We start from the raw sequence: 57,671 nt of genomic DNA, 5'->3' as shown, positions 1-57,671 counted from the left end.
TTGGGCGGCTGGGTCATCTTGCTTTCCAGGCGCGGGTCGTGGGGGCCGCTTTCGCCCTTCACGAAGTTGGGCAGGACGGTGGCCACGGCATCGTCGTCGTTGTCAGTTGTTAGTTGTCCGTTGTTAGGGGCAGCGGGCTTAGGGGCGGCCTGCTGGGTGGGGTCGCCGTACACCACGCGCCAGCCGGGGTTCAGGATTTGGCGGCCGCGCACGCGGAAGGGACGCTCAGCCGCTTCGGCCAGCACGGTGGTGTTGCTCACCTCGCAATCGGGGTAGAAGGCAGCGATGAAGCGGCGCGTGATGATGTCGTACACGCTGGTTTCCATGCCGCCGCCGGGGCCGGCCGCGCCGGTCGGGATGATGGCGTGGTGGTCGGTGACTTTGTTGTTGTTAAAGACCTTGGGCGTCTTCGGAATCTTAGCGGCCAGCAGCGGCTTGGTTAGCGCATCGTAGCCATTGATGCCGCGCAGGATGCCCGGGATTTTGGCGTACTGGTCGTCGGGCAGAAACGTGGTGTCGACGCGCGGGTAGCTCACGGCCTTTTTTTCGTACAAGACCTGCACGATTTTCAGCGTGTCCTCGGCCGAGAGGCCCAGCTGGTTGTTGCACTGCACCTGCAGCGAGGTCAAATCGAACAGGCGCGGCGGCGATTCGCGGCCTTTCTTAATCTCCACGTCGGTCACGCGCAGGGGCGCGGGCCGCACGGCTTCGAGGGCTTCCTTAGCTTCTTCCTCGGTCACGAAGTAACCCAGGGCGCGCAGGCGGCTCCTGGTGTCGGGCGCGGCGTCGGCGTCTTTGGCTTTGTCGGGCGCGGCCATGTGGCTGAACAGCGTGCCCCGGTATTCGGTCTTCAACACCCAGTACGGCTCGGGCCGGAAGTTCTGGATTTCGTGCCAGCGCTCCACCAGCAGGGCCAGTGTGGGCGTTTGCACCCGGCCGATGCTCAGGAGCTGCTTGTCCTGGTAGGTGGTGTACTTCAGGGTGAAGAGGCGCGTAGCATTCAGGCCCAGCAGCCAGTCGCCCACGGCGCGGCTCTTGCCGGCCTGGTAAAGGCTGTCGAATTCCTTGGCCTCGCGCAGGTTGGCGAAGCCTTGGCGGATGGCCTCTTCGGTCAGCGACGAAATCCAGAGGCGCTTAACCGGTTTGCGGCACTTGGCTTCCTGCAGCACCCAGCGCTGAATCACCTCTCCTTCCTGCCCGGCGTCGCCGCAGTTTATCACTTCCGTGGCCTCGTCCACCAGCTTTTTGATGGTGTGAAACTGCTTCACCACGCCCTCGTCGCGGCGCATGAGCTTGATGCCGAACTTGTCCGGAATCATGGGCAGGTTGTGCAGGCTCCAGCGCTTCCACTCGGGCTGGTAGTCGTCGGGCTCCTTGAGCTGGCAGAAATGGCCGAAAGTCCAGGTCACCTGGTAGCCGTTGCCTTCCATGTAGCCGTCCATGCGACGGGTGGCACCCAGCACGGTGGCAATTTCACGGGCCACGCTGGGCTTTTCGGCAATGCAAACTATCACGGAATTCTGGGCTGATTTTGGGGCTGCGCCGGTGGGTTTTCGGCGCAGGGAATCAACAAAGGTAACCGCGAAAAAGGTCGGTTCTAGCTAAACTGGCCGATGGCGCGGGCCTGTGGCCCGGGCCGGCTATTAGCGGGCCTCTGGTGCGTGGGTGCTCGTGCCGCCAGTGGGTCGTTCAACGCCATTAGCATATTGTTCAACGATTGCAGGCCTGGAGGCCTGCCAATAGTCGGCACGGGCCGCAGGCCCGCGCCATCAGGACCCGCGCCATCGGGACCCGCGCCATCGGGCGCTGCGACTTGCGGCGCGAAGCCGCGTATGTCTACCGTATTTTCCGCCTCCTTCCCATGATTTACCAAAAGCATTTCCACCTCCCGGCCATGCGCCGGGGCTTCCACCTCATCACCGACCTGGTGCTGCGCGAATTGCCCGAACTGCCCCAGGTGCGGGCCGGGCTGCTGCACGTGTTCATCCAGCACACTTCGGCCAGCCTGTGCCTCAATGAAAATGCCGACCCCACGGTGCGCCACGATTTCGAGCAGTTTTTCAATCGGGCCGCGCCCGAAAATGCCCCCTACTTCCGCCACAACTCCGAGGGCCCCGACGACATGCCCGCCCACCTGAAAGCCGCCCTGTTGGGCAGCAGCGTCAGCATTCCCGTCACCAATGGGCGGCTGGCCCTGGGCACCTGGCAGGGCATCTACCTAGGTGAGCACCGCGACCACGGCGGCCGGCGTACGCTGGTCATTACCCTGCTGGGCGAGTGAGTATTCGGGGGCCACTGGCTGGGCCAGCCAGGCCTTAGAAGCTGTTTGAGTTACTAAAAACGTCATGCTGAGCGCAGTCGAAGCATCTCTACCGCTTCGTTGAACCGTTCGAACGAAGCGGTAGAGATGCTTCGACTGCGCTCAGCATGACGTTTCAGAAGGATTTTCAGCTAACTCAAACAGCTTCTTAGCGCAGGGCGGCCTGCAGCTCGCGGTGCAGCGCCTGCGCCAGGTAGCTGGCTTCGTCGAGGCGGGAGGCGGTGTACCGGTCCTTATCGGCCGGGTCGGCGGCGGTGTCCCACTGCATCAGCTGGGCCAGAGTTTGGAGACGGGTGAGCGACTGCTGCACCAATTCTTCGAGACGGGCCTGGAGGACGGGCTCCTGCAGGACGGACGGGGCCGTGGCGGCTTGCAGCGCGAGCAGGTCCTGGGCCACGAAGGCTAGTTGGGTGAGTAGCTGGCTTTCGGCGGGGGTGAGGTGGCGGGGGCGCCGGTCGATGATGCAGAGGCTGCCCAGGGCCATGCCGTTGGGCGCGCGCAGGGCCTGGCCGGCGTAAAAGCCCAGGTTCATGTGCTGCGCCACGAACGGGTTGACGAGGGCACAAGGTTCGGCGGCAATGTCCTCGAACACGGTGAGGCCGTCGTTCAGAATGGCCACCGAGCACATGCTGTCTTCGCGGGCCACCACGTCGGCATCGAACAAGCCTTCGTTGCCGATGAATACCACGTCGCTTTCGCGCACCAACGACACCAGGGCAATGGGCACCTCCAGCAGCTTGGCCACCATGCTCACGAAGTTGTTGAAAACGCCCTGGCCGGGAGTGCCCAGCACTCGGTAGGGTTGCAGCGCCGCCAAGCGCTCGTGTTCGTAAGAAGGAATCAGCTCGGGGTACGAAGTAAGGCTCATGGAAGGGCGTGGGTGCAGGAGGCTAAAGCCGATGGAATCATCAAAAGTTTAACCAGCACTTTTTAAAGCTGCCCCGTACTGGCTGAACGGCGGATGAAATCCGGACCAATCTGCTAAAAACCCGGCCCAGCGCAGTCCAGGCGGCCAGGTTATAAGCCGCCCTGGTCCCAGGCGGCTATTTCGGCGGCCAGGTTGCGCCGGGCGGCGGCATCGAGTTCGGCGCGCATGGCCGGCGTCCGAAACAGGACCGGGGCGGCCAGCATCCGGGCCAGCACCTTGCGGCGGCCGGGCCGATAGAGTAGGTCGGGCACAAGGCGGTATTCCTGCCGAACGTGGCGGGCATAGGCCCAATAATCAGCCTCAGAGGCCCCAAGAATGCTCAAATCGGCATCCAGAAAAAGCAGCAGGTCGGCATCATCTGCCGGTTGGGGCTGGGTGTGGTCGGCGGTGCGCTCGATGAGGAAAGCCACGCGCTGCTGCCGGGCGGGCTCCAACGTGGAGTCTTTGAGAAACGCCAGGGCCTCGGCGGCGCTGCGGGCTTCGTTGTCATGCTTGAGGGCGTTGTACACGGCATCGTGAAACCAGACGGCCAGCTGCACCACGGTGGGGTCTTGCAGGTGGGCGGCCTCTACCCTATTCAGCAGGTTTTCGATGTGCTGCAGGGTGTGGTAGTGGCGCGTGGAGCTTTGGTAGGCAGCACTGAGGCGCTGGTATTCGGCCTCGCGCCGGGCGGCATCGGGCACGAGCGGGGTGGTGAGGCGGTGCCAGCGGGCGGGGAGGGTGTTCATAGCAACAAATAACGTAGAACGCGCCTTTTCGGCTGGCCCTGCTGGCGCGCGTCTGTGACATGGGCCAGCGAGGGAATTAAGCCACTCAGCATGCCAGGTGTAACGACTGATAAATAACACATAAGTCACTGAAATTAAATATATATCGACCAAAAGAGTTTATCTACAAAGTCTAATTGTCGGCAATTTTCGTTTGCGAAACGCTGCTATCGGCGGATACCTTTCGTTTCAGCAAGCACCTCTCAGCTTTTCCAGAAACGCATGGCAACTTTCCATTCCCTCAAGTATGTGTTCATTGGCTGTGTGCTGCTGGGCAGTTCGGCCTGCACGAAAGATGAACTGGAAGACAACGGCCTATCGAACGTAGACGGGGTACCGTACTATCATTTCACCGATAAGGACCGGCTGTGGCTGCAAGTGCACCAGGGCGATGAGTGGAGAATGGTGAACCAGCAGGGTTATCAGCGGGTATACCGGGCGGGGATTATCGAGGACATTAAGGGGGCCAGTCACTCGTATTCGGGCGGTATTCCGGGCTCTTCGAAGCTGCTCAATTACTACGACCAAGTGACCGTGCGGCTGAGCCGCACCGACAGCGCCAAAGGTGGAGCCGACTTGCGCTTCTACCGCGCCGCCGCGATGCTTACCAACCTGAGTTCCGGTGGTTATGCAACCAACGTCAGTCGGTTTTATGCCGAAGGCGAATGGTATGATTTTGCGGGCAATACCGACCTCATCAGCGACTACTACAGCTGCCGAGGCCTGAAATTCCCAAGCAACACCCAGTTGAACGGGCCGTTTCAGCAGCTTACCGTGCGAGGCCGGCAATATGGAGAAGTGGTAGCTTTCATAGCTTCAGACCGGGGGCCAACTTGCGCGCCGGTCTCGGCCTCGTTCATGCGGGAGCTTTACTATGACCGCCAGGCAGGACTGGTGCGCATGGTGAGCCTAGCTGGCGAAGTGTGGGAACGGATGCCGTAGCCCGGCCCGCGCCGGCATACCGGCCGGGGCCATCTCCCGGCGCTCCGGAACGACCATTTCCGTCCGGCAAAGCCTGTTCCGGAGCACCGGAACGCCCTTCGCGGCTTACCAAGCCAACTCCGGCGCTCCGGAACAGCTATTTCTGCACGGCGGAGCCCATTCCGGAGCTCCGGAACAACCAACTCCGCACGGAAATGAGCACTCCGGAGCTCCGGAGTGCTCATTTCTGCACCGAAAGGCCCGTTCCGGAGTTCCGGAACGGGCCTTTCGGTGCAGAATCAGCTGAATTTAGATTTCGGGGTTGGTGGGCGGGGGCAGTTTCACTTTTTTACCGCCGCCGGTATCGGCCTTGCTCAAATCAAAAAACGGGGCCACCTTCCCCGGCTTCTCGGCAAACTCTACCAGCAGGGTGCCGTAGGCCCGGAACAGGGCGGTGCAGGCGGCCTGGCGGCCGTCGTGCAGGTCGACGCGCTGGGTGCCGGCGGTTTTGGCCAGGCCATCGGCCCGTTGCAGGGCAGCGGTGAGGGCGGCCAGCACGGTGCGGCCTTCGGTGCGCACGGGCGAAGTGAAGACGGTGGGCCGGGCATCGAGGGCGTCGAGGAAGGCCGTGAAGGCATCTTCGACTTTGGCCTGGCTGCTTTTGGTGAGGCCCGAGCGGCCTTTGGGGAAGATGGCCAGCAGGTCGGGGCTGCCTTCGTCGTAGGTGGGGATGATGACCTTGCGCTCCGTCTTTTTCACGTAGGCCTTGAAGTCGGCCAGGGCCTGGGCCAGCGTGATGGTGCTGGCCTGGCCTTCGCCGGACAGCTGGCCGGCGTGGGTGGTGCGGTAGTCGGTGAGGGCCACTTCGAGGGGGTCGGCAAGGGCTTGATAACGGCTTTTGCCGTCTTTGAGGGCCTGCAGGGTGTAGGCGGCCATGTCGGCAAACTGGTCGCGGTTGAGGCGCAGGTTGGCGAAGAAATTCTCGAATCGGGCGGCGTATTTGGGCTGGGCCATGCGGTAGGTGTAGGGGTGGTGCGTGAAACGGGCCCGGCTCCCTGCCTAGCCCGGCCGGAAGGTAGCAGGAAGCGGTGGCTTTGCATGAGTTTGTTTGCACTGCTCCAGCGGGAGCGGGTGCTGAAGGCATTCCTCACCCCAGGGCAGCTGTGCTTGATTTCTCCACTCGGCCCAGGGGGTGCAGCGCGCCGGCCTCGGCAATGGCTTGGAGCCGGGGTCCGGCAATGGACTAGTAGACGCTGCCGCGATTTAGTCGACTTTTTGAGGTAACTGCTCGACTATGCATCGGCTGCCTTTGCACCGCACATCATCCCTGATTACATTCAATATAAACATCCGCTTTATTAAGAATAAAAGCAGTGCCTTTGGAAGTTGCCGAGGCCTTCCGGCAGGTGCCCGCCTGCTTCGAACGGCGGCGGCCTTTGCACTTCCATTTCATTGTTAGTAACCTGCTCCGGCCCATGAAAAAACTGTACTCACTGGCCCTGCTCCTGCTGTTGCTGCTGAGCCGCGCCGTCGCCAACCCCATCGACGAAGCTACCGCCCAGCGCGTCGGCCGGGCCTTTCTCACCACCCACACCGGGCACGGCCTGCCCGCCAGCGCGGCACTGGCGCTGGTTTACCGGGCCGAAATGGGCTCGATGGCCGCGCCCGGTGCCACCAAGCCGGCGCCGGCTTTCTACGTCTTCAGCACCGCCAGCCCCACGCCCGGCTTCGTGCTGGTGGCCGGCGATGACCAGGTGACGCCCGTGCTGGGCTACTCCGACCAGTCCGCTTTCGACCCCGCGCACCTGGCCCCGCAGGTGGCCAAGTGGCTCGAAGGCTACCGCGCCCAGGTGCGCCAGGTGGTGGAAACGCACACCGCCGCCACACCCGACATTCGGGGGGCCTGGCAGGAACTGTTGAGCGGCGCCACGGCCGCCGGCCGGCCCACCGGCACGGCCGCCGTGGCGCCGCTGGTGGCCACGCGCTGGAACCAGCAGCCTTATTACAACGACCTGTGCCCCTATGACAACGCCGGGGGCGGACGCTCCGTGACCGGTTGCGTGGCCACGGCCATGTGCCAGGTCATGAAATTCTGGAACTACCCCACCACCGGCGCGGGCTTCCACTCCTACAACACAACCAGCCTGGGCACGCTTTCGGCCAACTTCGGCACCACCACCTACCAGTGGACTTCGATGCCCAACTCTGTGACCTCGGCCAATACGGCCGTGGCCACCCTCATGTACCAGGTGGGCGTGAGCGTGAACATGGGCTACAGCGCCCATTCCAGCAACGCTTACGTGATTTCGGCCGCCAGCAACGGCCCCGACTGCGCCGAGTACGCCCTGAAAACCTACTTTGGCTACCGCACCACCATGCAGGGCCTGCAACGCGCCAACTACTCGGACACGCAATGGCTGAACATGATGAAGGCGGAGCTTGACGCCAGCCGGCCCATCGTGTACGCGGGCTTCGGCAGCGGCGGCGGCCACTGCTTCGTGGCCGATGGCTACGACAACAACAACTTTCTGCACTTCAACTGGGGCTGGGGCGGGGCCTATGACGGGTACTTTTCCATCAACGCCGTGAACCCGGCCGGACTGGGCACCGGCGGCGGCAGCGGCGGCTACAACAGCGGCCAGCAGGCCATCATCGGCATTCAGCCGCCGGCTGGCGGTGGGGGTGGCGGGGGCGGCGGTACGGCCGCGGCTGCCATGGGCCTGAACGCCGCCGTCACGCCCTCGGCCACCACCATCGGCTACGGCAATGCGTTTTCGGTGAGCACCAACCTGCTTAATACCAGCACGGCTGCGTTTGCGGGCGACTACTGCGCCGCCGTGTTCGACCTCAACAATGCGCTGGTGGACTACGTGGAAACCAAAACCGGTTTGACCCTGCCCGCTGGCTACACTTACACCAACAACCTCACGTTCAGCACCACGGGCTTGTTTAGCGTGCTGCCGGGCACCTACCGGGTGGGCGTGTTCTTTCGGCCTACCGGCGGCAACTGGATGCTGGTAGCCGACCGCAACGGCTTTACCAACCTGCCTCAAATCACGGTCATCAATAACAACACCATCCGGCTCAATTCGGCCATCACCACCACGCCCACCACCTTCACGCAGGGCCAGGCTGCTTCCGTCAACCTCAACATTCTGAACGCCAGCACCAGCACCTTCACCGGCCAGTACATGGTGGGGCTGTACAACCTGGATGGCACCTTCGTGCAAACCATCAATACTTACAACGAAACCACCGGCCTGCCGGCCAATTACACCTACCTCGCGCCCTACCTCACGCTGAGCACCACGGCCGTTACAGCCGCGCCGGGGACGTATCTGCTGGCGGTGCTGCACAAGCCCACCGGCTCCAGCACCTGGCAGCTCACGGGCACCGGCACCTTCCAAAACCCCACCCGCGTGACCGTGCAGGCCGCCGCCCTGGCCGCCGATTCTTACGAGCCGAACGATGCCGTGGCCTCGGCCCGGGCGCTGCCGGTCAGCTTCAGCGGCAACAGCGCCACCCGCAACACCGTGGGCTCGAACTGCCACCTCACCACCGACGTGGACTACTACCAGCTGAACCTGCCGGCCGGCAACAGCTACACCATCACGGCCCGCCTGCACGACTCCTACAACAGCGGCAACGGCCAGACCTACTCCCTCGACGCCCTCTTTTCCTACTCCACCGACGGCGGCAACACCTGGTCGACCACCTACGACGACGTGATGCCGAATAATATTTTCCTGGGCAATGGCGGCACGCTCTACATCAAAGTAGCGCCCTACTTCGCGGGCAATACCGGCACCTACCTGTTCGATATGGCCCTGAGCCGCGGGGCCGTGAGTGCCACCGCCCCCGCCACCCTGGCGGCCCAGGTGGGCATCTATCCGAACCCGGCGAAGGAAGTGGTAAACGTGGACCTGCACGCTCTGAGCACGCCCGTGGCCGCCGCGCGCCTGCTGAATATGACCGGGCAAGTAGTGTTCGAAACCACCCGTGTAAGTCCCGCCGCACCCTTGACCATTCCGGTGAGCAATCTGGCGGCCGGCCTGTATCTGGTGCAGCTCGATACCAAAGCCGGCCTCATCACCAAGAAAATTTCTGTGAACCCATGAGAGCAAGCACCTTGATTTTGCTGGCCGTAGCGGGCTGCACCGGCAGCCGGATGACGCACACGCCGGAGGCGGCCCGCACGGCAACAGCGCCGGCCGGCGGCACCGCGCCGGTAGCGGCCACAGCCCCCACCCTCCTCTACAAAACCAAAGCCGACTACCACGAGCTGGTGCCCGTGACGTTGAGCGACGACCGCCGCAGCATCGTGGCCTATCCGGCCCCGAGCGACGTGTCGGGGCACCTGCCGCAGCCCACGGCACTGGCCCAGGGCTACTGGCTCGACAACCGGGGTATTGGCCCCAACGTGGCCTTCCTCAAGCTCACCTACGCCGACTACGCGCAGCTGACCACCGCCCCGTCGCTGGCCGATATGGAAACCATGATTATCGACCGCGACCCGCTTACGGCCCTCTGCGACTGCGGCCCGCGCTCCACCTACCCCAACCCCGCCGCCGACCTGAATGCGCTGATTACCGCCGGCCGGTTACCCAGCCGCTGCAAGGTGCTGAAGTAGTTGTAAGCTAGTCGTTCTGGCGGGGCGCCTCACCCCCCGGCCCCCTCTCCGAAAAGGAGAGGGGGTGCCAGTCGTCCACTACATATACACGCAAAACCGGTGTCCCCTCTCCTTTTCGGAGCGGGGTTCAGGGGGTGATGCCCCCGCCAGAAAGACTCGCACACAACCAATCAATGTCACCGCCGTAGAGAATGGGTACCCTTCCCCGCGCACCATGGCCCAAACCGTCGTCGGATTATTCAGCAGCGCTTCGGAAGCGCAGTTTGCCATCGAACGCCTGCTCGCCGAAGGCTTCCAGCGCAGCAACCTCAACCTGGCGACCGAAGAAACCCTGCGGGCCCAACACCTGCCCACCACAGATAACACGGCTGCCGTTGAGCCCTTCGAAGAAGGCTTGGTCCGGTTCTTCACCGACTTATTTGCGGACAATGAAAATGCCGACGCCCAGGCCCACATCGCCGCCACTCGACCCGATAGCGCCGTCCTCACCGTAAATACCGCCACTGCCGAGGAAGCCGACCGCGCCCGCACCCTGCTGGATGCCAACGGCGCCATCGACGTGTATAAACAGGCTCCCAACCCAGCGCCGCAACGCCCCGGTCCCACCGTAGCCGACAAAATTGTGGACCTGGAAGGTAGCCTGTCCCGCGTGCGCGACGATGACGAGCTGGACGACAACGGCCTCACCACCCACTAGCACCGCAGCGCCAGCCGCACGCCGCCCATCAGCCAGCGGCCGGGCATTTGGGCACCCAGCAGGTCGGAGTACTGCTCATCGAACAGGTTCTGGGCCTGCCCGGTCAGCCACAGCCGCTGGGGCAGCAGCGCCACCTCCAGGCGGGCATTGAACACCACGTATTCGGTGGCCTGGGTGCGGGCAATGGCGGCCACGGCGCTGCCATCGCGCTGTTTCCAGAGGCCGCTCAGGCTGCCATTTACCCGGTTGGAGGTGAGGCTGACCGTGCCGGCCACTACGTGACGGGCAATGTTGGCGAGGTACTGCGAGGCAATATTTTCGGCATTCCGCACGTGCACATAGGTGTAGCCCACGCTGCCATCGAAGCGGGTTTTGGTAGTGAATTGGTGTGCGTACGTCAGCTCCGTTTCCAGGCCCTGGGTGGTTACTTCAAACAGGTTTTGGGCGAAGCGGTAGGTAGCGGCGGGATTGAGGTTGGCCAGGCCCGAGGCCTCAATAACCTGGGCGCCGGGCGTGGGTACGTAGTCAATCTGGTTGTTGCCCCGACGCAGAAAATACGTGGCCTTGGCCGTGAGGCCCGGCAGCGAGCGGTAGTCGGCCCCCACCTCGTAGTTCATCGTACGCTCGGCCTGAAGGCCTGCATTGCCCACGTTGGAATTGCTGGACACCGTACCGACGTGGCCGTTGTTATTGTACAGCTCCGTAAAATCCGGTGCCCGAATGGCCCGGCCAATGGCCCCGCGCACCGTCAGCACCTCGCCCAGCTGCTGGCTGGCGTTGAGTTGGGGCACCAGTTCGGTACCGTACGACTGGTCGTGGTCGAGGCGCAGGCCGCCGGTGAGGGCCAGGCCAGCCGAGGGCGTGAGGGCCACCACGCCAAAGGCCGCGTAGTGCCACTTGGCATGAATGCCCCGGTCGTTGCTCACCACGGCGCGGCGGTCGGCCTGGCCGCCCACGGTGGCCCGCACGCGCTCCGAAAACTGCTGCTGGTGGCTCAGCAGCACGTTGGTGTAGTGCGTGAGGTGGTCGCTGGGAATGAATTTTGGGTCGGGATTGAACACGTAATAATCGGTGCCCCGGCTGGCCGACACCTGCGCCTCGGTGCGGGCATGCTCGTTGGCCTGGTAGCGGACTTGCCCCTGGTACCAGTCGCGGTTGGTGGTTTCGCGGGCCTGGTCGAGCGGGCTGTTGGTGTAGAAATACTGGGCGTTGTAGTCGCGCCGGTCGAGGCTGGCGCGGGCGGCCACGCTCAGCCGGTCCGTCAGGTCGTAGGCCGCCGACAGGGAGTAGGTTTTCAGGTTGGCCTCGCTGCGTTGGGTGCTGGGGGTGGGGCGCGGCTGGCCGTCGGTGGTGTTCAGCAGCAGGCCGCCGCCCAGCCGCAGCCGGTTGGTGGCCAGAAAGCCGCCGGTGTTGGTGTGCCAGAGGTTGTACTCGCCGCGCATCGTGGTGCTGGTCAGCTCGGCCTCGGCGTGGCGCGTAGTGGCGGCGAAGGTTTTGGTGACGATGTTGATGACACCGCCCACGGCATCGGGGCCGTAGAGCGCGGCCCCCGCGCCCCGAATGATTTCAATCTGCTCAATCTCGGCCGGCGTGATGGGCAGGTAAGCCCCAAAATGCCCCGTCAGTGGGTCGTTGAGCCGCATGCCATCCAGCAGGAAAAGGACCTGCGTGAAGGTGCTGCCGCGCAGGCTCACGTCGGCCTGTGCCCCGAAGCTGCCGCGGCTTTGCACCTCCAGTGCCGGCAGGCAGCGCAGTAAATCATCGAGCGAATTGACCGGGTAGCGGGCTACGCTGGCCCCGGAAATAACCGTCACGGCCCGGCCGGTCTGGCTCAGGGGCTGGCTCAGGCGCGAGGCGTAAACGGTAACTTCGCGCAGGGTGCGGCTGCTGTCGGCGGGGCTCTGGGCGAGGACGTTAAAGGTGAAAAAAATGTAGAAAAGGGGCGTGGCGTAGCGCGTAAGTCGCATTCAGCAGGGGGTTGATGAGGCCACAAACTTACGTCGGGCAGTAGCGCGAACTTTGCAGTTCGCGTCCCCGCGCCGTTCCGACGATTGTCGTTCTGCCACACGAACTACAAAGTTCGCGCTACTTCACCTGCTACTTTCGTAGCTCCAGCGGCAACGTCGGCCCCGTCGCTGTGTCCTTCGCGCGAACTCCCAATTTTCACTCACCGCCGTTTTTTGATGAAGTATCTTTTTGCAACGGGCTTCCTGGGTCTGGTGGCCGCCACCCCGGCTTTCGCCCAGGCTCCCACCCCGCCGCCGGCCAAGCCGGAATCGCCCTACCGCGCCTCGGCCACCAAAATCAACGACCTTGTGCACACCAAGCTGGATGTACGGTTCGACTACGCCAAGCGCTACCTCTACGGCAAGGAATGGGTGACGCTGAAGCCCCACGCCTACCCCACCGACTCGCTGCGCCTCGACGCCAAAGGCATGGACATCAAAGCCGTGGCGCTGGTGAGCGGCGGCCAGCAAACCCCGCTGAAATACGACTACGCCGACGGCATGAACCTGCGCATCAACCTGGGCCGCAGTTTCAAGCCGGGCGAGGAATACACCATTTACCTGGATTACACCTCGAAACCCGACGAATTGAAAGTACAGGGCAGCGCCGCCATCACCGATGCCAAGGGTCTGTATTTCATCAACCCCGACTCGGCCACGGCCGGCAAGCCGGTACAAATCTGGACGCAGGGCGAGACGGAAGGCTCGTCGGCCTGGTTCCCGACCATCGACCGGCCCAACCAGAAAACCACCGAGGAAATCAGCATGACCGTGCCCAGCAAGTACGTTACGCTCAGCAACGGCCGCCTGGCGAGCAGCACGCCCGCCGGCCCCGGCCTGCGCACCGACGTGTGGAAAATGGACCTGCCCCACTCGCCCTACCTGTTTATGATGGCCGTGGGTGACTTCAAAATCTATAAGGACACCTGGCGCGGCAAGGAGGTCAATTATTACCTCGAACCCAAGTACGCGCCCTTCGCCAAGCAGATTTTTGGCAACACGCCCGACATGCTGGAGTTTTACTCCAACCGCCTCGGCGTGGAGTACCCGTGGAATAAATACGCCCAGATTGTGGCCCGCGACTACGTGAGCGGCGCCATGGAAAACACCACCGCCACCCTGCACGGCGAACAGGTGCAAATGACTGACCGCGAGCTACTCGACCGCGAATACTCCAGCGAATCGGTGATTGCGCACGAGCTATTTCACCAGTGGTTTGGCGACTACGTGACGGCCGAAAGCTGGTCCAACATCACCGTAAATGAAACCATGGCCGACTTTTCGGAAGGCCTCTACGCTGAGCACAAGTACGGCAAAGACGCCGCCGATGCCCACTACTACCGCTACCTGCGCCGCTACCTGATGAGCCCGCGCGACGCCACCAAAACCCTCGTCCGCTTCCACTACGACCAGCAGGAAGAGGTATTCGACCTGGTGAGCTACCAGAAGGGCGGCGCCATCATGGACATGCTGCGCACCTACCTGGGCGACGACGTTTTCTTCGCCGGCCTGCAAAAGTATTTGAAGGATAATGCCTTCGGCAACGGCGAGTCCCACCAGATGCGCCTGGCGTTTGAAGCCGTGTCGGGCCAGGACTTGAACTGGTTCTACAACCAGTGGTATTTCGCGCCGGGCCATCCCGTCGTGACGATTGACTACGCTTGGGATACCGCCCGCAAAACGCAGTCGGTGACCGTGAAGCAGACCCAGGCGGGCCAAACGTTTCAGCTGCCGTTCACCATCGATTACTACGTGGGCGGCAAGGTGCTGCACCAGGCCGTGACCATGACCGAAGCCACCCAAACCTTTTCGATGGCCCTGCCCGCCAGGCCCGAACTGGTGAATGTGGACGCCAACAAAAAAACGCTGTGGCTAAAAACCGACAATAAGCCCATTGCGGAATACGTGTACCAGTACAGCCACGCCCCGCTATTCGTGGACCGGCTGGAAGCAGTTGCCGCAGCGGCCAAGGAGCAAACCACCAACGCCGCCGCCCGCGGCGTGCTGCTAGCCGCGCTGAACGACAAATTTTACATGGTGCGCCAGGGCGCCCTCGAAGCCCTGAACCTGGAAGACAAAACCGTGGCCAAAGCCGCCGCGCCCGCGTTGCGCAAGCTGGCTGCCACCGAGAAGAATACCATCGTGATGGCGCAGCTGCTTAAAGCTCTCGGCGAAGCGAAGGATAAGAAAGACGAGAAGCTCTTTAGCCAGCAGCTGAATAGCCTGTCGTATGGCGTGCAGGGTGCTGCCCTGGGTGCGCTGGCCGCCGTGCAGCCCACCCAGGCGCTGGCCCGTGCCAAAGCCCTGGAAGGCGACAGCCATAGCGCCCTCACCCAGGCCGTGGTAGCTACCTATGCCCAGGCCGGAGGTGCCGCCGAATGGCCTTTCGTGCGCGACAAATTCGATGCGGCCCGCGTGCAGGGCAAGTTCAACCTGGCCGAGCCGTTGGCTAACATGATGGGCCGCCTCGATGACCCCGCCGCCTTTGCCGAAGGCGTAACCCGACTGCGCGACCTCGGCGTGAAATACAAAGGCTACGGGGCGGACCGTCTGGCCGTGCGCCTGCTCCAGGGCGCGGCCAAAGCCCAAACCGGGCGCGCCCACGCCACCGAAGACCAGGCGGCGGTGGACAAAGCCACGCAGGAATTGGCGGCAGCGAAGTAGTGACACTGCCTTTCTAAAAACGTCATGCAGAGCGCAACGAAGCATCTCGCGTGCTTCAGCTAATCAATGACAATGCAACGATTGAGTTACTACCCCACGCGAGATGCTTCGCTGCGCTCTGCATGACGGACTGGTGATAGTTGGTTCTAAACATACAAAAAGGGCCGGCCGCAATTGCGGCCGGCCCTTTTTGGTGGTGGTGAAACAGGGAAAACGAAAAAGCTATTTGGCTTTGGCTAAGACTTCTTTAGCAGGTTCTTCCTTAGCCGGGTCGTGCTTGGCCCCTTCGTAGGAACTGGCATCCTTGTCGGGGACTTTGGTCATGGCTTCGGTGGCGTAGATGTGCTCCATGTCAATCATCACGTCATCGCCGTCCACGTTCAGGTCTTTGAGCACGCCGTCGGCAATGTCGTAGACGAGGCCATGCAGGCGGGGCGGGTTGGCGGTGCGCATGGCGTTCTGGATGATGTTGGTCTTGGCCAGGTTGCGCACCTGCTCAATCACGTTTAGCTCCACCAGGCGGCGGGCCCGCTGGGCGTCGTCCTTGATGCGCAGGTATTCGGCTTCGTGCAGCCGAATGACGTCGCGGATGTTCACTAGCCAGTTGTCAATCAGGCCATACTGCTTGTTGGCTGCCGCCGCGGCCACGCCGCCGCAACCGTAGTGGCCCACCACCAGAATATCCTGCACGCCCAGCACTTCCACGGCGTATTGCAGCACGCTCAGCAGGTTCATATCGGCCGGCACCACCAGGTTGGCAATGTTGCGGTGCACGAACATCTCGCCCGGTCCCGTGCCCGTGATGCCGGAAGCCGGCACCCGCGAATCGGAACAGCCGATGAACAGGTACTTGGGCTTCTGGCCATTGGCCAGGTTCTTAAAGAAGTTGGGGTCCTTCTCGTTGCGGTCCGAAACCCATTTTTTATTGTTTTCGAGGATTTTGCTGATACCAGCCATAGCGTGAAAAAGGGTAAAATGGTAGCCATTCCAGCTGCCCGAAGCAACCAGCTGGCTATACGTGCCGAAGCCAAAATCGGCTGTCGGTCATGCATGGTGCGGCGCCTAAGGTAGCGCCTAAATTGGAGTTCAAAAGTATCGTTTGCCCAACGGGTACGGCTGCCAAAACAGTCACCCGCTAGTGCGTGCCCAACGCTACCCGCCGGATGCCGCGCAGCTCCAGCTCGATGCCCCGCGCCGGAGCCGCTTGCCGGAAGGCCTCAATGGCTTCGAGCACGTCGTGGTCGATGACATCGGAGCGGGTGCCGTCGAGGATGACGTGGCTGTTGGTGGGCAGCTGCTCCAGTGTGGTCACGATGCTGGCTTTGTTGAGGAAGGAAACGTGCTCGGGCAGGCGCAAGTGCAAGGGTGCCTCCGTAGCTTCGGCCAGGTCTTCGGAGTCGTCGCGGCGCAGGTAGGAGCCCGCTTTGGCATTATCGCGCAGAATGAAGAAGAAGCCCAGCACCAGCCCAATGCTCACGCCCTTCAGCAAATCCGTAAAGAGCACGGCCACGATGGTGATGATGAAGGGAATAAATTGCTCACGGCCCAGCCGCCACTGCTTGCGGTAGAGCGCCGGCGTGGTCAGCTTGTAGCCCACCAGCAGCAGCACCGCCGCCAGCGCCGACAGCGGAATCATGTTGAGCACCGCGCCCAGAAACAGCAGGCTTGTGAGCAGCAGCAGGCCGTGGATGAAAGCCGACAGCTTGCTCTGCGCGCCGGCCGCAATATTGGCCGAAGAACGCACGATAACGGCCGTGAGTGGCAGGCCCCCGAGCAGGCCGCTTACCAGGTTGCCCGCGCCTTGCGCCAGCAACTCGCGGTTGGTGGGCGTGTGGCGCTTCTGCGGGTCGAGGTTATCAACCGCTTCCACGCTCAGCAGCGTTTCGAGCGAGGCCACAATGGCAATGGTGAAGGCCACCGTATAGGTCGTGGGGTTGCGCAGGGCGTTGAAATCGGGGAAGGTCATTTCGCTGGCCAGTTGGCTGAGCGAGGAAAGCACCGGCAATTTCACGAGGTGTTCGGGGCGCACCTGTATATCAGGGGCCACGGTTTTCAGCAGCTGGTTGATGCCCACGGCGGCCAACACGGCCACCAGCGCGCCCGGCACCAGCCGCGACCAGGACTGCCGCCGCACCGGCGCCGTGTTCCAGAGCAACAGAATGACCAGCGACACCACGCCCACCAGCACCGAGCCGGGGCTCAGCCCCTTCATAGCCGCCCCAATGGCCGAAAATGTGTTCAGACCATTGAATTGCAGGAAATTCATGTCCTCAAAATAGTCGGCATCGGCCCCAAAAAAGTGCGGCAGCTGCTTCAAAATCAAGATAATGCCAATAGCCGCCAACATGCCGCGAATAACGGCCGCCGGGAAATACAGCGCGATAATGCCCGCCCGCGCCAGCCCCAGCCCAATCTGAATAACGCCGGCCACGGCCGTAGCCGCCAGCACCGCCGGCCACGAACCCAGCGTCGAAATAGCCGACAGCACCACCACCGTGAGGCCCGCCGCCGGGCCGCTCACGCTCACCGCCGAGCCACTGAGCAAGCTCACCAGCACGCCACCCACGATGCCCGCAATAACGCCCGCCAGCAGCGGCGCGCCCGAAGCCAGCGAAATACCCAGGCATAACGGCAGCGCCACCAAAAACACCACCAGCCCCGCCGGCGCATCCTGCCCGATGGTGCTAAAAAGCGACCTCTGCGGCTGGGAATCAACAGGCTCGGCGGGGGCGGCAATGGGTGTGCCCGTTCGGGAGGGGGAAGAAATAACCTGCGTCATACGAATTGCATCGGAAGGCCCGCCAAGGGCTGGCGAGGAATTCAGAAACAAGGTTACGAGGACGCTATTAAGACCGAATTAAAGTCGAATTAAAAGGAAATTAAAAGCGCGAAACGGGGCATTTCAAGGTCGAACAGACCGTCATGCAGCTCCGCACAAGGCGCAATGCAGCCCGTCATGCAGAGCGCAGCGAAGCATCTCGCGTGCAACAGTAAATGATTACTTCGGCACGCGAGATGCTTCGCTGCGCTCTGCATGACGGGCTAAATCTATCTGCTGACCAGCCCTCCCTTGCCAAAGGACTACTTGGCTTTATGCAACTTCAGTCGCCGGCCATTCCAGCCACACCTGCGTGCCCTGGCCCAGCTCACTTTCGACGCGAACGGTGCCGCCGTGCAGCGCCATAATGCGGGCCGCCAGCGGCAGCCCGATGCCGTGCCCCGGCACCGCCCGCGCCGAGGCCGCCCGAAAAAACGGCACAAATACCTGCTGCAAATCGGTGGGCGCAAGGCCGGGTCCTTCGTCGGCCACGAGCAGCGAGAGCTGTTTGCGGGTGCGGGTCAGGCTGGCCGTTACGGTGCTGCCCTGGTCCTTTGAGAACTTGCAGGCATTGTCCAGCACGTTGAGCACCGCCGAGAGCAACAGCGCCTCATTGCCTCGTACCGCGAAGGATTCTGCTTCGCCAAAATCTAAATCGACGCGGCAGGTGGGGTGGCGGCGCAGCAGCTGTTCGTGCGCCTGCAGCAGCAGCTCATCGAGGCGCACGGTGGTCATGGGTACCTGCGAGGGGTCATCGGAGGCGCGGGCAATCTGGAGCAGGCCGTTGGTCAGGCTGTTGAGTTGCCGGGCCGAGTCGAGGGTACTTTCCAGCACGCGGCGATATTCGGCGGGCGGGCGTTCGGCTTGCAGCAGAGCCACTTCCAATTCACCAATGAGGGCAGTAAGGGGTGTGCGCAGCTCATGTGAGGCGTCGCGCACGAAGGTGCGCTGGCCCGCGAAGGCCGACTCCAGCCGGTCCAGCAGCCGGTTGAAGCGCTGGGTGAGCAGGCCGATTTCGTCGGTCGCCCCATCGGCAAGCGTCAGGCGCTGGCTCAAATCGGTAGCCGTGATGCCATCCACTTCGCTCACCATGCGGCGCAGCGGGCGCAGGGCCTGCCCGGCAAAAAACCAGCTGCCAATGCCCGTGGCCACTACCGCCACCAGCAAGCCCAGCACCAACAGCTGCCGCAGTTCCTGCAGCTGCTGGCGGCTGTCCTCGTCCACGGACGAGGCCACTACCACCAACGGCCCCAGCACGGCATCGTGGTACAGCAGCCCCACCGTTTCGTGGAAGTTGGTTTCGGGCTCCAGCACGGCGCGGCCGGTGCGGCGCACTTCGGCCAGCCAGGCCGGCGGCGCCGGCTTGGCAACCCCCTGCCCTTCCCGGAATACCAATTGATTAGTAGCATCATACACCCGGCCCTGCTCGGCCGGCAGCGTGCGGTAGAGCTGGCGCAGGTAGCGTCGATAAGAAGCATCCTCGCCGGCGCCGCCGTGGTCGTTTTGGCCGGCTACGTAAGCGTGCCCTACCACCAGCGTCCGCTTAAACAGGCTCTGGGTGAACAGCGTACGGCGCGACTGCTGCGTGGCAAGGTAAATAACCAGCGCAAACAGCAGCAGCGTTACGGCCAGAATGAACCCAAACTGCAGCGCAAGGCGAAGGCGAATGGACACGGGAGGTGAACTGGTGAAATTGTGAGTTGGTGAGTTTTTAAAACGTCATGCAGAGCGCAGCGAAGCATCTCGCGTCCTGTCACTAATCCTTTACGTTTGCACGATTGCATTACTACCACACGCGAGATGCTTCGCTGCGCTCTGCATATCGGTCTTCTTCCATCTTCCGCCTCATTCTACCCCTCCGTCTTCATCACATAGCCCATGCCCACCAGCGTGTGAATCAGCTTGGGCTCGAACCCCTTGTCCACCTTTTTACGCAAAAAGTTGATGTACACGTCAATCACATTCGACCCCGTATCGAAGCTCAAATCCCAGACGTGCTCCAGCAAATCGGCCCGTGAAACCACGCGGTTTTGATTGCGCAGCAGGTACTCCAGCAGCGCAAACTCGCGGGCCGTGAGCTGAATGGCTTGCCCGGCCCGCTCCACCCGCTTGGCGGCGGGGTCGAGGGTCAGGTCGGCGAGGCGCAGGGGTGCTTTGGGCGCGGGGGCCTCGGTGCGGCGGCGCACCAGGGCGCGCAGCCGGGCCAGCAGCTCATCGAAGGCGAAGGGCTTCACCAGGTAATCGTCGGCGCCGGCGTCGAGGCCGCGGATTTTATCGTCCGTCTCGCCCAGCGCCGTGAGCATGAGGATGGGCACGCCGGGGTCGTGGGCGCGCACCTGCCGGCATACTTCGAGGCCGCTGAGGCCGGGCAGCATCTGGTCCAGAATCAGGCAGTCGTAGTGCGTGGTTTGGGCGCGGCTGAGGCCCAGCAGGCCATCGGCGGCCAGGTCCACGGTGTAGTCCTGCTCCGTCAGGCCCTGGTGCAGGAAGGCCGCTACGGAGGGCTCGTCTTCAACTAAAAGGATTTTCATGGGGCCGGAAGGTAGCGCAGCCAGCCCGAAAAAGCAGCCGGCCCCTGCCCCAACGCAAGCGCCGGAGCAGGGGCCGAATCAGCAAAATCGGACCGGATAAGTGCGTTTATGCGTTAGCGCATTGCCAGTTCGCCCGTGGCCGGACGAGGCGGATTAACCACTTGCTGGTCGTGGCCAGCCCCTTCTTGGGTAGGCACGGTTTCACCCAGTGGCGCGGCCTGCCAGCGAATGCCGACCAGCAGCAAACCGAACAGAAACGAGGCCAGGTAAAAACGGAAGTAGCGTTGAAAATTTGTCAGCATCGGGTTGGGCAAAACGGAATAAAAGAGGGGGTTTGGGCCATTCCTTTTTCTATACAAAATTACCTTTTGCCATTCTTCATCCGACTTTTTCTGGCTTAATTCAAACCATTGCTAGGCGAATCCTGACTATTTCTCGCCGAATGAAAAACCGCACTCTGGAAGCCGCGAAAGCTCAGCACTTTTTTATGCCGCCCCCACCAAAATCGACCAGAAGCTAACACGCTGTATTGCTATAAATACAACGTAGTTATGGTTGAGTCCATCATTGGAAACGAGAGTTTATAGCGTTTAACCAAAAGAAATACTCCAACCTGTTTCGGCTTGATTATTAATAATTCTGCGCCGAGCAGTTGCGCTTATCGGAATCCACCCGCCCTTTAATTACCAAGCCGGGCAAAACACGGAGCAAAACGCGTCCGTAGGCAAGTAGTAGTCTTCGCAACCCAAGCTATTTGCCCTTATGAGCCAAGTTACCCAAGCCCCGCTCGGCCGCTCGCCCGTGGCGTTGGCCCCCACTCAGTCCGTCAGCCTGAACATCAACGGCCAGGACCACACCCTCCAGATTGCGCCCTGGACTACCCTGCTCGACGCCCTGCGCGAGTACCTCGACCTGACCGGCACCAAGAAGGGCTGCGACCACGGCCAGTGCGGTGCCTGTACGGTGCTGGTCGACGGCAAGCGCATCAACTCCTGCCTCTCGTTGGCCGTGATGCACGAAGACTCCAAAATCCAGACTATCGAAGGCCTCGGCACGGAGGATGAGCTAAGCCCGCTGCAGCAGGCGTTTATCGACCACGACGCCTTCCAGTGCGGCTACTGCACGCCGGGCCAGATTTGCTCGGCCCAGGGCCTCATCAACGAAGGCAAAGCCAAGACCGAAGCCCAGGTGCGCGAGCTGATGAGCGGCAACGTATGCCGCTGCGGCGCTTACACCAACATCCTGAGCGCAGTGATGGAAGTGCTTAACAACGAAGGGTTAATTATCGAGGACAAAGCCTGGTCGGCCGGCGCTACCAAACAGGACATCGCGCCCGTCGAACCGCCGAAGAAATAATCCTTCACTCCTCATTTCAGTAAGATGAACAGTTTCACTTTCACCCAAGCCACTGCCGTGGCGGGCGCTGTGCAGGACAAAGCCGCGCACGACGACGCGGCCTACATCGGCGGCGGCACCAACCTGATTGACCTGATGAAGGAAAACGTGGCCCGCCCCACGCACCTCATCGGCCTCAAGAAGCTGGGCCTCGACACCATCGAAGCCCTGCCCGACGGCGGTCTGCGCCTCGGCGCCCTCGCCACCAACGCCGACACCGCCTGGCACCCCGAAGTAGAAAAGCGCTACCCGCTGCTGAACCAAGCCATCCTGGCCGGGGCCAGCCCGCAGCTGCGCAACATGGCCACCGACGGCGGCAACCTGATGCAGCGCACCCGCTGCTACTATTTCTACGACCTGGCCACGCCCTGCAACAAGCGCGAGCCCGGCTCGGGCTGCTCGGCCATCGGCGGCTACAACCGCGTGTGCGGCATCCTGGGCACCAGCGAGCAGTGCATCGCCACCCACCCGAGCGACATGTGTGTGGCCCTGGCCGCCCTCGACACCACCGTGCGCGTGAGCGGCCCGAACGGCGAGCGCACCATCAAGTTTGAGGATTTCCACCGCCTGCCCGGCGACCAGCCCGAGCGCGACAACACCCTGGAGCCCGGCGAACTCATCACCGGCCTCGACCTGCCCGCCAAAGGCTTCGAGAAGAACTTTAGCTACCTGAAGCTGCGCGACCGCACGAGCTACGCTTTCGCGCTCGTAAGCGTGGCGACGGCGCTGGAACTCTATGGCAACACCATCAAAGATGCCCGCCTGGCGCTGGGCGGCGTGGCCCACAAGCCCTGGCGCGACAAGGAAGCCGAGGCGATGCTCATCGGCCAGCCGGCCACCGCCGACACCTTCCGCCGCGTGGCGGCCAAGGTGCTCGAAAACGCCAAAGGCTACGGGGCCAACACGTTTAAGATTGAGCTGGCCAAGCGCGCCATCGTGCGCGCCCTCAAGCAAGCCACCGAAATGAATCAGGTGCTCGACACCAACGCCTTCCAAAACTCTAACCCATGAGCCACACCACCGACTACATCGGCAAACCCACCAACCGCGTCGATGGCCCGGCAAAAGTCCTCGGCACCGCCAAGTATGCCGCCGAATTTAATGTACCCAACCTGCTCTACGGCTACGTGGTGAGCAGCCCGATTGCCAAAGGCAAAATCACGAAAATCGACAGCGCGGCGGTCAAAGCGTTGCCCGGCGTGCAGGAAGTTTTCACCCACGAAAACGTGCCCGGCTTCGCCTTTCTCGACCGCAGCTACAAGGACGACGTAGCCCCCGGCGGCTCGCCCTTCCGCCCGTTGCACGATGCCGAAATCAAGTACAGCCTGCAGCCCGTGGCCTTGGTTGTGGCCGACACGTTTGAGCTGGCCCGCTATGCTGCTTCCATCCTGCATATTGAGTACGAGGAGGAAGCCCACGCAACCGAGCTGGCCAAGCGCATCGACGAGGCTTTTGAGCCCGGCCGGGGCAAAACCGGCTACAAGCCGCCGAAGTCGCGCGGCAACTTCGGCAAGGGCTGGAAGCAGGGTGTGGCCCACATGGAGGCGAATTATTCGCACCACGCCCAGCATCATAATCCCATGGAGATGTTCGCCACCACGGTGGAATGGCTCGGGGATAAGAAGCTGACGGTGTACGACAAAACGCAGGGCGTTTTCAACAGCCAGCAATATATCAGCAAGATTTTCGGGTTGAGTAAGGAAGAGGCCCGGGTGATTTCGAAGTACACCGGCGGCGGCTTTGGCTCCGGCTTGCGGCCCCAGTATCAGCTGTTTCTGGCCGTAATGGCCTCGCTGCAACTGGAGCGCTCGGTGCGCGTGTCGCTCACCCGCGAGCAGATGTTCAGCTTCGGTCACCGGCCCGAAACCTTGCAGCACGTAGCCCTGGCCACGGCTGCCGACGGCTCGCTTACCGGCATCAACCACTTCGCCGTGGCCGAAACCTCGCAGTTTGAAGACTTCACCGAAAACGTGGTGGGCTGGAGCGGCACGCTTTACGACTGCAAAAACGTGGAGCTGGGTTACCGCCTGAGCAAGCTCGATGTGTTTTCGCCGCTCGACATGCGCGCCCCCGGTGCCGCCTCGGGCTCCATTGCGCTGGAAATTGCGATGGACGAAATGGCCTACGCCGCTGGCCTCGACCCGCTGGAATTCCGCATCCGCAACTACTCCGATTTCGACCAAGCCCAGAACCTCCCCTACTCCAGCAAGGCTCTGCGCAAGTGCTACGCCGAGGGCGCGGCCAAATTCGGCTGGGAAAAACGCACCGCTGAGCCCGGCTCGATGCGCGACGGCAAGATGCTGGTAGGCTGGGGCATGGGCGGTGGCATCTGGGATGCCTCCAAAATGCCCGCCACCGTAAAAGCCAGCCTCGACGCCGACGGCCACCTCACCGTGAGCAGCGGCACGAACGAAATCGGCACCGGCACCTATACCATCATGACGCAGATTGCGGCCGAAAGCATGGGCCTGCCCATCGAAGCCGTGACCTTCGTGCTGGGCGATACCACGCTGCCCGAGTCGCCCCTGCAAGGCGGCTCCTGGACGGCCGCCTCCGTGGGTAACTCCGTGGTAGAAGCCTGTACCAAGCTCGGCGAAGCCCTGCTGAAACAGGCCCAGAAAATGGACCATCCGGCCTTCAAGGACGCCAAAATCGACGACGTGCAGTTTGCCAACGGCCAGTTGCGCCTACGCTCCGATGAAACCCAGGCTGTCGTGCTGCGCGACCTCGTGCAGGCCAGCGGCGAGTCCAAAATCGAAGCCGAAAACTCCACGGTACTGGCCAAGCTGGAAATGCTGAAGCCGCCGAAATACTCCATGCACGCCCACAACGCCGTGTTCGTGGAAGTGAAACTAGACCCCGACCTGATGACCGTGCACGTCACCCGCGTGGTGAATGCCGTGGCCGCCGGCCGCATCATCAACCCTAAAACAGCCCGCAGCCAGGTTCTCGGCTCGGTCGTCTGGGGCATCAGCTCGGCGCTGATGGAGGAATCGGTGATGGACCACCGCTTCGGCCGCTACATGAACCACAACTACGCCGAATACCACGTCCCCGTGAACGCCGACATCCACGACATCGACGTGATTTTCGTGAGTGAGGAAGACGACAAAGTCAATCCGCTCGGCATCAAAGGCCTGGGCGAAGTGGGCCTGCTGGGCGTAGCCGCCGCCGTGACCAACGCCATCTACCACGCCACCGGCAAGCGCGTGCGCGACCTGCCCGTGACGATTGACAAGCTACTGTAGAATCTCCGGCGGCTGGTATCGCTGAAGTGACACGGAAAGGCCCCGCAACTGGTTGGTTGCGGGGCCTTTCCATTTGGTTTGTTAGCAAAAGCTATTCGGCAGTGAGCTTGAAATCTGGCAAGCCCACCGTTTTCAGTATATGATTTGCCCGGTCCACCTTGTCCTTGAACAACGGCTGGTCGTCATACTTCTTATCCAAGCCCGGCTTGATGGAAAAGCCTTCGAGCAACTTCTTCTTCGTTGGTTCTTTTTTCGGCTTCATGGCTATAAAGGTAAAGATTTTCGGCGCACCAGAAACGCGCCGTAATGCACGCCTTTTTGAAAAGGCTGCCAGTTCTCCTCTGCTAACCCGAGAACAATATAGTCCCGTTCAATGGCTTCTAAATTGTTGGCAATCCCCATTCGATAAAGCCGGGTCCTTGCTTCTGTGCTGCCGGTGGCAATAACCGTGGCCCCCGGGTGCGCGTCCATGAAAACGTAGAGCGTCGCGGCTACCGTAGCCAACACCTTCTGGCTGTCATTGTTATTTGTAACGCTAGTATCGCTCACATAGCCGGTCACAGGGTCTTCATCACCGAAACCCAGGTTATAAAAACCTTTCAGATTAATTTCGGTGTAACGAACAACTTTCGTCACGCTTCCATTCGGCCCTTCGCTCACAAACTCAAAGGTCGTGAACCCGCGTGAGGCATTAGCGTCGTATCGAATGTCCATCAGGCAGTATCATTTTCAGCGCTTTTGACAAAGTTAAGGCTGCACTACAATGATACGTCGCCGTGACCAACGCCATCTACCACGCCACCGGCAAGCGCGTGCGCGACCTGCCCGTGACGATTGACAAGCTGCTGTAGAAACTCCGGCGGCTGGTGCCGCTGAGGTGACATAAAAACGCCCCGCAACTGGTTGGTTGCGGGGCGTTTTTGCGTTTAATAGTCCATCCCTTTGCGGGACGTCCCATTTTAAGACACATATTTTATAAATAGAATGATAAATATCATATCCAATATATAAAACAATTATCTAATACATTACTAAAGAAATCATTGCCAAATCCAAATTTATGATTTCAACAAATCTAAAGCTGATATAAAATACTTAATCTTGTCGATATTGGCATTATCTAAATGATAGATTATATGTCTGGGAAATTCAAATTCCCTGCCGTCAGAGTGTGCTAACCAAATATCATAGAAGAGTCGTTCACTTGTTGACAAACTTTCAATTGAAGAAGACTGCGACTTAAATCCCCCTATTTCATCTCCTACAATGGAAAACTCATCTTCAAATACCAATACCGGCGTTTTAAAAATATATTCAAACAAGCTTTTTATTGCCTTGATTTTAGTAAAAGCAATATATTTCAACTCTAATTCAGTTTTTATATTTTCTAAAACCTGTCTTAATACAACCAAGGAATTGAAAAGGTAACTTTGGTCTATCAATAAGCGTCCTTGTGAATGGGGATTTCTAATTTTCACCCCTGCAGTTTCTTTATAGATGTTGTTTACGACAAGATTATTATGGATAAGCAAGTTTCTAGTAGCCTTTATTTCTAGCAAACTATCCAATTCATCTTCAGATATGATATTCTCCGGAATATCAACTATCTTGATAAAGTATTTGATAATATCAGAAAGATTTTTATAACCTATTGATGTAACTTTATTATCAATAGCTCTTTCAAGTGGATTTCCATAAATCAATTCATCTTTAGAAATTGGTTCTGTTTTAATATCAAGCTTTTCCGGAATATGGGTTAAAAGGACTTTCAAAGTGTCGTTAAGAGAATGTTCAAAAGAAGCCATTGCCAAAACAAATAGGCCTTCTAATATAATTTTATCCGTATTATCAACTTTTCTTTGTCGAATAGATTCAATTCTTTCCAGAGTGAGTTCGATTGGCTTTGTCAAAGCTTTTTTAGTGAGCAATATCGGTCTTTTCATGTTTTTGTTTATCAACAAGTTAAACTAGCAGGCATTTCTAATTGACAAAAGAGTATTATCTGCCAATTATCGGCAATATAGCTAAATATTACAAAAGCATTCCGTGATTTCAGTCCAGGCCATCCAAGCGTTTACTTATTTCTTATAGCGAAAACACAATCTCTATGAAAACTTCTGAATTTAAGCCCATTCAAATCTTCAGCAGCAGTTTCTCCGGGAATGGATGGCAACGCACTTTCTAATCTGTACCTCCTGAACCCAGCGTTCGCGCAATGATGGAGCCACAATGCGCAATGAAACAGGCGCGTGGTTTCTACTCCACTAATAGACATTGGACACAGCCCCGCGCCATCAATTCCCAAGGGCGTAACAGCACTGAATAAATTACCTAACTCAACCCACTACCGCCACCGGACCTTCTCCCCAGCCTTGCCCGCGCGCAACCGGGCGGGCACGCTGGCCAGAATCAACTCCCGCAAAGCGGTGAGCAACGTTGTGCGCACGAAGCCGTGATGCACCACTAGGCTCACCTCGCGCACCGGGGTTGGGGCCACGAAGCGCTTGAGCAGCGGGTTGCTGTCGACTTCGTCCAGCACGGCCAGTTCGGGCACCAGCGTGTAGCCGTGGTGGTGGCGCACCAGCTCTTTCAGGGTTTCAATGGAGCCGCTTTCGTAGGCTACCGCGCCGGTGGAAGCCGTTCGGCCGCATAGGTTCAGGACTTGGTTGCGGAAGCAGTGGCCCTCCTGCATCAGCCACAGGCCGGGGCTGGCCAGGTCGGCCGGGCTCACGGTGGCGCGGGCGGCCAGCGGGTGGTCTTCGGAGGCGAGCAGCAGGAATGGCTCGTCCAGCAGGGGCAGCTCGTGCAGCAGCCGGTCATCGAGCGGCGTGACCAGCAGCCCCACATCCAGCCGGTAGTCCTTGAGCCGCAGCATAATTTCCTCCGAGCGCAGCTCCTCGATGTGGACGCGCAGGTTAGGGTAGGCCGTGCTGAGGCCCACCAGGAAGCGCGGTACCAGGTACGGGGCCAGTGTGGAGATGACGCCCAGGCGCAGCTCGCCCACCACCTCGCCTTTGGCCACCTGCACCAGCTCGCGCAGCTGTTGGGCTTCGTGCAGCACGCGCCGGGCCTGGGCAATCACCTGGGCCCCGACGGCCGTAGGCTCGGCCCCGCGCTGGGTGCGGTCGAACAGCAACACGCCCAGCTCCTCTTCCAGCTTTTGCACCTGCACGCTCAGCGCGGGCTGGCTCACGAAGCTTTTTTCGGCGGCCAGGCCGAACTGGCGGTGCGTATCCAGGGCCACGAGGTAGCCGAGTTGTTGGAGATTCATGGCAGATGAGTAGCGCGCTACTTATAGGTTTTGGTTATAAAGTTATAAACAAAATCGATTTTGATTATGCATTTGCACCAACTAGCTTTGTGCAAAGCTGCTGATTGAAGCAATGCTTCATCGGCAACTGAAACTGTTTGGAAACAACAAGACCGTCATGCAGAGCGCAGCGAAGCATCTTTACTGCGCAACGCAATTAAATTTAGTATCGAGGTAAAGATGCTTCGCTGCGCTCTGCATGACGGTCTGACGAATTTCTAAACACCAACACGGCCTGCCAGCCAAGCCTGCAAACGTTACACTGAACCCGGCCATTTACTAGGCCGACCACCTAAACCCAATCCCAAGATGAGCGCCAACCTGCACGACCTCCCCGCAGACAACTCCATCCTCCACGACCTGAACGCGGATGCCGCCCAGTGCCCCTTCCTCAACGGCGCGGTGAAGCAGACGGCCGGTGGCGGCCGCACCAACCGCGAGTGGTGGCCCAATATGCTCAAGCTGAGCATCCTGCGCCAGCACTCGCCCTTGACCGACCCGATGGACAAGGACTTCAACTACGCCGAAGAGTTCAAGAAGCTCGACCTGAACGCCGTGAAGCAGGACCTGTTCGAGCTGATGACCAACTCGCAGGACTGGTGGCCGGCCGACTACGGCCACTACGGCCCCTTCTTTATCCGGATGGCATGGCACTCGGCCGGCACCTACCGCATTGCCGACGGCCGCGGCGGCGCGGGCATGGGCATGCAGCGCTTCGCCCCCCTCAACAGCTGGCCCGACAACGCCAACCTCGACAAAGCCCGCCTGCTGCTGTGGCCCATCAAGCAGAAATACGGTAAGCAAATCTCCTGGGCCGACCTCATGATTCTGACCGGCAACTGCGCCCTGGAGTCGATGGGCCTGAAGCCGTTCGGCTTCGCCGGTGGCCGCGCCGACGTGTGGGAGCCGCAGGAAGACGTGTACTGGGGCCCCGAAACCGAGTGGCTCGGCGACAAGCGCTACGTGGACGACCGGCAGCTGGAAAACCCGCTGGCCGCCGTGCAAATGGGCCTCATCTACGTGAACCCCGAAGGCCCGGACGGGGAGCCCATCCCCGAGCGCTCGGCCCGCGACATCCGCGAAACCTTCGGCCGCATGGCCATGAACGACGAAGAAACTGTGGCCCTGATTGCCGGCGGCCACACCTTCGGCAAAACCCACGGCGCGGCCGAGCCCGCCAAATTCGTGGCCCGTGAGCCCGCCGGTGCGCCTATTGAAGAGTTGGGCCAGGGCTGGCGCAACAGCTTCGGCAAAGGCCACTCCGAGCACACCATCACCAGCGGCCTCGAAGGCGCCTGGACCCGCACGCCTGCGAAGTGGAGCAACGACTATTTCGACAACCTGTTCGGTTTCGAGTGGGAGCTGACCAAGAGCCCCGCCGGGGCGCACCAGTGGCGCCCCGTGAACGGCGGCGGCGCCGGCACCATCCCCGATGCCCACGACCCGGCCGTGAAGCACGCCCCCTTCATGCTGACCTCGGACATCGCCCTGCGTGCCGACCCAGCGTATGAGGCCATTTCGCGCCGCTTCCACGAAAACCCCGACCAGTTTGCCGATGCCTTCGCCCGCGCCTGGTTTAAGCTGACGCACCGCGACATGGGCCCCAAGGAGCGCTACCTCGGCCCCGAAGTGCCCACCGAAGAACTGCTCTGGCAAGACCCCATCCCTGCCGTAACCTATCAGGTGATTGACGACCAAGACGTGGCCGCGCTGAAAGGCAAAATTGCCGCCGCCGGCCTCACGGTGCCGCAATTGGTATCTACCGCCTGGGCTTCGGCCTCCACCTACCGCGGCTCCGACAAGCGCGGCGGTACCAACGGCGGCCGCCTCCGCCTGGCCCCGCAGCGCTACTGGGAAGTGAACAACCCCGCGCAGCTCTCCACCGTGCTCAACAAGCTCGGCGGCATTCAGCAGGAGTTCAACGCGGCCCAGACCGGCGGCAAGCAGGTGTCGATGGCCGACCTCATCGTGCTGGCCGGCGTGGTCGGCATCGAGCAGGCCGCCAAAAACGCCGGCCACGAGGTAACCGTACCCTTCACCCCCGGCCGCACCGATGCTTCGCAGGAGCAAACCGACGTGGTATCGTTCCAGGCCCTAGAGCCGGCCGCCGATGGCTTCCGCAACTACCTGAAAACGCACCACCGCGCCGCCGCCGAGGAGTTGCTGATTGACAAAGCCCAGCTGCTGACCCTGACCGCTCCCGAGCTGACCGTCCTGTTCGGTGGCCTGCGCGCTATCAACATCAACTTCGACGGCTCGAACAACGGCGTGTTCACCACCCAGGCCGGCGCGCTCACCAACGACTACTTCCTGAACCTGCTCGACCTGAACACCACCTGGGCCAGCACCTCGGACGCCCAAAACCTCTTCAACGGCCGCGACCGCAAAACCGGCCAGACGAAGTGGACCGGCACCCGCGTCGACCTGATTTTCGGCTCGAACTCCGAGCTGCGCGCCCTGGCCGAAGTGTACGCCTGCGCCGATTCGCAGGAGAAGTTCGTGAAGGACTTCGTGACCGTGTGGGCCAAGGTGATGAACCTCGGCCGCTTCGACTTGGCCAAGTCGTAAGGCCACCCGCCAGCGCTTCCGCCCCGCAAGGTGCGGCAGTAGCTGAAGCTTCAAAAGAAACGCCCCGTAACGAATTCGTTACGGGGCGTTTCTTTTTCAATAATAATTCACTCCGTTTCCTAGAGCGAATTATAGGTCAAAAAACCTTTTTATCTCTTTATACTCTTCACCTTGCAACAAATCTAAGTCATTGCCTGTGGCAAGTTTTATTGCATCTCTCGCCTCCTTGATACGGTTTAGCATCGGCAAAATTATTCGTTTACCATGCTTGATAAAACTATCTAAATCCTTTAGTGATGTTGGGATTTTATATCCATCACGACTTGATGCAATTAAGACGCCTCTGTCGCGAAGATTACCAACGACTTTAGTTCTAAAGTATTCCTCTTTCAAACGCTCTTGCCTACTCTGATTCAGGTGTCCAAATATTTCTTTTGTTGAAATATATTTATTCCTGACATTAGCCCGCTGCAACCAAAGCAGAAGTTTAAGAAAATTAATTTGGTCGGTCTTTTGTTGGTCCGAGCCAGTTTCTGTATCCAAGAACGTTTTAACCCTTAAGAAACAAACTTCAGCAATTTTCGCATCAAAACCCTCATCAATATTGGATTCTTCAAAGTCAGAAAATGAAAACTCCCTCGGGAAAAAGCTAAGGCTACTTATAATCGGCGATAACAACTTCTCAAATTCCTTGCTATGGTCCGATTTTTTCGTTTCGTCATGTATGTAGCCTAGTGTTCCGGCAACAAAATCCGCAACCTGAATAAACTCACTAAGCTTACTATTTTGAATATTAAATTCAGAGCCAGAAAATAACGTTCTGAGATGATTCTTCTCAACGTATTTCTTAAACTCCCTCATAAAGTCATTACTACCATGCTCATCGACTGTCAAATCGAGCTTGGGGAAAGTTCTGAACAACTCCTTGTACAGCAAGTTGTTTATGAATTTGTAAAATGATTTTTTATAATCAAATCCTTTACCTGAAAGCTCCCTTTTATCTACAATTACAGCATAAACAGATATTTCCAGCTTTGCAATGTCTTCCAGTATTCTTTTCCTTCTCGAATGATTAGGACCAACACCACTGGATTTGATTTCTCCAGCCTGAAAATTATGTTTCCGACGAATTTCATCAATTCCAGCTTTGAGGCTATCGAGATTATCTGTTTTGGAAATAACAGTTGCAACAATGAAATGACTGCCCTGTGTTTTGAAATCAAATGAGTTGTTTCCAAATTCATCTGCGAATGCATTGACCTTTTGCAGCATATTTATATTGATTTGAAAGTTATCAAACTAGCTGCTATACGCCTCCTTTAAATCAGCTTCGGTGTATAAATCTTCCTCGGTATTAAGGAAGTCGAACGTCTTGCTCTCGGCGGCAAGCTGCTGGACTCCTTGCGCCAACAACTGCCCTTCGTAACGCTTGCATACGAAGTCAGCGAAATCGGAAATTTCTTCGGCTTTATCAGCGGGAAGCAGGTTGATGGCTTTGATGGTCCGGTCGATAATTGCCTGCTTACTTATCGTCATGGCTCTGCGGGCTGGATGAATTAAAGGTAACAAGGAAGGCTTCACTTTCCTCACCAACCCGCCCCACCCCCAGGCCCAAAAGTGCCGCTGGACGCGGCAGATGCGGGCCGGAAAGTAACCCTATTAAACAAGAATAGCCCCTACGAACAATCCACGACGAATTTGCCGTTGATTGTCCGCAGGGGCTATTCTTTTAGGACTTACGAAGTTGCAGCCCCAGCGGGGCGGCATATTGGTAGTAAGTTATTCATTATGCAATGGTATAGCCCCGGCGGGGCGACACTCGCCAAGCACTCAACCGAGTGTCGCCCCGCTGGGGCTTTCTACCCAACATCAGCCAGTTACTATCGAGATGGCGCCCCGCTGGGGCTGCAACTGCGTAAGTCCTATTCTTTATACTTTTATGGGAGACGCCGCGCTATTTTCCCACTTCGAAATAGTCTCCGTCTTCCAAGTCGGCCAGTAGGCCCGGGTGGATGGGGTGCCAGTTCAGCCGCTGCTGGGTGAGGATGCTGGTGGCCGGCATGTCGAGGCCCACGAAGCGGGCCATCCAGCCGAAATGGGAAGTGGCTTCCTCAGGGGTTTTGGAAACGACTGGCAGGTTCAGGTGGCGGCCGATGACGGCGGCAATAGCACGCATGGGGATGCCCTCATCGGCCGCACCGTGGTAGACGGCCCCGATAGCGCCTTTCTCCAACGCCAGCCGGTAGAGGCGCGCCGCATCGCGCCGGTGCACGGCGGGCCAGCGGTTGAGGCCGTCGCCCACGTAGGCCGCAACGCCCGTTTGGCGGGCAATGTTGATGAGTGTGGGCACGAAGCCGTGGTCGCCCCGGTCGTGCACCGACGACGCCAGGCGCACCACCGAAGCGTGCACTCCCTGCGCCGCCAGCGCCGCCGCCGCCGGGCCCGACATCCGGGCCAGTGGCATGGGCGTGTCTTCTTCCGTGGCGGGGCGGCCCAGGTTGAAGCCGGCCAGCCCGCCGGTAACGAGCAGGGGCCGGGCGGAGCCGGCCAGTACACCACCCATCGCCTCGATGGCTAGCCGGTCGGTTTCGCCGGCCGTTTCATAGGCGGAGAAGTCATGATTGAAGGCCAGGTGGATGACGCCATCTGCTGCCGCCGCGCCATTGCGCAGGCTGTCGAGGTCGTCGAGGGAGCCGCGGTGCACTGCGGCCCCGGCCGCGAGCAGGGCCTGGGCCGAGGCGTCGGAGCGGGCGAGGCCGTACACGTGGTGCCCCGCGCCGAGTAATTCCTGAACAACGGCCGAGCCGACAAACCCCGAAGCGCCGGTTACAAAAACACGCATGTTATTTTCCTTTTAAAATGGTGAATACTTACCCTACAAAGGTCCGGCAAATAGGTGGCGACGGCGTTGCGCGGGCCAAACCATCTGTTGAATGATTCAAACAATTATTCTAACCCCGGAAATCTCCGGGCGTTTTGCCGGTTTGGCGTTTGAAGAAATTGCAGAAATGCGCTACATCGGCGAAGCCCAGGCTGTCGGCAATTTCGGAGATGTTCCAGTTGGTTTGTTTGAGCAGGATTTTGGCCTCCTGCGCTACGCGGCTGCTGATGAGGGCGGTGGTGGTGTAGCCGGTGGCTTCTTTCAGCACCCGGTTGAGGTGGTTGACGTGCACAGCGAGGTGGGCAGCGTAGTCGGCAGCTGTGCGCAGGCGCAGGCGCTGCTGCGGCGATTCCAGCGGGAATTGCCGTTCCAGCAGGTCGGCAAACTGGGTTGTCAGGCGGGCAGATGCATTGTGGGGCGCCGCCACTGATTGGGTGGGCTGCAGCTTCTGCACGTAGTGAATCATCTCCAGCAGATAGGCGCGCAGCAGGTCGTACTTATAGGCGTAATCGGACGCAATTTCTTGCTCCATTTTTCTAAAAATAGCTTCTATTGCGCCAAAATCAGCATCTGCCACCGGCACCACGGGATAGGCACCGGGCTGGTAAAATGGCAGTTCCTCCAGCGTCCGCCGGCCCTTGGTGGGCTGCAAAAACTCGTCGGTGAAGACGCAGAAGTGGCCGGTCTGGTTTTGGTCGTGCGGCAGCCAGCGGTAGGGCACCCGCGAGGAAGCAAACCACAGGGCGCCGGCTTCCAATTCCACCACCTGGTCGGCAAATTCGATGCGGCTGCGGCCCCGAATCAGGCTGATTTTGTAGAAGGCCCGCCGGTCGAAGGTCATTGGCGGCCGGTCGCGGTTGGCGAGCATCAGGTCGGCCACGTTGAAAACGTTGAAATGGCCGACCCCATGGGGCCGCTCCGGCAAGAGCAACGTTTCGGCGGTCTCGGGAGCCAGTTTAGTGTACAGTTCGGCGAGCGGAAGAGATGGCATGGCAGGAAGTTGTAAAAATCAAAGGTAACCCATACTGTCAATTGCTCTGAACGGCCATCATGCTGCGCGGAGCCGAAGCATATCTACCGCGCAAGCAAGTAAATAATTACCGTTGCGATAGAGCTGCTGCGGCTCCGCGCAGCATGACGTTCTGCTTTCCCTACTTCCTAAAAACCCGCTGCAAACTCCCGGGCGAAATCTTCCAGCTTCACCTCTCCCAAAATGGGGCGGTGCTGCCAATAATCCTCACCCAGCCTGCCGCTGTTGATGCTGGCATAGATGTCCACGACTTCGTTGGCCCGAGTGGCGGGCACGCCGTTTTTCACCATATTTTCCCGCATTTGCTCATCGGTGAAGGCCACCCACTTCAAATTGGGTTGGCCGATGGCCGCGCCTAGGGCGTGCGCCACTTCATCGGCGGTGCGTTCGTCGCTGGCGACGTAGCGGACGTTTTGGCCGGTGGCGGTGGCGGGCTTAGTGAGCTCTTCGGCCGCCGCTACAGCAATGTCGCGCGGATGCACGAGAGCCACCTTGGTGTCGCCCGCGTAGTTGGCCCCCAAAATTCCCGCGCCCTTTATCATGCCCACCGACCTATTCAAATTGGTGTAGAAGGACGTAGGCCGCAGCTGCGTGAGCGCGATGCCAGGCACCGTCCGCAGAATCACCTCTACATCGTGCGAGCCGAGGATGCCGCCGGTGCCCTCCGCCAGGTGCGCGCCCCAGCTGCTGAGCTGCACCACGCGCCGGACGCCCGACTGCTGAATGGCCAGGGCATAGTTGCGGCCAATTTGCTGGTGGTAAGCCCGCGAATCGGCCACGGCGAAGTGCGGCGGCACCATCAGGTACACGGCATCGGCACCGGTGAAGGTGGCTGTCAGAAACGCAACATCTTCTACCTTGCCAATGGCGGCAACAGCGCCCAATGCTTCAATTTCCGCCTGCCTATCCGGCTTGCTGCTGATGACCGTGACGGCGTGGCCCTGCTGCACCAGTGCGGTGGCCAGGGGCTTGCTGATGTTCCCGAGGGAACCAGTGAGAATGATTTTCATACGACAAAGCTCCGCTCGGTTTGGATGGGCGGAAAGGGCTAAAGAGCGGGAAAGTTGGGCTAAAGAGCGGCAACGGGCAAGCTGAAAACAGAATAGTCCTGCTAAGCACAGTCGAAGCATCTCTGAAGCATCTCTACTGCCATATTAACCCAGTTACTTGCGTGGCGGGAATGTTTCGACTGCACTCGGCAAGACCGGGCTGGCGCCTGCCGCCCAACCGCTTACAGGCGCTGCCGGTAAGTAGCCGGCGAAACGCCGATTTCCTTTCGGAAAAACCGGCCAAATGCGGACTGGTCGGCGAAATGCAGCGTGTCGGCAATCTGGCCGATGGTGAGGGCGGGGTTTTGCAGCAGCACATGGGCTTCGAGCAATACCGCTTCGGCCAGCCATTCCAGGGCGCGCTTGCCGGTGGCTTCCTTCACGGTCTCGGCCAGGTGCTTGGGGGTAATGCAGAGCTTGCCGGCGTAGTAAGTCAGGCTCCGCTCGGTGGCGTAATGGGTGCTTACCAGCTGCTTAAATTCGGCAGCAATGAGTTGGCTTCGGGTCCGCATAGCGTTGCCCGCAACGGACTGCTGGCTGTAAACCGGCGCAATTTCGTGCAGCAGAATATGGATGAGGCTGCGCAGAATTTCCTCCCGGTAGGCGTGCGGCGCGTCGTATTTCTGCTCGATGGCCACGAGCACCGCCGCAATGCTGCTGGCCTGGGTGGGCGGCAGCTGAACCACATGCCGGGCATCGCGCTCGAAAAATGAGAAAGTGTCCGGGTTCAGGCTGCTGCTGGCCGAGATAAAATCCCGGGTAAAAAAGATGCTCAGGGCATCGAAATCATCCGACATAAAGGCCCATTGCTTGATGACGTACGGCGAGAGTACCATCAGGGAATTTGGGCCGATATCGTAGGTTTCCAGATTGGCCTTGAGGCGGGCGCTGCCTTGGCGGCAGAGGCCAATTTTGTAGTAGTTGCTGCGATACGGCCGGTCGATAGGCAGGTGGGATGCGGCCGAATTCGGCCCCAGAAAAAACACCGCTTTCGGCCCGCTCTCGGCTTCGGAGAGGCTGGCTAGTTGATAAACGGGGATAGTGGCGCTCATACAGGTCAATCTACACGGCGCGGGCCGGCCGGTGTTTCCTCTCCCAAACCACCCAAACCGATATCGGGTTTAAATAACCCCGCCCCGCCCCCGGGCGTATTTCCTGCGCAACCTACCGCCCCATGACTGAACTCCAACGCCTGCTCCTTGCCTACGACCAGCACCGCGCCGAGGCCCGCCCTTGCGCCCTGGCCACTGTAGTCGAGGTATTGGGCTCGGCCTACCGCCGACCCGGCGCCCGCATGCTCGTCACCGACGATGGCCAGCTGACCGGGGCCATCAGCGGGGGGTGCCTGGAGGGCGATGCCCGCCAGCGGGCCCGCCAGGCCATTTTCCGGGGCCAGCCCGCACTGGTTACCTACGACACCCGCGACGAAGACGACCCGCGCCATGGCCTCGGCCCCGGCTGCCAGGGCGTAGTGCGTATTCTGCTCGAGCCGCTGGATTTTTCAGCCCCCGACAACCCAATGGAACTGCTACGCGGCTTTGCCCAATATCCCGCAACGGCGGTGCTAGCCACTGTTTTTGAAACGGATGCCTCCGGCCTGCGGGCCACGGTGGGGCAGCGCGTGCTGCTGTCGGCAGCCGGGGCCGTGCGGGGCACTCCCCTGCTGGCCGCTCCGCTCGCCGAGGCGGCCCGGGCCACCTTCGAGCAGGGCAAATCGCAGATTCTGGACGTGGAAACCGATGCTGGCCCGGTGCGGGCGTTGCTGGAGGTGCTCGCGCCACCGCTGCGGCTGGTGGTGTATGGCGCCGGCAACGATGCCCAGCCGCTGGTGCACCTAGCCGCCTCGCTCGGCTGGCACATAACGGTAGTCGACGGCCGCCCCAACCTGGCTACTACGGCCCGCTTCCCGGAAGCGGCCGACGTACGCATTGTGCCCGTGCGCGAGCTAGCCGAGCTGGCGCCCGATGCAGGGGCTTACCATGTGCTGCTCAGCCACAACTATGCGTATGATTTGGCCGCATTACAAACGCTGCTGCCCTCCGCCGCGCCCTACATTGGCCTGCTGGGTCCCCGCGCCAAAGCCGGGCGGCTGCTGCGCGAGGAAGAGCTGGATTTGTCGGAGCTTGAAATAGCTGAGGCGCTGCAAAACCGCCTGCACAGCCCCATCGGCCTGACGCTGGGCGGCGAAACGCCGGAAGAAATTGCGCTGGCTATTGTGGCTGAAATTCAGGCGGTGAAGAATGGCCGGCGCCCCCAGCACTTGCGCGATACTACAGCGGCTATTCACGCCGATTCGCCCAAGACAGAGCACGTAGCATAAGCTTCAGCCTGGATATTTCATCGCCAAGCGCAGCCCAACTACAGCGGGCGTCGGAGCTAGGGCGCCGGCACCCGGTAGCTGAGCGCCAGCCGGAAGGCCGCGCCTTTCTCAATGTGCGGGTTCAGCGGCGTTGGTGCTTTGCCGAGGCCGATATAGTCGAGGGTGGCTGGACATTGGTCGTTCTGCGCATACACATCCAGCCGGCGCGTAACGGCGTAAGCGGCCGTGGCCCGCAGCACCCAATGCGCACTCAGATACCGCTCGGCAAAGAGCCCGTAGTGGCCCTGCTGGTACTGGAAATACCGGTCTTGCTCCTGCAGGCGGTAGGCGGTATTAATGCCATTCAGGTTGAACCCCAGGTTCACTTTTGGGCCAGCGGCGTAGCTGATATTGAAAGTGGTAGGTAGGTCGCCAAACGCCCGCCACCGCTCTCCCAGCCGCCAGTCGACACCTAGCAGCAGCACGTACTGCGGCCCGTAGAATTGCTGCCGGTAGCCCACCGTGAGGCGGTAGGCGCGACGAGCATTGCGGCGGTAGGCCGCCCGTACCACGCCGCCCCAGGTCACATCGGCCCCACGCACATCGCGCAGGTCGGAGTTGAGCGCGGGCAGGGCCAGGGCCGTTAGCTCTAGTTGGGGCGAGAGGCGCTGGCGGTAGCCCAGTATTGGCGAGAGGCCGTACACGCTGCTCACGGCAAAGCCGGGCCGGTCGCCGCTGAAACGGAGGGTTTCGGCGCTGGCGCCCAGCAACAGGCCGCGGCTGCTATCGGCGGCCACCGCCACGGGCACGATGATGTTGGCGCGAAATACGTCGGCGCGGAAGCTGTGCTCGCCGACGTTTGTCATTTTCAGCGGGAGCACTTCGTAGCTCAGGCCAATGCCTTCGGCGTAGCCCTGCGCCTGGCTGGTGTGGGGGCGCAACAGGCTGCCTGCCACTAGCAAAACCGGCAACGCCCGGGCAAAAAAGTGAGGTAAGCGTCGTGGCATAGCTTAAGCAAAAGGGAGAGCCGGCAAAGAAACAACACGCCGTCCTATTCGAATCGCGCTATTTTTACCGCTCATCCTTTTGCCGCGACGGTAGCTCGTGGCCTTCCCGCTATGGCACATCTGGTCCTCATTCACTGCTCCGACGAGCCGGGCTTGGTTTATAAAATCACGGGAGTGCTTTTCAAGCACGGCCTCAACATTGTCCGCAACGGCGAGTTTGTGGACCGCGAGGGCAACCAGTTTTTTATGCGCACCGAAGTGGCCGGCCCCTTCGACGCTGGCGCGATTCACGCCGAGCTCCAGCACGTGCTGCCGCCGGGCGCCAAAATCCGGCTCACCAATAACCAACCAAAAAACATTGTGCTCATGGCCACCAAGGAGCACCACTGCCTGAGCGAACTGCTGGTGCGCCACGAGTTTGGCGAGCTCAACGCCCGCGTGCTGGCCGTCATCAGCAACTACGAAGTGCTGGGCGACCTCACCCGAAAGTTCAACCTCCCGTTTCACTACCTCACCCACACCGGCCGCAGCCGCGAAGCCCACGAGGCCGAAGTGCTGGCGGTGCTGGCGCAATACCAGCCCGATTTTGTAGTGCTGGCCAAGTACATGCGCATCCTGTCGTCAGAATTTGTGGCCCACTACACCAACCGGCTGGTCAATATCCACCACTCGTTTCTGCCCGCTTTTGTGGGGGCCAGTCCCTACGCCCAAGCCTTTGCGCGGGGCGTAAAAATCATCGGCGCCACGGCACATTTTGTCAACAATGAGCTCGACCAAGGCCCCATTATCGCCCAGAATGTCATTCCCATCGACCATACCCAGAGTGCCCACGAAATGGCCCAGGCCGGCCGCGACATTGAGAAAATCACCCTGGCCCGCTCCCTCAAAATGGTGTTTGATGAGCAGGTATTTGTGCACGGCAATAAGACCGTGATTTTCGACTGAGCACTGCCAGTCAACCGCTTATAAACGCCAAACGCCCGCCTGATGGGGCGGGCGTTTGGTTATTGATTTCACTTGGCAACCTTAGCGGCCACGGCCGTGGTAGCCACCACGCCCGCCTCCGTGGTAGCCGCCCTCGCCGTGGTAGCCGCCACCGTAGTACGGCCGGGCCGGCGCCACAATCACCGTACGCGGAGCATAATACGGCCGGGCGTAGCCATAACCATAGGGCTGAACCGGCGGGTAATAGCCGTACCCCCCATAGCCAGGACCTGCGGCCACGCAGCCGCCCAGCATAAACAGGCTGATAAACAAGGCAAAAATTACTGATTTGCGTTTCATACTATTGGGAAGCGTGTAAAAACACGTCGATTTAAAAAGTGACTGTTCTTGTACAATCACTAAACAAAATGCGGACCAGAATCAGTTGCAAACACCCGCTTTATTCCAGCACCACGCGCTGAAAAAGGGTCGCCGTGCCGGGCGCACTAAGCCGAAGCGTGTAGATGCCCGGCGCCAAGCTGCGCACGTCCATTGTGTGGCCGGCCACGGCCTTTTGCTGCATCACTGGCCGGCCCGTAATGTCCAGCACGGTCAGCTGCGCCTCCGGGTTCGTGGAGGGCGACAGTTGTACGGTCAGAAACCCGGTGCCGGCCGTCGGATTGGGATACACGGTGAAACCGGCTGCTTCGGCGCGGGCCTGGGTGGTAGCCAGCAACGTGCCACTCGTCGCATTGTAGCCAATACTGGGCCAGCCAATGGCACGGAAGCCAACGAAGGCTCCCATGTAGCCGGGGTCGGTGCCGTGGCAAATGGGTGACTGCGGCTGCATGTACTGCGCCAAATTGCCCAACTGCTCGTAGATGCGGCCCGTCCAGCTTCCTGCCATCGTGGCGCCGGCCACCGGCGTCAGATGCGCCCGAAACCAGCGCAACGAACGCCCCCCGACCACCTGCCGCCCCACACTGTCAACAGTGACTTGCGCCAGCCCCGACGCGCACGGCCCAAACGGCGTGACCATGGGCGTCGGCCAGGTGCTGCCGCGCACGGCCGCAAAGTCGTAGAGCGTGTAAAATAGGCCAGTGGCCTGCACCTCCACCCGGTCATTCACCACGCGGGTAACTACCTTCGGAAGGCTGTAGGCAGGCCCCGGCGTCGAAACGGTGGGAAACGCCACCCAAAAAGAGGAACGAATGACACGGGTAAGAATCTGCGCGGGCTGTCCGGCCACCACCGTGTCGCGCTGGTACTGGACCGTTACGGTTCCAAACTCGTTAAACACGCCATAATTGTATACCCAGGTTGCCCCCGCCGGACACCAGATGGCCGGATTTGCCGACTGCGCCTTCACGGTGAGATGAAACGTCGGCAGCAGGAAAAGCGCGAGTAGAATTGATTTCATGGCGTTTGACTTCGTGATGGTGGCAAACAAGTTACGAAGCTATTTAGAAAGTCGGCCTCGGGTGCCTATCAGTCATCCTAAGCGCAGCGAAGGACCTTCTCACGCCTGCAGAATCGCCGTTCCGTTGGGATAAGGTCCTTCGCTGCGCTCAAAATGACGTCGGGTTTCACTTGCTAAACAGTTTTTACGTAAGAATAACCCACACAAGTCACACAATAGAAAGACCCTTTGGCTTACCGCCGAAGGGTCTTTCTATTGTGTGGCGGCTCCAGGCATGAGAATGCCTTATGCTTCGGTCGGCACTTTGGTTTCCCCGTTGATGACGCGGGCTTTGCCGGGCAGTGTTTTGTGACGCTCTTTGCCCAGGGCAGCGCTGGGTTCGGGCACCCAGTGGTGGCGGCCACCGGCTTGCTCGTCCTCAAATTCGGTGGGAATGTCGCCGGCTTCGGTGCGCTCCTTCCAAGTCACGTGTTGGGTCCCGTCGTCGGTGCGCTCCATTGTGATGCACTGCTCCACGGGGCACACCAGCGAGCACAGGTTGCAGCCCACGCAGTTTTCCTCAATGATTTCGGGCACGCGGGTGCCGGCGTTCAGCTTGATGGCCTGGTGGGCGCCGTCTTCACAGGCGGTGTAGCACAGCTGGCAGCCAATGCACTTGTCCTCGTTGATGTTGGCCGTGACCTTGTACTTCATGTTCAGGTCTTCCCAGTGCAGCACGTTGGGCAGGGCCTTGCCCACCATCTGGTCGATGGTGTGGAAGCCCTTCTCCACCATGTACTGCTCAAGGCCGGAAGTCATCTCGCGAATGATGCCGAAACCGAAGTGCATCACCGCCGTGCACACCTGCACCGAGCTGGCGCCCAGCAGGATGTGCTCCACCGCATCGCGCCAGTTCTCGATGCCGCCAATGCCCGAGATGGGCAGCTTGATATCGGGGTGCTGCGCACAGTTTTTCACCATGTTCAGGGCAATGGGCTTAACGGCCGGGCCGCAGTAGCCGCCGTTGGTGCCCTTGCCATCCACAATCGGGTACGGCGCGTACTGGTCCAAATCAACGCCCACAATGCTCTGAATCGTGTTGATGAGCGAAATAGCATCCGCGCCAGCGCGCCGGGCGGCCATAGCAGGCTCCGTAATGTCGGTGATGTTAGGCGTGAGCTTCACGATGACGGGCTTTTGGGCCACTTCCATCACCCACTCCACAATCATCTGCAGCACTTTGGGCTCCTGCCCCACGGCCGAGCCCATGCCGCGCTCGCACATACCGTGCGGACAGCCAAAGTTCAACTCGAAGCCGTCGGCGCCGGCGTCCTGGCTCTGGCGCACGATGTCGTGCCACTCCTGCCGGCTCTGCACCATGAGCGAGGCGATGACGGCGTGGTTGGGGAAGCGCTTTTTCACTTCCTCAATCTCGCGCAGGTTGTGCGAGAGCGGCCGGTCGGAAATCAGCTCGATGTTGTTGAAGCCCACGAGGCGTTTGTCGCGGTAGTTCACGCCGCCGTAGCGGCTCGATACGTTCACGACAGGCACACCCAGCGTCTTCCACACCGCGCCACCCCAGCCGGCGTCGAAAGCTTTCATGACTTGATAGCCGGAGTTGGTGGGCGGGGCCGAAGCCAGCCAGAAGGGGTTCGGCGATTTAATGCCGGCGAAATTGATGGATAAATCAGGCATTTTTTTATTCTTCAGAACGTCATGCTGAGCGTAGCCGAAGCATCTCGCTCGCATCGTTAAACGATTTATTTTCTACCACACGCGAGATGCTTCGGCTACGCTCAGCATGACGTGCTTTTTACTTGCTCAGATAAGCGTGGATGCCGCGCGCCGTGAGCTTGGCTTCGGCCGCAGCGTTCACCACTTCGGCGCCGCCATTCCAGGCATCGCCGGAGGCGAAGTACTTCGGGTTCGAAGTCTGCCCGGTGTGGGCATTGGCGATGATGCGGCCCTTGCCGTCCAGCTTCAGGCCTGGAATCAGGCTCAGGAATTCAGTCTGTTTGGCCTGGCCAGTGGCTTTAATCACCATATCGCAGGGCTCCACAAACTCAGAACCGGCAATTTCCGACACCTTACCATCTTTGGTTTCGGTGCGAATAAATTTTACGCCCGACACGTAGCCGTTGCCGGTAATTTCCACCGGCGCCACGTTGAACATGCCCTTAACTCCTACCCCCTTGGCCAGGTCGTACTCGAACTCGTAAGCACCCATTTCCTCCTTGGCACGGCGATAGGCCAGAATCACATTTTCCGCGCCGAGACGCGAAGATTCAGAGGCGGCATCCATGGCCGTGTTGCCGCCACCCAACACAATTACCCTGCGCCCCACGGCTACTTTGTGCTGATGCTGACGCAATTCGGCAATAAATTCCACCGCGCCGGTGCAATTGATTTTGTCCTCGCCCGGCAAACCCAATTCATTGGTTTTACCGAGGCCAATCCCGAGGAAAATAGCGTCGTACTTATCCTCCAATTTTTCTAATTCCTCACGCGAAGAAATAGCGGAATTGAAATGCACATTGTAGCCGAATTGCGCCTGCAAATAGGCCATCTCGGCCAGCGTTTCTTCGTTGGTTATTTTATACGGCGCAACGCCATAAACGGTGAGTCCGGAAGGCTGTGCTTTCGCCTCGAAAACATCTACGCCATAGCCCAAGGAGCGCAATTCGCAAGCCGCCGAAATACCCGCCGGACCGGCGCCAATCACAGCCACTTTCTTGCCATTATCCGTACCGGGGCCGAACAGCTTCTCGCCGCTCTTAATCACCTTGGTAGTAGCAAAACTCTGCAGCCGGCCAATCTCAATTGGCTTCACTTCCTGCAGGTTATATACGCAGGCGCCTTCGCAGAGCACTTCCGTCGGGCACACTTTGCCGCAGGCATTGCCGAAGTAGTTGGCCTCGTAAATAGTGCGCGCCGCGCCGGTGTCGTTACCCGAATTAATCTGGCGGATAAACTGCGGAATATCAATCCCCGACGGGCACGCTTTTATACACGGCGCATCGAAGCAGAAAAGGCAGCGGGAGCTTTCGTAGAGCGCCTCGGTGCGGTTCATCACCGGCTTTAATTGCGCGAAATTTTCCGCGAATTGCTGCTCGGTGGTAGGTGTAGAAAATTCGGCCATCTTTAGGAATGTTGAGTTTTGAGTTTTGAATGTTGAGTGAAAAATATTGAGTGTTGAATTTGAGACCGAATACTATCCGGCACTCAATTCAACACTCAACATTCAGCACTCAAAACTTCTATAGTTCCACCAGTTTCTCGTAGGTTTCGGGGCGACGGTCGCGGAAGAACTGCCAGGTATTGCGCACTTCCTCAATCATATCGAGGTCGAATTCGGCAATCAGCAATTCGTCTTTGTACTCATCGGCCTGCGCGATAATCTGGCCGCGCGGGTCCACGAAGTAGCTGGTGCCGTAGAAGCGGCCCAGGTTCCAAGGTTTTTCCTCGCCCACGCGGTTGATGCAGCCCATGAAATAGCCGTTGGCGGCCGCGTGGGCGGGCTGCTCAAGCTTCCAGAGGTACTGTGAGAGGCCGGCCACGGTGGCCGAGGGGTTGTACACAATTTCGGCGCCGTTCAGGCCCAGGATGCGGGCGCCGTCGGGGAAGTGGCGGTCGTAGCAGATGTAGACGCCCACTTTGGCGTACTTGGTTTGGAACACGGGGTAGCCCATGTTGCCGGGCTTGAAGAAGAACTTCTCCCAGAAGCCGGTGGTGTGGGGAATATGGTTTTTGCGGTATTTGCCGAGGTAGGTGCCATCGGCATCAATCACAGCGGCGGTGTTGTAGAGGAAACCGGCCGACTCGCGCTCATACACGGGCACAATCATCACCATGTTGTACTTCTTGGCGTATTCGGCCATGCGGTCCGTGGTCGGGCCGGGCACCGATTCGGCCGAGGCGTACCAGGCTTTGTCTTGGCCGGGGCAGAAGTAAGGGGTGTTGAATATTTCCTGCAGGCAGAGAATCTGCACGCCCTGACGACCGGCTTCATCAATGAGAGGAATGTGCTTGGCTTCCATGGCGGCCATGATTTCCTGGATGGTACCTTCGCCTTCGGTCATCGGCAGGCTCATCTGAATGAGGCCGGATTTAATAATTCTGGGCATTGGGGTTATTAGGTGGGGTTGAGTTTTATTGTGTTGATTTCAGAACGTCAGCAAAATAGAACGTCATGCTGAGCTTGTCGAAGCATCTCTACTGCTTCGTTGAGTTGGTATTGATTACTGCCACAGTAGAGATGCTTCGGCAAGCTCAGCATGACCGGCTTGCGGCGCCGAACTTTATTCGTTCTAAATGTTCGTCTTGCCGCGCTTGATAAACTGGCCGTAACCTTTTGCTACTTTGGTTTCGCCGGCATCGACGGCTACTTGGCCGCGTAGCAGCACGGTGTCGATTTTACCGGTCAGTTCCCAGCCTTCGTAAGCGGAATAGTCACAGTTCATGTGGTGCGTATTCGCCGAAATCGTGTGCTTTTTATTTGGGTCGAAAATAACTAAATCAGCATCCGCACCAATGCTGATGGTGCCTTTGCGCGGGAACATGCCAAAGATTTTCGCGGCGTTGGTCGAAGTCACTTCTACAAATTTCTGCGGCGTGATTTTGCCGGTATTTACGCCCTCCGAAAATAGCAGCTCCATGCGGTGCTCGATGGCGGGGTGGCCGTTCGGGATTTTCGAGAAGTCGTCCTTGCCCATCATTTTCTGCTCCCACATAAAGGGGCAATGGTCGGTGCCGACCACGTTCACGAGGCCCTGATTTAAACCAGCCCAGAGAGTGGCCTGGTCCTTCTTCTCGCGCAGCGGGGGCGACATTACCCACTTCGCGCCGTTGGCCTCGTCTTCGTATAGCGAAGCATCCAGCGTGAGGTACTGAATGCAGGTTTCGACCAACACGCGCTGGTTACGCTCGGTGGCGCGGCGCACCTGGTTGAGCGCGCCCTCGCAGGTGAGGTGCACGATGTAGGCATTTACGCCCGTGTAGTTGGCGATGTCGGCGAAGCGGCCCGAGGCTTCGGATTCCGTCACTTCGGGCTGCGAGAGGTAATGGTAGAGCGGCGTGAGCTTGCCCTGCGCCCGGTGCTGGGCGATGAGCGTATCAATCATGTCGCCGTTGGTGGCATGGGCCGTCACGAGGCCGCCGTGCTTCTTCACTTCCTGCATCAGGCCCACCATCTGCGCATCGTCAATCATGAGCGCGCCTTTATAGGCCATGAAGGTTTTGAAGGAGGTGATGCCCTCGGTCACCATGTCCTTGATTTCCTCCTTGGTGCTCGGGTTAAAATCCGTCACGGCCATGTGGAAGCTGTAGTCGCCCACGGCGTTGCCGGTGGCGCGGCCGCTCCATTCTTCAAAGGCAGAACGTAGCGAATTGCCCTGCTTTTGCAGAATGAAGTCGATGACGGTGGTGGTGCCGCCGTGCAGGGCGGCGCGGGTGCCGGTTTCGTAGGTATCGGAGCTGAAAGTGCCCATGAAGGGCATTTCAAGGTGCACGTGCGGGTCGATGCCGCCGGGCATCACCATCTTACCGGTGCAGTCAATCATCTCCGCCCCATCGGCCGACAAGTTGCGGCCGATGGACACGATGGTTTCACCTTCAATCAGAATATCGCAGACGGCGTCCGAATCGGCGGTGACGACGCGGCCGTTTTTGAGGAGAATGGACATGTGAAAAGTAGCGCGGACTTTCAGTCCGCAGCCTTGCATAGTTTGTGGGGCTCTATTGTTGTCTGTCGTGGACTAAAAGTCCGCGCTACGTGCTAGTTCACGTACTTATCCGCAATGCTGATGGCCTCCGAAATAATAGCCAAACCCTCATCAATCTCCTCCTTATTAATTGTCAGCGGGGGACAAATGAAGATGTAGTTCCAGCGCACGAAGGTGTACATGCCCAGCTCACGGATTTTGGCAGCTACCTGGTTCATGATGTCCATTTGGGCGGGCGTGGCGTTCCAGGGGGCCATGGGCTCTTTGGTTTCGCGGTTTTTCACCAGCTCGAGGCAGCCGAAGAGGCCGGTGTTGCGCCAGTCGCCGATGCTGGGGTGGTGACGCATGAGCTGGGCCACTTGCTCGTCCATGTACCGGCCCATTTCCACGGTGTTTTCGAGGAGGTTGTCCGACTCATAGATATCGAGCACGGCCACGGCAGCGGCGCACGAAACCGGGTGGGCCGAGTACGTGAGGCCGAGCGGCAGGGGCTTGTCGTCGAAGGACTTGGCAATTTTCTCGTCCACCATCACCGCGCCCAGGGGCAAGTAACCGGCGGTGATGCCCTTGGCCATGCACATAATGTCAATTTTGACATTATGGTGGTCGGAGCCGAACCACTTGCCGGTACGGCCGAAGCCCGACATCACCTCATCAGCAATGAGCAGGATGCCATGCTTGTCGCAGATTTCGCGCACCCGCGTCCAGTAGCCGGGCGGGTACTTGATGCAGCCCGAGGTGCCCGACTCCCCTTCCATGATGATGGCCGCCACGCTGCCGGGGTTCTCGTATCCTATTATGCGCTCCATGGCGTCGGCAGCGCGCTGGGCGCACTGCTCGGGCGTTTCGGAGTACCAGGGGCAGCGGTAGAAATAGGGGTTTTCGACGTGCACGGTGCCGGGCATGGCCTGGCTGTCGACGGCAAACTTGCGGGGGTCGCCGCCCACGCTCATGGCGCCGTAGCTGGCCCCGTGAAACGACTGGTAGAGCGACACAATCTTGTGGCGACCGGTGTACACCCGCGCCAGCTTGATGGCGTTTTCGATTGCTTCGGCCCCGCCCAGTGTGAAAAACGCCTTGGTGAGGTTACCTGCGGTGATTTCGGCCAGGCGCTTGCCGAGGTCGCCGCGGGCCTTGGTAATCATGCCGGGGTACACGTAGCTGAGCTCGCGCATCTGGGCGGCCACGGCTTCGGTCACGCGCTGGTCGCCGTGGCCGATGTTCACGTTCATGAGCTGGGCCGAGAAGTCGAGGTAGCGCTTGCCGTCGCGGTCGTACACGTACACGCCCTCGGCGCGCTCGGCGTTGATGGGGTTCAGGCCCGTTTGCTTCGACCATGAGAAGAGGGTATGGTCGAGGTTGTCGTGCAGGATTTGGTCTTTGTCGGTGGCGAAGGTGGTTTCCATTATCGTTGGTTCTGTTTTGAACGTCATGCCGAGCGTAGCCGAGGCATCTCGCGTGCTGTCGTTGGATGTTTTTACTAGCCGCTCCAATTTTGTAAATCTATCGGTTCCCAGTCAGGATTAAGCGTGTCGATTAGAAATTCCTTTTTGGCGCGAGTCCAGTTTTTGATTTGCTTTTCGCGGGCAATTGCCTGCTTGGCATCGGGACTGGTTTCGAAATAGACGAGCAAGTTGCATTGATAGCGACCTGTGAATTTACCCCATTCACCTAAGCCTTCACCATGCTCGTAAAGGCGGCGTTCCAGATTATTGGTAACGCCGGTGTAGAGCACTGTTTGGGCTGGATTAGTGAGAATGTAAACGTAGAAGCTCATCCTGGAACGTCATGCCGAGCGCAGCCGAGGCATCTCGCTCGAAGTCGTTGAACGATTGGGTTGCCATTGCACGCGAGATGCCTCGGCTGCGCTCGGCATGACGTTCTTTTTCTGACCGACCAACTAGCTCATCCAGTTGACCCGCGACTCGGGGTTCCACTTCGTCGTAGTCTTCTTCAGCTGCGTCCAAAATTCAATGGAGCTTTTGCCGGTGATGTCGCAGGCGCCGAATTTCGAGTCGTTCCAACCGCCGAAGGAGAAGGGCTCGCGGGGCACGGGCACGCCGATGTTCACGCCAATCATGCCGGCGTTGGCGTGGTCCATCACGTAGCGGGCGCTGCTGCCGCTGCTGGTAAACACGGCAGCGGCGTTGCCGTAGGGGTTGGCGTTTTCGATGGCCAGGGCCTCATCCAAGGTGTTGGTGCGCATGATGGCGAGCACCGGGCCGAAGACTTCTTCCTGGGCAATGCGCATGTCGGGCGTCACGTAGTCGATGACGGTGGCGCCCACATAGTAGCCGTCTTCGTGGCCGGGCACTACGGCGTTGCGGCCGTCGAGCAGGACTTTGGCGCCGGCGGCTTCAGCTTCGCTGATGTGCTTTTCGATGCGCGCTTTGGCCTCTTTGCTGATGACGGAGCCGAGGTTCTGGCCGGCCACAATCTTCTTGGCTTCTTCCACAATTTTGGCCACGATGCCATCTACCGCGCCCACGCCGACCATGGTGGAGCCGGCCATGCAGCGCTGGCCCGCGCAGCCCGACATGCTGGCGGCCACGTTAGAGGCCGTCATTTCGGGGTGGGCGTCGGGCAGCACCATCAGGTGGTTTTTGGCGCCGCCGAGGGCTACGCAGCGCTTCAGGTTGCTGGTGGCGCGGATGTACACGACTTTGGCAATCTTGGTAGAGCCCACGAAGCTCACGGCCTGGATGTCGGGGTGGTCGCAGATGGCTTCCACGATTTCCTTGTCGCCGTTCACCACGTTCAGCACGCCGTCGGGCAAGCCGGCTTCTTTCAGCAGCTCGGCAATTTTTACGGCGCTCAGGGGCACCTGTTCCGAGGGCTTCAGAATCATGGTGTTGCCCAGCACGATGGCATTCGGGATGGTCCAGTGGGGCACCATGTTGGGGAAGTTGAACGGGGCGATGCTGGCCACCACGCCCAGCGGCTTGCGCTCGGCACGGGCTTCCACGCCCTTGCTCACTTCCAGGAATTCGCCCTGGATGAGCTGCGGCATGGAGCAGGCAAACTCGGTCAGCTCGATGGCTTTTTCGACTTCGGCACGGGCTTCGTCGTAGGTTTTGCCGTTTTCCTCGCGCACGAGGTCGGCCAGGGCCTTCATGTCGCGCTCCAGCAGGGTTTTGTAGCGGTAGAAAATCTGCACCCGCTCCTTGATGGGCGTGGCCGACCAAGCGGGGAAGGCGGCTTTGGCAGCCTGCACGGCGACGTCGAGCGCGGCGGCGTTGCTGAGGGGCAAAGTGGAAATCAGTTGCCCATTAAGGGGCGAAAATACGTCCATGGTGGGCGTAGCAGCAGATTCTTGGGGTTGACCAGCCACGTAATTGCGAATGGCCGGATACTTCAAAGTTTGGACTTCCATGTTACCGTAATGTTAAGCGGGGTGCAAGCTAAGGGTTTTGCGGGAGACAACCCAGCGCCGCAATCGTTTCCGATAAAAATATTTTGCGCCGAATCATCAACTGTGTTGTCGCGCTGGCTTCGTTCGGGCTAAAGTAGTCAGGCGCCGCAAAACAACGAATGATTGTTTTGCGGCGCCTGTGTTATGTTTTTAAACGTTTGGCAGCTTATGTCATCCTCATAGAGGCCGGAGCAGCACGCGGGCGGGCGCGCCGTCGCTGTCCACTATTTTTAGTGGTAGGCAAAGCATCTCGTACTCGCCAGGCAGAATGTGTTGCAAAGCGAGGCCCTCAATTACGCAAATGCCGGCGTCGAGCAAGGTGTGGTGGGTGTCGGCTTTGCCCACGGACAGGTAGTCGACGCCCACGCATACCACGCCCAAGTCGCGCAGGTGCCGGGCCGCATCGGCGTCGAGGGCCACAAAATCAGGCTGGAACGGCGCGGTGCTCCATTCGGCATCCGAGATGCGGGTGCGGAACAGCAGCCGGTCGCCGGGCCGGATTTCCAGGGGTTGAATCTCGGCGAGGCTGATGCTGCGCGGGTCGGTGATGGCCACGACGCGGGCCGGGCCCATGAGGCGGCTGAGGTCGATGGTGGTGCTGTCGCCGGCGTTGGCGGTGAAGTGCAGCGGGGCGTCGACGTGGGTGCCGGTGTGGGCACTCATCGATACTTCCGTGACATTGGCCGCCGCGCCGGTGGCAATGCTGAGCGTTTTTTTGACGTGAACGGGCGCGTTGTCGGGCCAGTGCACCATGCCGTCGCTGATGGGCGTGGTGGCGTCGAGCCAAGTGGAGGGGACGGGCATAGGATTAAAGCGTCATGCAGAGCGCAGCGAAGCATCTCGCTCGCAATAGTGACTCAATCGAATGAATTGCGTTGCGCACGCGAGATGCTTCGCTGCGCTCTGCATGACGATTTAACTACCCCCGCTGCGCGGCTGGAGCAGTTTGGCAATCAATCCCGTCCAGCCGGTTTGGTGGCTGGCGCCGAGGCCGTGGCCGTTGTCGGCGTGGAAGTATTCGTGAAACCAGAGATAGTCGCGGAAATCGGGGTCGGTTTGCAGTTGTTTGTCTTCGCCGAAACAAGCACGCCGGCCAGTTTCGGGGTCGCGCAGGAATAGTTTGGTGAGGCGGGTAGTGAGGGCATCGGCCACGGCCAGCAGGGTCACGGTCTGGCCGGAATTGGTGGGATATTCCACCTTGAAATCGTCGCCGTAGTAGTGGTGGAAGCGTTGGAGCGACTCGATGAGCATAAAGTTCATGGGCATCCAGATGGGGCCTCGCCAGTTGGAATTGCCCCCGAAGAGGCTGGTCTGCGACTCGGCCGGCTCGTAGTTCACCTTGAACTGGGTTTCGGTGCCGCGAAACACGAACGGGCGCTCCAGATGATAGCGCGAGAGGCTGCGCACGCCGTAGGGCGAGAGGAATTCCGTCTCGTCCAACATTCTGGCCAACAGTCGCTTCACTCGGTGGCCACGTAGGAGTGAGAGCAGGTGTCGGGCTCCCTTGCCGGGGTCTTGCCAGCGCGACACCAGGGCCGCCAACACCGGGCGGTTGTCCAGAAACCAGTTCATGCGAGCCAGAAAGCGGGGTGCGCCGGCCAGCAGTTCCTCGTCGATTACCTCCACGGCAAACATCGGGATGAGGCCCACCAGGCTGCGCACTTTTAGCAGCTCGTGGCCGCGGTCGGGCGTGTTCAGGGCGTCGTAATAGAACTCGTCCTCGTCGTCCCAGAGGTCCATGTGGTCGTTGGCCACGTTGGTCATGGCCTCGGCAATGTAGAGGAAGTGCTCGAAGAACTTGCTAGCCAAGTCCTGGTACACAGGGTTGGTCTGGCTCAGCTCCAGCGCAATACGCATCATGTTGAGGGCGTACATGGCCACCCAGGCAGTGCCGTCGGCCTGCTCCAGAAAGCCACCGTAGGGCAACGGCGCCGAGCGGTCGAACACACCAATGTTGTCGAGGCCCAGAAAGCCGCCCTCGAAGATGTTGTGGCCGTCGCGGTCCTTGCGGTTCACCCACCAGGTAAAATTGAGCAGCAGGCGGTGGAAAATGATTTCCAGGAAAGCCACGTCGCCGGCATCGCCGCGGGCCTTCTGGTCCATTTTGAACACCCGCCAGGTGGCGTAGGCGTGCACCGGCGGGTTCACGTCGCTCAGCTTCCACTCGTAGGCGGGCAGCTGGCCGTTGGGGTGCATGTACCAGTCGCGGCACAGCAGCCGGAGCTGCCCTTTGGCAAACTGCGGGTCGAGCTGGGCTAGCGGCAGGCAGTGAAAAGCCAGGTCCCATGCCGCGTACCAGGGATATTCCCACTTGTCGGGCATGGAAATGACGTGGCCGTTGTTGAGATGCGTCCAGCCCGTGCCGTTGCGGCCGTCGCGGCGCTCGGGCGGGGGCGGCGGCAGGGCCGGGTCGCCGGCCAGCCACTGCGGCACATCGTAATAATAGAACTGCTTGCTCCAGAGCATGCCGGCAAAGGCCTGGCGCTGCACCAGCCGAGCGTCCGGGTCGGTCAGGTCGGCCTGAATGACCTGGTAGAACTGGTCGGCCTCGGTTTCGCGCAGGGCCAGGGTTTGGTCGAAGTCGGCGAAGGGGGCGGTGAGGCCCGGCGCGGCCAGGCGCAGGCGCACCACGCGGGTGGCGCCCGGCCCAATGCTCAACTCGTATTGCGCGGCGGCTTTGGTACCGGTACGGGCCGGGTTCACGGCATCGTATTGGTTGTGCAGCAGGAAGTTGTTGATGCCGTCCTTGAAAAACTGCTCGTCGGAAGGCGCGTCGTAGAGGCGGGCGTTGTTGGTGGCGTTTTCGCAGAACAGCAGCGCGGGCGCTTCGTCGCAGTAGAGCGTGAGCGGGCCCAGGTCCTTGTGCTCGGCCAGCAGGTGGCCCGCTGCGGTGGCCGAAATGGTGGGCCGGTAGGGGTCGTTGCCCCAGGCCCAGGTATTGCGGAACCAGAGCTGCGGCAGCAGGTGCAGCGTGGTGGCATCGGGCCCCCGGTTCACGACGGTGAGCTGGATGAGGATGTCCTCGGCGTCGGCCTTGGCGTATTCCACAAACACATCGAAGTACCGATTTTCCAGAAAAATTGCCGTATCCATCAGCTCAAATTCCGGCCTCATGCGGTCGCGGCGGGCATTTTCCGTCACCAGCCACTCGTAGGGGTACGCATGCTGCGGGTACTTGTAGAGCATGCGCTGGTAGGAGTGCGTGGGCGTGGCGTCGAGGTAATAATACACCTCCTTCACGTCCTCGCCGTGGTTGCCCTCGGTGCCACTCAGCCCAAAAAGGCGCTCCTTCAGAATGGCATCCTGCCCGTTCCACAGGCCCAGGCCGAAGCAGATGAGTTGCTCATCGTCGCAGAAGCCGGCCAGGGCTTCCTCGCCCCAGCGGTAGGCGCGGCTGCGGGCCTGGTCGTGGGTGGTGTAGTTCCAGGCGTCGCCGTTGGCGCTGTAGTCTTCGCGCACGGTGCCCCACTGCCGCTCAGATACATAAGGGCCAAATTTGCGCCAGCGCTTGGTGCCGGCGTTGGCTTCCTGGAGGCGTTGGTGTTCGGGAGACATATTTTTAATGAGGAATGAGGAATGAAGAATGAAGAATTGAGAGCAGGGCGATGAAAAGGCCCGTGCGAAGAATTCCTCATTCTTCATTCCTCATTCCTCATTAAGCGCAGCGTCTCAGCCGCCCGAGGCGAAGCCGGGGTAGAGGGTCATGCCGCCGTCCATGAAAATGGTTTGGCCGGTGATGTAGTCGGCTTCGTCGGAAGCGAGCCAGGCAGCGAGGTTGCCGATGTCGTCGGGGTCGCCCACGCGGTTGTAGGGAATGAGGGTGAGCAGGGCTTTTTCCTCCTCGGGCGTGTCGCGGGCCGAAAGGTTGATGGGCGTGGCAATGGCGCCCGGCCCGATGCTGTTGGCCCTGATTTTGTGCGGCGCCAGCTCCTGGGCCACGCTTTTCATGAGCTGCATGATGCCGCCTTTGCTGGCCGCGTAGTTCACGTGCCCACCCCAGGGAATGACTTCGTGCACCGAACTCATGCAAATAATTTTGCCGGCCGCCCTGGAAATTTCGGGCTGCACGCCGCGCCGGATGAACTCGCGGGCACCTTCCCGCAGGCACAGGAACTGGCCGGTCAGGTTCACGTCAATCACCTTTTGCCACTGCTCCAGGGTCATGTCGATAAACGCGGAATCCTGCTGAATGCCCGAGTTGGCCACCACAATGTGGATGGTGCCGAAGTGCTCAATGGCCTGCTTGAACATGGCCTGCACCTGGTCCTCCTTGCTCACATCGGCCTGAATGGCCAGGGCCATGCCGCCGGCGGCCTCAATGGCGGCCACTGTGGCGTTGGCCCCGTCGGCATCGTGGCCGTAGTTCACCACCACTTTGGCACCGTGAGCGGCCAGGCCCTTGGCCACGGCCACCCCTATGCCGGAGCTGGCGCCCGTGACGAGGGCAATTTGATTGGCGAGACGCCGGGGGTCGGGAGTATCCATGCGCGAAAATGAGGAAAAATTTGGATTATATAGCAATACTACAACTTAGGTCTGTTCATTTGGTGAAGGCGCCGGTTTTGGGCCTATTTTATTTCCTCACCGTCCTTATCAATCACGAAGCTGCGGCCGGCCTGGGTCACACGGGCCTTGCCGCCGGCAAAGTCGGCAGCCTGCTGGTAGCGGCCAAATGGCTTGGTGCCCCGGCTGGGGTCGTCGAGGTAATCGGCCGTGATGTAGGTGTAGCCGTCGGGCAGTTTTACGCGGGCCAGGCCCTCGGCAAAGGAATACGCTTCGGCGAAGATGGGAGGCTTTTCGGGCTCGTCGGGGCCGCTGATGTAGTGCCAGCCCCGGTGGTCGAGCACGGCGGCGTGCCCTTCGGCAAAGTCCAACGCGTTGAAATAATAATGGTCGAATTCCTGGCCGTCTTCGTCGATGAATGTGTAGGCCTCCCCCACCCGCACCCGGGCATAGCCGCCGGCGTAGGGGTTCAGCGCGTCGTAGGTGGGAGGCAGCAGGGGCTTGCCTTTTTCATCTACAAAGCCGTAAGCACCGCCCTGGGCCACCACGGCGCGGCCATCCTGAAACGGGCCGGCGGCCGTGAACTGCGCGGGCACCACGGGCTGGCCGCTGGCGTCGGCGTAGCCCCAGCGGCCATTTTCCTGAAACGGTACGGGCGCGCTGCCTCCCATTCGGCTCAGGCCCCAGCCGCCCAACGCCAGCACCGCCACGCCTGCTGCCACGCCCGCCACCAGCCCCACGCGCGTGAACCGGCGCCGCCAGCGACGCAGTTGCTGAAAGCGCATGCCCAAACTAGCCCCAGCGCCCTGCAAGCGGCTGCCTACCCGCTCGGCCAGCGGCACGGCGGCAGCAGGGCGCTGGGAGGAAGGCGCCGACGACGCGGCCACTGGCTCCGCTGCTGGCGCCGGGCGCTCGGGGGCCGAAGCGGGCGGGACCGGATTCCAACTGCCCCGCTCCCCGGTTGGCTGGGTACTGAGCTGTTCGATGAGCTGGCTAAGCTGCTGAATCTTGGCGTCCAATTCCCGGTTGCGGGCTTCAGACTCGGCCCGTGAGGCTTGCATTTCGGCTTCCAGGGCCGCTTTTTCGCGGGTTTCGGCGCCGAGGCGCGACACTAGGGCGGTGGCTTCGGCAGCAACTGGCGGGGCCTGGGCTAGTTCGGCCCGCAACTGGGCAATGCTGCGCTCGCGCTCGGCTTCGCGGGCCGCCAGGGCCTGCATTTGGGCATTCAGGTCGGCCTGCATCTGCTGGCGCAGTTGTTCGAGGTGCTCTTTTTCTTCGCTGCGGGCGGCCACGGCGGCGCGGTCGTAGCCGTAGGGCGGGTCGTCGTCGGGCACGTCATGGGCACCCAGCCAGCCCCAGATGGCGCGGGCTTTTTGGCTAAGAAAACTACCTGCCGCCGTGGCCGCGTCCGAGTAGACGGCCGCCGTGGGCGCGGCCGTACTGGCCGACTCTTTTTCCTCGGCTTTCTTCAAAAAATCCTCCCACTCGGCCGCCCACTCGGCAATGGCGGCCGGGCTGAGGTTGATGGCTGACGAGGCTAGGTCATCGAGACAGCGGCCCAGTTGGGCCGGCTCGGGTAGTAGCCGAAAGGTAGCCGGCGCGGCTTCCAGCGCGGGCCCAACATTGCTCCCCAGCACCACTGGTTCGGCAAACTGCACCACCCCGCTGATAGCGGCCAGGTCAGCTTGTTCGGGGCTAAACCTTGGTTGTAGCCAGGCAGCTACAGCCGCTTTCTGCTGTTGAAACTGTTCAAAGGGATTGTCGAATTCGGCCGGGCCGGGCAGTGGGGCACCGTCGAGCGTCCAGCTGCCATAGCTCAGGGCAGGTATGTTCAGATGGCCGCTGCCGGGTACCAGCACCAGCAGCGTGATGCTGTGCGGGCGCACCACCAGGGCATCGAGGGGTGCTGCTTCGTCTTCCAGCACCAGATTGCCGAGCAGCAGCGCATCGGCTCCTCCATGAGCCTGCAGGGCAGTGCGCACGGCGGCAAACTGCGCAGTTCGCGCCGCATCAGTGAAAGGAGAAGCGAGAAAACTATAAACCATGGGAGCAAAAACGAGTACGGCAAGCAAGGCATTTTAGGCCACGGATGGGTCAGTCGTCCTTCCAGTGGCCCCGGCCTTTGCCGTGCTTTTTCTTGTGCTTTTTGCCTTTGAAAAAGCCTGGGCTGTCATCGTCATTGCCCCGCCCAAACAGCCCGAAAAGGCCCTCCCGCGCCGGCACGGCCCGCACCGGCGCGGGTGCCGGCCGGGTGGCGGTGGCCAAAGCCAGGGTGCCGGCTGCGGTGGTGCGCACCGCCACCGGCCGGCCGCGCAGGTCGCAGCCCTGGCCTTCGCGCAGCTCGGTGCGCTGGCCGCTGGGGCTCACAATGAAACCGTCTTTGGTAACGGTGGCGCCGGTGGGCAGATGCGCGTCGCGGGTCATGGGCCGGGGCTGGCCGTTGCGTACCACCTGCATCTGACCATTGCGACGCTGAAAGCCGTCGTTGTTGGGCTGCTGAGCGCGGGCCCACGCGGGCAGGAGGAGCAGCAGGAGGCCCGCGCAGCCCACCACTTTTCCACGTAAACCTTTAAGTAAAAACAACATACCGAAACATCACCGAGAAGTAAGCCCCCGGCACTGCACGTTCATACGGCAACGGCGA

47 protein-coding genes (1 of these 47 running past the window's edge) are annotated in these 57,671 nt (G+C 60.3%); 12 read left to right on the top strand and 35 right to left on the bottom strand.

Annotation, left to right across the window (positions count from 1 at the left end):
- Positions 1–1,514 carry the 5' portion of a type IA DNA topoisomerase gene (locus JKL48_RS03430; RefSeq protein WP_201978405.1) on the bottom strand. Its footprint begins 1,072 nt before the window's first position, so the window shows 1,514 of its 2,586 coding nt (coding positions 1–1,514); the start codon lies at positions 1,512–1,514; the stop codon falls past the left edge of the window.
- A gap of 347 nt (positions 1,515–1,861) precedes the next feature.
- Between JKL48_RS03430 and JKL48_RS03425 the strand changes: the two genes are divergently transcribed.
- Complete coding sequence (locus tag JKL48_RS03425; protein WP_201978861.1) at positions 1,862–2,281, top strand: secondary thiamine-phosphate synthase enzyme YjbQ; 420 nt, start codon at positions 1,862–1,864, stop codon at positions 2,279–2,281.
- A gap of 187 nt (positions 2,282–2,468) precedes the next feature.
- Here JKL48_RS03425 and JKL48_RS03420 read toward each other — a convergent pair whose 3' ends face one another.
- Positions 2,469–3,188, bottom strand: a complete 720-nt coding sequence (locus JKL48_RS03420; RefSeq protein ID WP_201978401.1) for a GAF domain-containing protein — start codon at positions 3,186–3,188, stop codon at positions 2,469–2,471.
- A gap of 149 nt (positions 3,189–3,337) precedes the next feature.
- Complete coding sequence (locus JKL48_RS03415) at positions 3,338–3,976, bottom strand: HD domain-containing protein (RefSeq protein WP_201978398.1); 639 nt, start codon at positions 3,974–3,976, stop codon at positions 3,338–3,340.
- A 261-nt stretch (positions 3,977–4,237) separates the two neighbouring features.
- Between JKL48_RS03415 and JKL48_RS03410 the strand changes: the two genes are divergently transcribed.
- A complete protein-coding gene (locus JKL48_RS03410) occupies positions 4,238–4,957 on the top strand; it encodes a hypothetical protein (RefSeq protein ID WP_201978396.1) in 720 nt (239 codons plus the stop codon).
- Between the two features lie 288 nt (positions 4,958–5,245).
- Here the strand turns inward: JKL48_RS03410 and JKL48_RS03405 are convergent, their stop codons facing one another.
- Positions 5,246–5,950, bottom strand: coding sequence for a hypothetical protein (locus JKL48_RS03405; protein ID WP_201978394.1), 705 nt, complete (start codon positions 5,948–5,950; stop codon positions 5,246–5,248).
- A gap of 461 nt (positions 5,951–6,411) precedes the next feature.
- On the opposite strand from JKL48_RS03405, the gene JKL48_RS03400 reads away from it, so the two are divergent.
- The 3 genes from JKL48_RS03400 to JKL48_RS03390 all read left to right on the top strand — a co-directional run bounded on the left by JKL48_RS03400 (position 6,412) and on the right by JKL48_RS03390 (position 10,263).
- The gene (locus JKL48_RS03400; protein WP_201978393.1) at positions 6,412–9,054 is read left to right on the top strand and encodes a thiol protease/hemagglutinin PrtT; all 2,643 of its coding nucleotides are present in this window, start codon (positions 6,412–6,414) and stop codon (positions 9,052–9,054) included.
- A complete protein-coding gene (locus tag JKL48_RS03395) occupies positions 9,051–9,566 on the top strand; it encodes a hypothetical protein (RefSeq protein ID WP_201978392.1) in 516 nt (171 codons plus the stop codon). The genes JKL48_RS03400 and JKL48_RS03395 overlap by 4 nt, the downstream gene beginning before the upstream one ends.
- A 214-nt stretch (positions 9,567–9,780) precedes the next feature.
- On the top strand, positions 9,781–10,263 hold the full coding sequence (locus tag JKL48_RS03390; protein ID WP_201978391.1) for a hypothetical protein: 483 nt from the start codon (positions 9,781–9,783) through the stop codon (positions 10,261–10,263).
- Here JKL48_RS03390 and JKL48_RS03385 read toward each other — a convergent pair.
- The gene (locus tag JKL48_RS03385; protein WP_201978390.1) at positions 10,260–12,230 is read right to left on the bottom strand and encodes a TonB-dependent receptor plug domain-containing protein; all 1,971 of its coding nucleotides are present in this window, start codon (positions 12,228–12,230) and stop codon (positions 10,260–10,262) included. The two genes, JKL48_RS03390 and JKL48_RS03385, sit on opposite strands and share 4 nt — an antisense overlap.
- Before the next feature lie 216 nt (positions 12,231–12,446).
- Between JKL48_RS03385 and JKL48_RS03380 the strand changes: the two genes are divergently transcribed.
- Positions 12,447–14,933, top strand: a complete 2,487-nt coding sequence (locus tag JKL48_RS03380) for a M1 family metallopeptidase (protein ID WP_201978389.1) — start codon at positions 12,447–12,449, stop codon at positions 14,931–14,933.
- Between the two features lie 222 nt (positions 14,934–15,155).
- On the opposite strand, the gene JKL48_RS03375 is transcribed toward JKL48_RS03380, so the two are convergent.
- The 5 genes from JKL48_RS03375 to JKL48_RS03355 form a co-directional block, all read right to left on the bottom strand.
- Positions 15,156–15,890, bottom strand: a complete 735-nt coding sequence (locus JKL48_RS03375) for a carbonic anhydrase (RefSeq protein ID WP_236668593.1) — start codon at positions 15,888–15,890, stop codon at positions 15,156–15,158.
- Between the two features lie 178 nt (positions 15,891–16,068).
- Positions 16,069–17,712 carry a SulP family inorganic anion transporter gene (locus tag JKL48_RS03370; RefSeq protein ID WP_201978388.1) on the bottom strand — a complete coding sequence of 548 codons (1,644 nt, stop codon included), beginning with the start codon at positions 17,710–17,712 and terminating at the stop codon, positions 16,069–16,071.
- 312 nt (positions 17,713–18,024) lie between these two features.
- Positions 18,025–19,425 carry a HAMP domain-containing sensor histidine kinase gene (locus JKL48_RS23505; RefSeq protein WP_201978385.1) on the bottom strand — a complete coding sequence of 467 codons (1,401 nt, stop codon included), beginning with the start codon at positions 19,423–19,425 and terminating at the stop codon, positions 18,025–18,027.
- 176 nt (positions 19,426–19,601) lie between these two features.
- A complete protein-coding gene (locus JKL48_RS03360) occupies positions 19,602–20,282 on the bottom strand; it encodes a response regulator transcription factor (protein ID WP_201978383.1) in 681 nt (226 codons plus the stop codon).
- A gap of 113 nt (positions 20,283–20,395) precedes the next feature.
- Positions 20,396–20,584 (bottom strand): hypothetical protein, encoded by a 189-nt coding sequence (locus JKL48_RS03355; protein WP_201978382.1) that lies wholly within the window; start codon positions 20,582–20,584, stop codon positions 20,396–20,398.
- Between the two features lie 460 nt (positions 20,585–21,044).
- Between JKL48_RS03355 and JKL48_RS03350 the strand changes: the two genes are divergently transcribed.
- From JKL48_RS03350 to JKL48_RS03340, 3 genes are read left to right on the top strand one after another with little or no spacing between them, the layout of a single operon-like run.
- Positions 21,045–21,638, top strand: coding sequence for a (2Fe-2S)-binding protein (locus JKL48_RS03350; protein ID WP_201978380.1), 594 nt, complete (start codon positions 21,045–21,047; stop codon positions 21,636–21,638).
- A 24-nt stretch (positions 21,639–21,662) separates the two neighbouring features.
- A complete protein-coding gene (locus JKL48_RS03345) occupies positions 21,663–22,688 on the top strand; it encodes an FAD binding domain-containing protein (RefSeq protein WP_201978378.1) in 1,026 nt (341 codons plus the stop codon).
- Positions 22,685–24,925 (top strand): xanthine dehydrogenase family protein molybdopterin-binding subunit, encoded by a 2,241-nt coding sequence (locus JKL48_RS03340; RefSeq protein WP_201978376.1) that lies wholly within the window; start codon positions 22,685–22,687, stop codon positions 24,923–24,925. Before JKL48_RS03345 ends, JKL48_RS03340 begins: the two co-directional genes overlap by 4 nt.
- A 91-nt stretch (positions 24,926–25,016) precedes the next feature.
- Here the strand turns inward: JKL48_RS03340 and JKL48_RS03335 are convergent, their stop codons facing one another.
- The 4 genes from JKL48_RS03335 to JKL48_RS03320 all read right to left on the bottom strand — a co-directional run bounded on the left by JKL48_RS03335 (position 25,017) and on the right by JKL48_RS03320 (position 28,196).
- Entirely contained in the window at positions 25,017–25,187 is a 171-nt protein-coding gene (locus JKL48_RS03335; protein ID WP_201978374.1) for a hypothetical protein, read from the bottom strand.
- A gap of 2 nt (positions 25,188–25,189) precedes the next feature.
- Complete coding sequence (locus JKL48_RS03330) at positions 25,190–25,639, bottom strand: DUF6934 family protein (RefSeq protein ID WP_201978373.1); 450 nt, start codon at positions 25,637–25,639, stop codon at positions 25,190–25,192.
- Between the two features lie 344 nt (positions 25,640–25,983).
- Complete coding sequence (locus JKL48_RS03325; protein WP_201978370.1) at positions 25,984–26,868, bottom strand: hypothetical protein; 885 nt, start codon at positions 26,866–26,868, stop codon at positions 25,984–25,986.
- Between the two features lie 401 nt (positions 26,869–27,269).
- The gene (locus JKL48_RS03320) at positions 27,270–28,196 is read right to left on the bottom strand and encodes a hydrogen peroxide-inducible genes activator (protein WP_201978368.1); all 927 of its coding nucleotides are present in this window, start codon (positions 28,194–28,196) and stop codon (positions 27,270–27,272) included.
- 348 nt (positions 28,197–28,544) lie between these two features.
- On the opposite strand from JKL48_RS03320, the gene katG reads away from it, so the two are divergent.
- A complete protein-coding gene (katG, locus tag JKL48_RS03315) occupies positions 28,545–30,803 on the top strand; it encodes a catalase/peroxidase HPI (RefSeq protein WP_201978366.1) in 2,259 nt (752 codons plus the stop codon).
- A gap of 129 nt (positions 30,804–30,932) precedes the next feature.
- Here katG and JKL48_RS03310 read toward each other — a convergent pair whose 3' ends face one another.
- The 6 genes from JKL48_RS03310 to JKL48_RS03285 form a co-directional block, all read right to left on the bottom strand.
- Positions 30,933–32,075, bottom strand: a complete 1,143-nt coding sequence (locus JKL48_RS03310; RefSeq protein WP_236668592.1) for a DUF3800 domain-containing protein — start codon at positions 32,073–32,075, stop codon at positions 30,933–30,935.
- A gap of 27 nt (positions 32,076–32,102) precedes the next feature.
- Positions 32,103–32,339 carry a hypothetical protein gene (locus tag JKL48_RS03305; RefSeq protein WP_236668591.1) on the bottom strand — a complete coding sequence of 79 codons (237 nt, stop codon included), beginning with the start codon at positions 32,337–32,339 and terminating at the stop codon, positions 32,103–32,105.
- Positions 32,340–32,757: 418 nt separating this feature from the next.
- Positions 32,758–33,645: an SDR family oxidoreductase gene (locus JKL48_RS03300; RefSeq protein WP_201978363.1), complete on the bottom strand. Its 888-nt coding sequence runs from the start codon at positions 33,643–33,645 to the stop codon at positions 32,758–32,760.
- A 109-nt stretch (positions 33,646–33,754) separates the two neighbouring features.
- Positions 33,755–34,675 carry a helix-turn-helix domain-containing protein gene (locus tag JKL48_RS03295; protein ID WP_201978361.1) on the bottom strand — a complete coding sequence of 307 codons (921 nt, stop codon included), beginning with the start codon at positions 34,673–34,675 and terminating at the stop codon, positions 33,755–33,757.
- 167 nt (positions 34,676–34,842) lie between these two features.
- A complete protein-coding gene (locus tag JKL48_RS03290) occupies positions 34,843–35,724 on the bottom strand; it encodes an NAD(P)H-binding protein (protein WP_201978359.1) in 882 nt (293 codons plus the stop codon).
- Positions 35,725–35,945: 221 nt separating this feature from the next.
- A complete protein-coding gene (locus JKL48_RS03285) occupies positions 35,946–36,815 on the bottom strand; it encodes an AraC family transcriptional regulator (protein WP_201978357.1) in 870 nt (289 codons plus the stop codon).
- Positions 36,816–36,937: 122 nt separating this feature from the next.
- Between JKL48_RS03285 and JKL48_RS03280 the strand changes: the two genes are divergently transcribed.
- Entirely contained in the window at positions 36,938–38,083 is a 1,146-nt protein-coding gene (locus JKL48_RS03280; RefSeq protein WP_201978355.1) for an XdhC family protein, read from the top strand.
- 56 nt (positions 38,084–38,139) lie between these two features.
- On the opposite strand, the gene JKL48_RS03275 is transcribed toward JKL48_RS03280, so the two are convergent.
- Positions 38,140–39,069 (bottom strand): DUF6268 family outer membrane beta-barrel protein, encoded by a 930-nt coding sequence (locus JKL48_RS03275; protein ID WP_201978353.1) that lies wholly within the window; start codon positions 39,067–39,069, stop codon positions 38,140–38,142.
- 111 nt (positions 39,070–39,180) lie between these two features.
- On the opposite strand from JKL48_RS03275, the gene purU reads away from it, so the two are divergent.
- Positions 39,181–40,014: a formyltetrahydrofolate deformylase gene (gene purU / locus JKL48_RS03270; RefSeq protein ID WP_201978351.1), complete on the top strand. Its 834-nt coding sequence runs from the start codon at positions 39,181–39,183 to the stop codon at positions 40,012–40,014.
- Positions 40,015–40,095: 81 nt separating this feature from the next.
- On the opposite strand, the gene JKL48_RS03265 is transcribed toward purU, so the two are convergent.
- The 14 genes from JKL48_RS03265 to JKL48_RS03200 all read right to left on the bottom strand — a co-directional run bounded on the left by JKL48_RS03265 (position 40,096) and on the right by JKL48_RS03200 (position 57,613).
- On the bottom strand, positions 40,096–40,353 hold the full coding sequence (locus tag JKL48_RS03265; protein WP_201978348.1) for a hypothetical protein: 258 nt from the start codon (positions 40,351–40,353) through the stop codon (positions 40,096–40,098).
- 100 nt (positions 40,354–40,453) lie between these two features.
- A complete protein-coding gene (locus JKL48_RS03260) occupies positions 40,454–41,413 on the bottom strand; it encodes a T9SS type A sorting domain-containing protein (protein WP_201978346.1) in 960 nt (319 codons plus the stop codon).
- A gap of 285 nt (positions 41,414–41,698) precedes the next feature.
- Positions 41,699–43,087, bottom strand: a complete 1,389-nt coding sequence (gene preA / locus JKL48_RS03255) for an NAD-dependent dihydropyrimidine dehydrogenase subunit PreA (RefSeq protein WP_201978344.1) — start codon at positions 43,085–43,087, stop codon at positions 41,699–41,701.
- A gap of 118 nt (positions 43,088–43,205) precedes the next feature.
- Positions 43,206–44,531 carry an FAD-dependent oxidoreductase gene (locus JKL48_RS03250; protein ID WP_201978343.1) on the bottom strand — a complete coding sequence of 442 codons (1,326 nt, stop codon included), beginning with the start codon at positions 44,529–44,531 and terminating at the stop codon, positions 43,206–43,208.
- Positions 44,532–44,649: 118 nt separating this feature from the next.
- On the bottom strand, positions 44,650–45,516 hold the full coding sequence (locus JKL48_RS03245; protein ID WP_236668590.1) for a nitrilase-related carbon-nitrogen hydrolase: 867 nt from the start codon (positions 45,514–45,516) through the stop codon (positions 44,650–44,652).
- A gap of 183 nt (positions 45,517–45,699) precedes the next feature.
- Positions 45,700–47,073 carry a dihydropyrimidinase gene (hydA, locus tag JKL48_RS03240; RefSeq protein WP_201978342.1) on the bottom strand — a complete coding sequence of 458 codons (1,374 nt, stop codon included), beginning with the start codon at positions 47,071–47,073 and terminating at the stop codon, positions 45,700–45,702.
- 92 nt (positions 47,074–47,165) lie between these two features.
- Complete coding sequence (locus tag JKL48_RS03235; RefSeq protein ID WP_236668589.1) at positions 47,166–48,518, bottom strand: aminotransferase class III-fold pyridoxal phosphate-dependent enzyme; 1,353 nt, start codon at positions 48,516–48,518, stop codon at positions 47,166–47,168.
- A gap of 74 nt (positions 48,519–48,592) precedes the next feature.
- The gene (locus tag JKL48_RS03230; protein WP_201978341.1) at positions 48,593–48,889 is read right to left on the bottom strand and encodes a GIY-YIG nuclease family protein; all 297 of its coding nucleotides are present in this window, start codon (positions 48,887–48,889) and stop codon (positions 48,593–48,595) included.
- Between the two features lie 123 nt (positions 48,890–49,012).
- Positions 49,013–50,485 (bottom strand): CoA-acylating methylmalonate-semialdehyde dehydrogenase, encoded by a 1,473-nt coding sequence (locus JKL48_RS03225; RefSeq protein WP_236668588.1) that lies wholly within the window; start codon positions 50,483–50,485, stop codon positions 49,013–49,015.
- A gap of 216 nt (positions 50,486–50,701) precedes the next feature.
- A complete protein-coding gene (locus tag JKL48_RS03220) occupies positions 50,702–51,328 on the bottom strand; it encodes a cyclase family protein (RefSeq protein ID WP_201978340.1) in 627 nt (208 codons plus the stop codon).
- Between the two features lie 111 nt (positions 51,329–51,439).
- Positions 51,440–54,079 (bottom strand): MGH1-like glycoside hydrolase domain-containing protein, encoded by a 2,640-nt coding sequence (locus JKL48_RS03215; protein ID WP_201978339.1) that lies wholly within the window; start codon positions 54,077–54,079, stop codon positions 51,440–51,442.
- 114 nt (positions 54,080–54,193) lie between these two features.
- A complete protein-coding gene (locus tag JKL48_RS03210) occupies positions 54,194–55,009 on the bottom strand; it encodes an SDR family oxidoreductase (protein WP_201978338.1) in 816 nt (271 codons plus the stop codon).
- A gap of 83 nt (positions 55,010–55,092) precedes the next feature.
- Entirely contained in the window at positions 55,093–57,009 is a 1,917-nt protein-coding gene (locus JKL48_RS23500) for a WG repeat-containing protein (RefSeq protein WP_201978336.1), read from the bottom strand.
- A gap of 112 nt (positions 57,010–57,121) precedes the next feature.
- Positions 57,122–57,613, bottom strand: coding sequence for a DUF6799 domain-containing protein (locus JKL48_RS03200; protein WP_201978334.1), 492 nt, complete (start codon positions 57,611–57,613; stop codon positions 57,122–57,124).
- Positions 57,614–57,671 lie beyond the last annotated feature (58 nt).

The sequence above is a fragment of the Hymenobacter rubidus genome, assembly GCF_016734815.1.
Lineage (GTDB): Bacteria > Bacteroidota > Bacteroidia > Cytophagales > Hymenobacteraceae > Hymenobacter > Hymenobacter rubidus.
Note: the sequence above shows the minus strand (reverse complement) of the source record. Positions and strands in the feature narration are given on the sequence as shown.

Excerpts from the sequence above, each read along its gene's own strand:
- JKL48_RS03425 (WP_201978861.1), top strand. The coding sequence starts at position 1,862 with ATGATTTACCAAAAGCATTTCCACCTCCCGGCCATGCGCCGGGGCTTC.
- JKL48_RS03420 (WP_201978401.1), bottom strand. The coding sequence starts at position 3,188 with ATGAGCCTTACTTCGTACCCCGAGCTGATTCCTTCTTACGAACACGAG.
- JKL48_RS03415 (WP_201978398.1), bottom strand. The coding sequence starts at position 3,976 with ATGAACACCCTCCCCGCCCGCTGGCACCGCCTCACCACCCCGCTCGTG.
- JKL48_RS03410 (WP_201978396.1), top strand. The coding sequence starts at position 4,238 with ATGGCAACTTTCCATTCCCTCAAGTATGTGTTCATTGGCTGTGTGCTG.
- JKL48_RS03405 (WP_201978394.1), bottom strand. The coding sequence starts at position 5,950 with ATGGCCCAGCCCAAATACGCCGCCCGATTCGAGAATTTCTTCGCCAAC.
- JKL48_RS03400 (WP_201978393.1), top strand. The coding sequence starts at position 6,412 with ATGAAAAAACTGTACTCACTGGCCCTGCTCCTGCTGTTGCTGCTGAGC.
- JKL48_RS03395 (WP_201978392.1), top strand. The coding sequence starts at position 9,051 with ATGAGAGCAAGCACCTTGATTTTGCTGGCCGTAGCGGGCTGCACCGGC.
- JKL48_RS03390 (WP_201978391.1), top strand. The coding sequence starts at position 9,781 with ATGGCCCAAACCGTCGTCGGATTATTCAGCAGCGCTTCGGAAGCGCAG.
- JKL48_RS03385 (WP_201978390.1), bottom strand. The coding sequence starts at position 12,230 with ATGCGACTTACGCGCTACGCCACGCCCCTTTTCTACATTTTTTTCACC.
- JKL48_RS03380 (WP_201978389.1), top strand. The coding sequence starts at position 12,447 with ATGAAGTATCTTTTTGCAACGGGCTTCCTGGGTCTGGTGGCCGCCACC.
- JKL48_RS03375 (WP_236668593.1), bottom strand. The coding sequence starts at position 15,890 with ATGGCTGGTATCAGCAAAATCCTCGAAAACAATAAAAAATGGGTTTCG.
- JKL48_RS03370 (WP_201978388.1), bottom strand. The coding sequence starts at position 17,712 with ATGACGCAGGTTATTTCTTCCCCCTCCCGAACGGGCACACCCATTGCC.
- JKL48_RS03360 (WP_201978383.1), bottom strand. The coding sequence starts at position 20,282 with ATGAAAATCCTTTTAGTTGAAGACGAGCCCTCCGTAGCGGCCTTCCTG.
- JKL48_RS03355 (WP_201978382.1), bottom strand. The coding sequence starts at position 20,584 with ATGCTGACAAATTTTCAACGCTACTTCCGTTTTTACCTGGCCTCGTTT.
- JKL48_RS03350 (WP_201978380.1), top strand. The coding sequence starts at position 21,045 with ATGAGCCAAGTTACCCAAGCCCCGCTCGGCCGCTCGCCCGTGGCGTTG.
- JKL48_RS03345 (WP_201978378.1), top strand. The coding sequence starts at position 21,663 with ATGAACAGTTTCACTTTCACCCAAGCCACTGCCGTGGCGGGCGCTGTG.
- JKL48_RS03340 (WP_201978376.1), top strand. The coding sequence starts at position 22,685 with ATGAGCCACACCACCGACTACATCGGCAAACCCACCAACCGCGTCGAT.
- JKL48_RS03335 (WP_201978374.1), bottom strand. The coding sequence starts at position 25,187 with ATGAAGCCGAAAAAAGAACCAACGAAGAAGAAGTTGCTCGAAGGCTTT.
- JKL48_RS03330 (WP_201978373.1), bottom strand. The coding sequence starts at position 25,639 with ATGGACATTCGATACGACGCTAATGCCTCACGCGGGTTCACGACCTTT.
- JKL48_RS03325 (WP_201978370.1), bottom strand. The coding sequence starts at position 26,868 with ATGAAAAGACCGATATTGCTCACTAAAAAAGCTTTGACAAAGCCAATC.
- JKL48_RS03320 (WP_201978368.1), bottom strand. The coding sequence starts at position 28,196 with ATGAATCTCCAACAACTCGGCTACCTCGTGGCCCTGGATACGCACCGC.
- katG (WP_201978366.1), top strand. The coding sequence starts at position 28,545 with ATGAGCGCCAACCTGCACGACCTCCCCGCAGACAACTCCATCCTCCAC.
- JKL48_RS03310 (WP_236668592.1), bottom strand. The coding sequence starts at position 32,075 with ATGCTGCAAAAGGTCAATGCATTCGCAGATGAATTTGGAAACAACTCA.
- JKL48_RS03305 (WP_236668591.1), bottom strand. The coding sequence starts at position 32,339 with ATGACGATAAGTAAGCAGGCAATTATCGACCGGACCATCAAAGCCATC.
- JKL48_RS03300 (WP_201978363.1), bottom strand. The coding sequence starts at position 33,645 with ATGCGTGTTTTTGTAACCGGCGCTTCGGGGTTTGTCGGCTCGGCCGTT.
- JKL48_RS03295 (WP_201978361.1), bottom strand. The coding sequence starts at position 34,675 with ATGCCATCTCTTCCGCTCGCCGAACTGTACACTAAACTGGCTCCCGAG.
- JKL48_RS03290 (WP_201978359.1), bottom strand. The coding sequence starts at position 35,724 with ATGAAAATCATTCTCACTGGTTCCCTCGGGAACATCAGCAAGCCCCTG.
- JKL48_RS03285 (WP_201978357.1), bottom strand. The coding sequence starts at position 36,815 with ATGAGCGCCACTATCCCCGTTTATCAACTAGCCAGCCTCTCCGAAGCC.
- JKL48_RS03280 (WP_201978355.1), top strand. The coding sequence starts at position 36,938 with ATGACTGAACTCCAACGCCTGCTCCTTGCCTACGACCAGCACCGCGCC.
- JKL48_RS03275 (WP_201978353.1), bottom strand. The coding sequence starts at position 39,069 with ATGCCACGACGCTTACCTCACTTTTTTGCCCGGGCGTTGCCGGTTTTG.
- purU (WP_201978351.1), top strand. The coding sequence starts at position 39,181 with ATGGCACATCTGGTCCTCATTCACTGCTCCGACGAGCCGGGCTTGGTT.
- JKL48_RS03265 (WP_201978348.1), bottom strand. The coding sequence starts at position 40,353 with ATGAAACGCAAATCAGTAATTTTTGCCTTGTTTATCAGCCTGTTTATG.
- JKL48_RS03260 (WP_201978346.1), bottom strand. The coding sequence starts at position 41,413 with ATGAAATCAATTCTACTCGCGCTTTTCCTGCTGCCGACGTTTCATCTC.
- preA (WP_201978344.1), bottom strand. The coding sequence starts at position 43,087 with ATGCCTGATTTATCCATCAATTTCGCCGGCATTAAATCGCCGAACCCC.
- JKL48_RS03250 (WP_201978343.1), bottom strand. The coding sequence starts at position 44,531 with ATGGCCGAATTTTCTACACCTACCACCGAGCAGCAATTCGCGGAAAAT.
- JKL48_RS03245 (WP_236668590.1), bottom strand. The coding sequence starts at position 45,516 with ATGCCCAGAATTATTAAATCCGGCCTCATTCAGATGAGCCTGCCGATG.
- hydA (WP_201978342.1), bottom strand. The coding sequence starts at position 47,073 with ATGTCCATTCTCCTCAAAAACGGCCGCGTCGTCACCGCCGATTCGGAC.
- JKL48_RS03235 (WP_236668589.1), bottom strand. The coding sequence starts at position 48,518 with ATGGAAACCACCTTCGCCACCGACAAAGACCAAATCCTGCACGACAAC.
- JKL48_RS03230 (WP_201978341.1), bottom strand. The coding sequence starts at position 48,889 with ATGAGCTTCTACGTTTACATTCTCACTAATCCAGCCCAAACAGTGCTC.
- JKL48_RS03225 (WP_236668588.1), bottom strand. The coding sequence starts at position 50,485 with ATGGAAGTCCAAACTTTGAAGTATCCGGCCATTCGCAATTACGTGGCT.
- JKL48_RS03220 (WP_201978340.1), bottom strand. The coding sequence starts at position 51,328 with ATGCCCGTCCCCTCCACTTGGCTCGACGCCACCACGCCCATCAGCGAC.
- JKL48_RS03215 (WP_201978339.1), bottom strand. The coding sequence starts at position 54,079 with ATGTCTCCCGAACACCAACGCCTCCAGGAAGCCAACGCCGGCACCAAG.
- JKL48_RS03210 (WP_201978338.1), bottom strand. The coding sequence starts at position 55,009 with ATGGATACTCCCGACCCCCGGCGTCTCGCCAATCAAATTGCCCTCGTC.
- JKL48_RS03200 (WP_201978334.1), bottom strand. The coding sequence starts at position 57,613 with ATGTTGTTTTTACTTAAAGGTTTACGTGGAAAAGTGGTGGGCTGCGCG.